The organism is Pseudomonas sp. NPDC007930 (genome assembly GCF_042958985.1).
In the GTDB taxonomy this organism is placed as follows: Bacteria; Pseudomonadota; Gammaproteobacteria; order Pseudomonadales; family Pseudomonadaceae; genus Aquipseudomonas.
The window spans coordinates 1-55,847 of the sequence record NZ_JBIBKC010000022.1 but is presented as its reverse complement, the minus strand read 5'-3'; the positions used below and the strand labels follow the sequence as shown (position 1 = coordinate 55,847).

Sequence of the window (55,847 nt, the reverse complement as noted above, 5' to 3'; positions counted from 1 at the left end):
CGCACCCTGGGTTTCGTCGAGGGCGCGGCGGAGTTGCTCAAGCCGACCCAGGCCATCGGCGAGGTGGCCGGTGCGCTGAAGGCGCAGTTTATCCGCGACGACCAGGCCGAGCGCTTGAGCCGCAGCGATGCCTACTTGCGCGCCGCCGGTGCGCTGGTGGAGTGGGGCCAGGAGGTGAAGGCATGATCCCGCTGGTACGCCAGGGCGACCCGTTGAGCCCCCACGGCGGGGAGGTGCTCGAAGGGCACTTCGATGCCTTCGGCAAGCCGGTGGCGTTTGTCGGCGCCGCTGCCCGTTGCAACAAACACGGCGCGACCACCATCGTGCAGGGCGCCAGCTATGCCACCCTCGAGGGCCAGGCGGTGGCGTTGCACGGCGGGCCCTGCGGCTGTGGTTGCCGGTTGGTCAGCACCTTGGCGGCGGCGCTGATGGCGGTGCAGCCATGACCCCGCGGCCGCCTTGTTACGCCCCACGCGCGGCACCGGCGGTACCGCGCTGGAAGCGTTGGGCGCAGGTTGGGCTGCTGGTGCTGCTGGCCTGGGCCGGCTGCCTGGCGCTGCTCTGGCCGGCCGCGCCGCCGCGGCGCGGCTGGTGGTTGCTGGCGCTGCTGGGGCCGCTGCTGCTGGTGCTCGGCCTGAGCCTGCGCCTGTGGCTGTTCCAATTGGCGCGGCTGCGCCATGCCCGCTACCAACAGGTATTAGCGGCTACCCGCGCGCGCTGGTGGCACTGGCGCAGCCTGGGGTTGCCGCTGGAACAGGTGCTGCTGTTGGGCCCGGCCGGGGAGGGGCAGCAGGCCTACCAGGGCTGCATGGCCGCCACGGCGGTGCCCAGCCCGGTGGCCGCCGGCGGCGCGCCGGCGTTGCGCTGCCCGCTGGGCACCGTCAGCGGCGAAGGCCGCGCCGCCTGGTTGGGCGCGCGGCTTGCCCGGCGGGTGCTCGCCTTGCCCGGGCTGGAAGCCCGTTGGCCGCGGTTGCGTGCGCTGGCCTGGGGCGGTTGCCCGGCCAGCCACGCCGCGTTTGCCGCGGTGCTGCAGGCCGCGGGCCTGCGCCTGCCGGCCATGCAACTGCCGCTGCAGGCCCCGGCCGACCTCTGCACGCTGATCGACCTGTTGCACTACCGCTACGACGCCCCGCAGGCCTGGCTGTTGTGCGCCGGGGTGGTGTCGGTGGCGCCGGCTGGCGCGGCGCCGGGCATGGCCGGCGAAGCGGCGTTCGCCTGGGTTGCCAGCCGCGCGGGCCAGCACCAAGTGCACCGCGCCGAGGTGCTGGCCGCGGCGCCGGGTGACAGCGCCGCCTCGCTGTGCGCGCAGGTGCAACGCTACTTGCGGCCGGCGGCATTACCCGCCGCCGCCCTGGCCCTGGGCAGCCCCGCCGCGCAAGCCTTGCGCGCCGCTGGCTGGCCGCTGGGCAACCACGAACTTGGCCGTTACTGGGGCGAGCTGCAGCACTGCGCGCCCTTTGTCGCGCTGTCGCTGGCGTGGCTGCAGGCCGCGCAAACCGAGGCGCCCTGTGGCTGGGCCAGCCATGGCATGGATCAACACATCGTAATCGGGATGGCAGGGCCTTATGGCAACGCAAACACAGAAAACTAAACAGCCAGCCACCCGCGCGGTGCTGTTCTGCCTGTTGGTGGTAACGCTATTGGTGCTGGCGGGGGCGTTGCTGTACACGCCGGCGGCCGCCGAGTGGGGTTGGCCACGGCTGGGCCCGCAAGCGCTGCTGGGCCAGGCGCTGAAGGTGTGGTTGGGCGCCTGCGCGCTGTGCCTGCTGCTGATCGGCGGCGCCTACCTGGGCGGCGGCCAGGCGCTGCGGGTAGCGCTCGGCGCCGGGAGCATACCGGCGCTGCCCTTGGAGCCAGCAGACGAACGCAGCCAGGCCACCTGGCCCAGTACCCTGCGCCTGAACATGCGCCACCTCTACGGGCGCTTTTGGCGGCGCCGGTTGCGGGTGGTGCTGGTGGTGGGCGAGCCGGAGCAGATCGAGGCCATTGCCCCCACCCTGGCCCGCCAGCACTGGCTCGAGGCCGAAGGGGTGTTGCTGCTGCACGGCGGCAGCCTGCAGGCGGCGCCTTCAGCCGTTGCCGTGGGCCAGTGGCAAACGCTGCACCCACGGCGCCCTTTCGACGCGGTCGTGTGGGCCCTCAGCAGCGAGCAGGTGGGCCAGCCGGTGCACCTCGACACCGGCCTGCGCCACCTGCGCAGCCTGGCGCAGACCCTGCAATGGCAGGCGCCGCTGCACCTGTGGGAGGTGTACCGCAGCCCCTGGCCAGACACCCCCCGGAAAACCCTGCCGGCCGGCTGCCTGCTGGGCCGCGAATTCAGCACCGATGCAGCCCAGGCGCAGTTGGCGGCGATGGTCGGGCCGCTGGCCGAAGCCGGCATGAGCTGGGCCCGGGGCGACAATGGCTATGTGTTCTATTACTGGTTATCCGCGGCGCTGCGCGATGAAGGCATCGGCCGCTGGGGCAAGGCCTTGCAGCCCTTGGTGCCAGCACTGGCCCAAGGCGTTTGGCTGCGTGGGTTATGGTTCAGCCTGCCGCTCACCCGCGTGGAAGGTGGCATGCCGTCGTTATGGCAACCCGACGCCAGTTGGAACGGAATACTGCAAGACACCGCCGAGGGCCGCTGGGCCGGCTGGCCAGCGCGGCGCATGGCCTACGTGGGTGGCCTGGCCCTGGCCGCGGTGTGTGTGTTGGGGGTGCTGGTGTCGTTCGCGCTGAACCGCAGCGAAATCGCCCACATCCAGGCCCTGCAGGGCCGGCTCGAGCACCCCGCCGGTGAACAGGGCGGCGTTGAGGCGCTGTATGACCTCACCCTGGAAATCGACTACCTGGCCGGCCGCGCCAGCGCCGGCGCGCCGTGGTATGCCCGTTTCGGCCTGGACCGCAGCCAAGCCTTGCTCGACCATCTGCGGCCCACCTATGCCACGGCCAGCCAACGGCTGTTGCGTGACCCGTTGGCGCAACGCCTGGCGGCCCAGTTGGCGCAGGCCGCCCAATTGCCTGCCGGCAGCCTGGCGCGCCAGGCCCATGCCGAGCAGGGCTACCAGGCGCTCAAGGCCTACCTGATGCTGGCCAGGCCCGAGCGGCTGGACGCCCGTTTTATGCTCGGCGTGGCCAGCCAAGGCGAGGGCAACCCCGAGCTGTGGCGGGTGTATTTCGAGCAGCTCGCCCAGCACCCGCAGTGGGCCTTGTCCATGGACCACACCCTCGTTGCCCGTGCGCGCCAGGTGTTGCTCAGCGAGCTCGGCCAGCGCAGCGCGGAGAACACCCTCTATGCCCAGGTGCTGGCCAGCGTGGCGGCGGGCTTCCCTGACCTGGGCCTGGCGCAGCTGGTGGGTGGCACGGCCGCCGGCAGCCTGTTCAGCACGGGCAAAGTGGTGCCCGGCATGTTCACCCGCCAGGCTTGGGAAGGCCGCGTGCGCGATGCCATCGAACAGGCCGCCGAGGCCCGCCGGGAACAGGTGGACTGGGTGCTCAGCGACCACCCCGGCCAGCTCGACCCGGCCGCCACCCCGCAGGCCCTCAAGCAGCGCCTGGCGGCGCGCTACTTTCAGGACTACAACCGCGCCTGGCTGGAGATGCTCAACAGCGTGCGCTTCACGCGTGCCGGCAGCCTGGGGGAGAACGTCGAGCAGTTGGCCCTGCTCGCCGACGCCCAGCAGTCGCCGTTGCTGGCGCTGCTCAATAGCGTGGCCTGGCAGGCTAAAGCCGGTGGCCCCAGCGGCCTGGCCGGCGATTGGCTGGCTTCGGCCAAGCAGGCCCTCGGCCAAGGCGAGCATGCGCTGCCGATCAGCGCCGCCAGCGCCGCGCCGTTGGCCAGCGGGTTGGGCCCTTGGCTGGCCTTGGTCGAGCCAGGCCCCGCGCCTGCCGACGGCGCGCCGAGCCTGGCGGCTTACCTGAGCCAGGTCACTCAGTTGCGCTTGCGCCTTGAACAAGTGCTGGCCGCGGCCGACCCACAGGCGATGACCCTGGCCTTGGCCCAGGGCGTGTTCCAGGGCAACAGCACCGAGCTGGGCGGCGCCCAGGCCTATGGCCAACTGGTTGCCGCCAGCCTCGGTGGGCAGTGGCGCGGCGCCGGCCAGGCGCTGTTCGTGCAGCCGCTGGAACAGGCTTGGCAGCGCCTGCTGCGGCCGTCGGCGCAAAGCCTCAATAGCCAGTGGCAGCGCGCGGTGGTCGAGCCTTGGAACATCGCCTTCGTGGGCCGTTATCCGTTCGCCGCGAGCCAGGCGGATGCGTCGTTGCCGTTGCTCGCGCAGATGATCCGCAGCGACAGCGGGCGCATCGAGCGGTTTCTCAGCGGCCAGGTGGGCGGGCTGTTGCGCAAGGAAGGCAGCCGCTGGGTGGTAGACCCGCAGCGCAGCCATGGCCTGCGGGTCAACCCCGAGCTGCTCACTGCGCTGGACCAGCTCAGCGAACTGGCCGACCTGCTGTTCGCCGACGGCACCGTCGGCCTGGGCTTTGAACTCTCAGGCAAGCCGGTGCGCGACGTGGTGCAAACCACCTTCGAAATGGACGGCAAAACCCACGAGTACTTCAACCAGAAGGAACGCTGGCAGCGCTTCACCTGGCCCGGCAGCAGCGACCGCCCCGGGGTGATGCTGACCTGGACCAGCGTGCACAGCGGCGCGCGGCTGTATGGGGACTTTCAAGGTGTGTGGGGGTTGATCCGCCTGCTGGAGCACGCCGACGCCCAGTTGCTCGATCACGCCGCGAGCCAGTATCGCCTGGTGATCACCGCCCCCGATGGCCTGGGCCTGACCTGGTACCTGCGCACCGAGTTCGGCGCCGGCCCGCTGGCGCTGCTCAAGCTGCGCGGCTTTAGCCTGCCGCGGCAGATCTTCCTCGCCGATGAGCCACCCAGTGCCAGCAAGGCGAAAAAAACCTGAGCGTCACTTTGCATTTTCTGAACACGAGGCTTTATGAACGACGACAACCCTACCTTGCGCTATTACGAGGCTGAGATGCGCTACCTGCGCGAGGCCGGCAAGGAGTTTGCCCGCGCCTTCCCGGACCGCGCCGCCTTGCTCAGCCTCGACCGCCCCGGCGCTTCGGACCCGTTCGTGGAACGGCTGTTCGAAGGCTTTGCGTTCCTGATGGGGCGCCTGCGAGAAAAGCTCGACGATGACCTGCCCGAAATGACCGAAGGCCTGGTCAGCCTGCTCTGGCCCGGTTACCTGCGGCCCATTCCGTCCTTGTGCATGGTTGAGTTCAGCCCTGACCTCAAAGCCATGAAGAACCCCGAAAGCCTGCCCAAGGGTTTTGAGGTGGTGTCGCAGCCGGTGGGGCCCCAGCGCACGTGCTGCCGCTACACCACCACCGAGGACGTGGTGTTGCGGCCCTGGCAGGTCGAGGCCTTGCGCCACGAGTTCCGCGCCGACGGCCGGAGTGTTCTGCGCCTGCGCCTGGCCTGCGGGGAAAACACCGACTGGTCGCTGTTCGACCTGGCGAACGTGGTGTTCTACCTCAATGGCGATGCACCCCAGGCCAGCGCCCTGTACCACGCGCTGACCGGCCGCGTGCAGGCGGTCTACCTGCGCTTGCCTGGCTGGGCTGAGCGCGCGCCGCTGCAAGCCTGCTTCGCCGCCCATGGCTTCGGTGGCGCTTCCCGGTTGTGGCCCCAGGGCGAGGGCGCCTTCAGTGGCTACCAGTTGCTGCTGGAGTACTTCACCTTTCGCGAGAAGTTCATGCGCGTGGCCCTGCAGGGGCTGGAGCAGGTGGCGCTGCCCAAGGGGGTCGCCTGGCTGGAGCTGGACATCGAGCTGGCAGAGGCCTGGCCCGCGGATTACCCGCTGGAGGCCGAAAACCTGCGCCTGCACGTTACGCCGGTGATCAACCTGTTCACCCTCGAGGCAGACCCCGTGCAGCTGGACACCCTGCACAGCGAACACCTGCTGCGGCCCCGCCGCCTGCAAGACGGCCACACGGAAATCTACAGCGTCGATGGCGTGACCGCCCTGGGCAGTGACAACCCGGCGGTGTATGCGCCGTTTTCCACCTTCCGCCACAAGGGTGGGTTGCAGCGCGACGAAGCCCCGGAGCGTTACTTCCATACGCGCGTCAAGCGCGGTGCCGGCGGCCTGCACGATACCTGGCTGGTGCTGGGCGGCGAGGGCCTGGAGCGTGATCGGGTGGCGGGCTATGAGCGGGTGTCACTGGCGCTGACCGGCACCCAGGGGCAATTGCCGCGCAGGGCGCTGCAGTGCACCTTGCTCGACCGCTGCGCGGTGCCGCGGCCAGACCTCGCCGTGCGCAACCTCAGCGCGCCCACCCAGCCGTGCTACCCACCCAACCGCGACCGCTTTCACTGGCGTGTGCTGAGCCACCTGGGCGCGACCTTTTTGTCGATGATGGACAACCCGCAAGTGCTGCGCAGCACCCTGGCGCTGTACGAATGGACCCACAGCGAACTCAACCGCCGACGGATCGAAGCCATCGTCGGCGTGTGCCACTCGCTTATCCACCGCTGGCACAAAGGCTGCCTGCTGCGCGGCGTGGCCATTGAAGTGACGCTGGACAGCGGCGGCTTCTGTGGCAGTGGCGACCTCTGGCTGTTCGGCGAAATGCTCCGGCGCTTCTTTGCGCTGTATGGCGACGTGCAGCTGTTTCAGCAACTCACTCTGGTACTGCAACCTTCCGGGAAAACCCTGCAATGGAACGAACATCACAGCCTGCACATCCCTGGCTGAGCGCCAGTACGCTGCTCGAAGCGCTGCAAGCGCGAGTGCCAGAGGCGAACCTGTACCGCCTCTGCCAATTGATCGAACAGGCCAGCGGCCAGCCCTTGGGCACCACCGCGCGCCCCAGCGATGACCCGGTGCGGTTTCGCCCCGACCCGGGCATGGGTTTCCCGGCGGGCGAGTTCAAGGGCGTGGAGCTGCCGGCCGGCCAGCGGCCGACGGTGCGCACCCGGCTGTTGGGGCTGTACGGGGTGGATTCGCCGTTGCCCGGCGTGTACCTCGATGACATCGCCACCCAGCGTGAAGGCCACGAGGCGCTGGAGGCCTTTCTCGACATCTTCAACCACCGGATCTTCACCCAGTTCTATCGCATCTGGCGCAAGTATTCCTACCCGGCCACCTTCGAGCCAGGCGGCACGGATGCCACCTCGCAATGCCTGCTCGGGCTGATCGGCCTGGGTATCCCCGGCAGCGCGCAACGGGCGGCGACGCCGGTGTCACGGTTTTTGGCGTTGCTGGGGGTGATGCGCCTGCCCACCCGCCCCAGCGAAGGCATTGCCGCGCTGGTCACCCTGCTCGACCCCGCCACCCGCGCCGAGGTCACCCCCCATTGGCCGAAGGCGGTCCCGGTGCCCAGGCCGATCAGCCTGGCCGCCGACCACCCCTGGCGGCTGGGCGACGGCATGCCACTGGGCACGCGGGACACCGACCACAACAGTGAGCTGCTGCTGACGCTGGCCTGCGACACCCTCGATCAGGTGCAGGCGTGGTTACCGGGCGGCCAACAACACAGCGACCTGCTGGCCCTGCTGCGGGTGTACCTGGGCTGGCGTGGCAGCGCCACCCTGCGGCTTTCGCTGCCTTGGCGCTGCCTGCCAGCGCCGGTGCTGGGCAGCCCGCGGCTGATCATCGGCGCCACCACCTGCCTGCCCAAAGCCGGGGGGTACGGCGATGAGCGGCTGACGATCCCGCTGGGCCGCTACGGCGGGTTGGAGGCGGCGGCGCCGGTGTATGCGGCGGTGGAGCCGGCGCAGCGGGTGTGTGTGTAGGGCGGCGCTGCCGTAATGCTGTTCATTTAAGCCATTTGGAATCGAATTTTTCCTCAAGTGCCCGGCATTACGGCTGTGCCGGGCGATGGGCCAGCCAACCCATGCCTGCAGCAACACCCCCCTTTGGAGAACCAGGGCCATCAACTCACCCACGGCCGTTGCACCCGCACGCCAAGCCACCGCCCGGGCGGTTTTCCAGCAGCACGCTGGCGGTGGCTGTGGCGAATAAACCCTGTGGCGCTCCAGTTGCGCCCAGTCCCGCCGATAGCCGTGTTACGGCCCCCTGCCGGCTAACGGACCTTCGCCATGCTAAAAACCATCCAAGCGCGCTACACCGCCACTTTCATCGGTTCGGTCGCCCTGATCGGCATCCTCACCGCGGTGGGCATCCACCAATTTGTGAGCCCCAACCTGACCGCAGCCGACGAACGGCAGCTCACCGGCCAGGCCGCGGAGATCGGTAACCTGATCAAGGCCGAGCTCGGCCGGGTGCAGGCGCAGCAGCGGGTGATCACCGAAACCGTGCCGCAATTGGAGAGCGATGACATCGACCGGCTGCTGCCGGCGATGGTCAACCAGTACGGCGAACTGAAAGTGTTTGGCGGCGGCGTGTGGCCGCTGCCAGACAAACGCAGCCCCGGGCGGGCCAAGCACAGCACCTTTTACCACCGCGATGCCAGCGGCAAGCTGATCGTCAACACCCACTGGAACTCGCCCGAGGCGCAGAACTACTTCGAGCAGTCTTGGTACCTCGGTGGCCTGAAGGCCCCCGCCGGCCAGTGCAACTGGGCCGCCGCCTACCGCGACGACGCCAGCCCCGAGCCGCGCACCAACTGCGCCATGGCCATCAGCAAGGGCGGCGCGCCGTATGGCGTGGCCACCATCGACGTGACCCTGGGGTTTTTCAACGACCTGGTCGCGGCCAAGGAGGCCCAGGCCCACGCGCTGCTGATGATCGTCGAAAAAGACGGCACCGTGCTCAGCAACCAGCCGGAGATCCCCGGCAACAACGTGCTGAAGAACCTCTCCGCGCTGGCCGCCCAGTACCCCTTCGCCGCGGCCCTGCAAGGCATGCTCAAAAGCGGCGCGGCGCGTGAACACTACACTGGCAGCGACGGCGAGGACTACACGCTGTTCCTGCAGCCGATCGACGGCACGCCCTGGGCGATGGCCATCGCCCAGCCGACCCAGGTGCTGACTGCACAGAGCGCCAAGGTGCTGACTACCCTGGCGGCGCTGCAGCTGCCGCTGGTGGCCTTGCTGCTGGTGCTGATGGTGGTCGCGCTGCGCCAGTTGATCAAACGCCTGGCAGTGCTCAAGGCCAACATCGACACGCTGTCGGCCGGCGATGCCGACCTGACCCGGCGCATCGCCATCCGCGCCGACGACGAACTGGGCGCGGTGGGGGCCTCGGTCAACCGCTTCATTGCCTACTTGCAGAACATGATCACCGAGGTGTCGGCCTGCTCCGGGGTGATCGCCGGCGGCGTTGAGCAACTGCGCCAGCAAGCCCAGGGCACCAACCGCATCCTGGTGCGCCATGCCAACGAAACCGACCAGGCGGTCACGGCCATCACCGAGATGAGCTCCACCGCCGAAGACGTGGCGCGCAACGCCGCGCAAACCGCCAGCATGACCCGCAGCGCCAACGACAACGCGCGGCAGTCGAAGGGGGTGGTCGACGATGCCTCGGCCAGCGTCAACGCGCTGATCGGCGAGGTCGAGGTGGCCACCAGCACGGTGCGCGCCATGGAGGAAGACGCCCAGCGCATCAACGCGGTGCTCGGGGTGATCGGCGAGATCGCCGGGCAAACCAACCTGCTGGCGCTCAACGCCGCGATCGAGGCGGCGCGCGCCGGTGAGCAGGGCCGCGGCTTCGCGGTGGTGGCCGATGAAGTCCGCGCCTTGGCTGGGCGCACCCAGGCCAGCACCTCGGAGATCAACGACATGCTCGCGCGCCTGCAGCACGGTGTGGGCGCGGCGGTGGCGGCGATGGAAAAAACCCTGCACAGCTGCCAGGCCACGGTGGCGAAAACCCAGAAGGTGAACAGCGGCCTGGACGGCATGGCCGACTCGGTGGTGCGCATCAATGACCTCAGCACGCAGATTGCCACCGCCGCCGAAGAGCAAAGCGCGGTGAGCGAGGAGATCAACCGCAACATGGTCGCGGTGCGGCACATCGTCGAGGAGTTGGTGGCCGAGGGCGCCCAGAGTGAACGCAGCACCGCGGCGCTGGCGGCCTCGAACGAGACGCTGATCGCGGTGGTGCGGCGGTTCAAGGTTTAGCCTGAGGGCTGTCGCCCGGCACGCCCGGGCGATGGCGCAACCCCCACGGGCACTATAAAATGCCTTTTTTACACAGCACCGGGTGCAGCATGGCCACCGACACTTCCAAGCTCGATCGTATCCTCGCCGACAACCAGCGCGAGCGCGAACGCGGCTACCGCGACAAAGCCCTGAAGATGTACCCGCACGTGTGCGGCCGTTGCGCGCGGGAGTTTTCCGGCAAGCGCTTGAGCGAGCTGACCGTGCACCACCGTGACCACAACCACGACAACAACCCCCAGGACGGCTCGAACTGGGAGTTGCTGTGCCTGTACTGCCACGACAACGAACACTCGCGCTACACCGACCAGCAGTACTTCAGCGACAGCTCGCTGAGCACGCCGAAAGTGGCCACCGCCACCCACAACCCCTTCGCCGCCCTGGCCGGGATGCTGAAAAAAGACTGAGCCGCCCTGGGGGCCCAGTCCACATCGTGGGCTGGCTGCTCCGTAATGCTGTTTACTTAAGCAATCAGAGCGCTAAATCGTGGGTAAAAAGCCCTGATTTTTCTAGGTGGTTTTACTGCGCGCATGGCCTGGCTGGCCCTTCGCCCGGCACAGCCGGCCTCCCACCAGATGTGTATCGTCCCGAAAATCGAGGGCAACACAGACCTTGTGGGAGGCCGGCTGCGCCGGGCGAGAGGCCCTGAAGCGCATGCACAAAATCAGCAGCGCCCACAGATTGATCCCCTCCATGAAGCCCTGAAATGGCTTAAGTAGGCCCTCTACACCACCTTCCCCGGGTTCATCAGCCCCGCCGGGTCCAGCGCCTGCTTGAGGGTGCGCATCAGCTCCAGCTCCAGCGGCGCCTTGTACTGCTGGGCCGCCTCGCGCTTGGCCTGGCCCAGCCCGTGCTCGGCGCTGATGCTGCCGCCCAGCGCCAGGGTGGCGGCGTAGATCACTTGCATCAGCCGCTCGGCCTCGGCCTTGAACGCGGCATCGTCGCTGCCTTCGGGCTTGCTCAGGTTGTAATGCAAGTTGCCATCGCCCACATGGCCGTAGGCGACGATACGCAGCCCCGGCAGGGCCGCCCGCAGTTGCCGGTCGGTGGCCTCGATAAACGCCGGGATGCTGCTCACCGGTACGCTGATGTCGTGCTTCAGGCTCGGGCCTTCGTGGTTCTGCGCCTCGGAAATCCCCTCGCGCAGCTTCCACAGCGCCGCCACCTGGGTCTGGCTGGCGGCCACCACCGCATCGAGCACCTCGCCCTGTTCCAGCGCGCCGCCCAGGCTGCTTTCAAGCAGCTCGGCCAAGGGCGCGTTGGCCAGCGCGTCACTCAGTTCGATCAGCACATACCAGGGGTGCGCCTGGCTGAAGCGTTCGGCGCAACCGGGCACATGGCGCTGCACGAACTCCACGCTTTGCCGCGACATCAACTCAAAGCCGCTGAGGCGGTCGCCACACACCCCGCGCAAGCGCCCGATCAGCGCCACTGCCGCCTGCGGGCTGGGCACGGCGGCCCAGGCGGTGGCCCGGCTGGCGATGGCCGGGAACAGCTTGAGCACCGCCGCGGTGATCACCCCCAAGGTGCCCTCGGCGCCGATGAACAGGTGCTTGAGGTCGTAGCCGGTGTTGTCTTTGCGCAGCCCGCGCAGGCCATGCCACACCCTGCCATCGGGCAGGACGACTTCCAGGCCGAGGGCCAGGTCGCGCATGTTGCCGTAGCGCAGCACCGCAGTGCCGCCGGCGTTGGTGGCGAGGTTGCCGCCCACCGTGCAACTGCCCTCGGCGCCGAGCGACAGCGGGAACAACCGGCCCACCTCGGCGGCGGCTTCTTGCAGGTGTTGCAGCAGCACCCCGGCCTCGACGGTGATGGTTTCGTTGGCCGGGTCGATGGCGCGGATGGCGTTCATTCGCGTGAGCGACAACACCACCTGGGTGCCGGAAGCATCCGGCACCGCGCCGCCGCACAGGCCGGTGTTGCCGCCCTGGGGCACCAGCGCCACGCCGGCGGCATGGCACAGCCGCACCACCTCGGCCACTTGGTCGGTGGAGGCCGGGCGCAGCACCAACGCGGCCTGCCCGCGGTAGGCGTTACGCCAGTCGCGCAGGTACGGCTGCATGGCGTCGGCGCTGCGGATCACCCCGGCGGGGCCAACGGCCTGTTCAAGGGCGTGCAGCAGGGTAGGGCTCAAGGCGGGCATGGCGGGGGCCTGTGGTGGTGGTTGTGGTCAGGGTATTTAACTACGTAAGTTATCGTACAACCACAGGCGCTGTGCAGTTCAGGGGCTGGCTGGCTGCTGGTAACGCTGCTGGATGCGCGCCAGTTCGCCGGTGTCACGCAGGTGCTGCAAGGCGTTGGCCCAGGCCGTGACAGTGGCGTCGTCGGAATCGCGGCTGAAGGCGATGTACAGCGAAGAGCGGTACAGCTCCACCGGGACCTGCCGCAGGGTGCCGGGGGCGATGTGCAACTGGCGGGTGTAGTAGGCCACCCCAGCGGCGGTGTCGCCAACGATCACGCCGGTGCGCCCGGCCACCAGCATCAGGTACAGCTGCTGGTTCTCCGCGGCGCTCTTGTCGAGGTTGGTGAAGCCCTTGGCTTGCAGCACGTCGGGGATCAACCCGGCCTGGCGGGTGGTCACCCGCGGCGCTTGCAGCAGTTGCTCCAGGCTGTTCAACGGGGGCGCGGCGCTGGCCAACTGGTAGGGGTAGATCGCCTCTTCGACGATCGGCCCCACCCATTTGTACAACGGCTCGCGCTCGGGGGTGCGGAACATCGAGTAAAGGATTACCCGCGGGCGGTTTCTCAACACCTGGGAGCTGCGCATGCTGGGCAGCACCATGGTCTCGAAGTGGTCGCCGGTCAGCGCCATGATCGCCTGCACGATGTCGGTGGTCATGCCGGTGAGGCGGTGGTTGTCGAGGTAGTTATACGGCGCCCATTCCTCGGTCACGATCTGGTAGGGCTGCTCGGCCCAGGCGGGCTGGGCGAGCAACAGGCAAAGCAGCAGGGCGGTGGTCAGTTTCGCTGGGGTCACTAGGCGGGCCTGGCGCGGTGGCAACGTAAGGGCTACTCACAGTGTAGCCCGTTACACCCGCCAGGTGCCGCGCGCTTACCAGGCGTAGCGGGCGCTGAGCAGTACTTCGCGGCGCTCGCCGTACTGGCAGCGGGTCGCGCTGCCGCAGCGGGCCACGTATTGCTGGTCGAACAGGTTGTTCGCCGAGAGCACGAAGCGCCAGGCCGGGAGGTCGTAGTGCAGCGCGGCGTCGGCCACGGTGAAGCCGTCGACTTTCAGGGTGTTGGCGGTGTCGGCGTAGGTGCTGCCCACGTACTGCGCGCCGGCACCGAAGCCCAGGCCGCGCAGCGGGCCGCCCTGCAGGGTGTAGTCGAGCCACAGCGAGGCCAGTTGCCGCGGGATCGCCGTGGGGCGCTGGCCGGTGGAGGCGTCTGCGGCGCTGCCCTTGGTCACTTCAACGTCTTGCAGGGTGTAGGCGGCCAGCAGCTTGAGCGCGGGGGTCAGCTGCGCGGTGGCTTCCAGCTCCAGCCCGCGCGAGCGGATCTCCCCCGCCTGGATGCTGCCGTTCAAGTCGGTGTCGGGCACCTCGGTGAGGGCGTCTTGCTGGCGCAGGTCGAACACGGCCGCGCTGAAGGTGGCGTTCAGTGCCTTGGGTTGGTACTTCAACCCTGCTTCCCATTGCTTGGATTTGAGCGGCGTGTAGGGGCTGCCGTAGGCGTCGGTGCCGATCAGCGGCTGGAACGAGGTGGCGTAGCTCAGGTACGGCGCCAGGCCGTTGTCGAACAGGTAGAGCAGGCCCAGGCGGCCGCTGAAGGCGCTGTCGCTGGCGTGGCTGCGGGTGTCGGCAAGGTTGTCCAGGGTGCGCGTGTTGACCCAGTCCTGGCGGCCACTCACCGTCAGGCGCCAGCGCTCGAGGGCAATCTGGTCTTGCAGGTACACCCCGGTTTGCCGCTGCACCTGGTGGGTCTGGGTGTCGTTGAACGACGGCTTGGCGACGGCATCGTGCAGCGCGGTGGGGTTGTACAGGTTCAGCAGGTAGCCGTAGCCATAGCCTTCGCTGTCGTAGAAGTTCTGGTTGGTGTAGTTCAGCCCGGCGAGGAAGGTGTGCGCCAGGGCGCCGGTGCTGAAGTGGCCTTGCAACTGGTTGTCGAGGTCGACGTCGTTGAAGCTCGATTGCAGGTTCATCGCCGCGCGGGCGATGCTCTGCTGGTCGCCGCTCAGGGCATAGCCGAACAGCGCCTGGTTATCCAGGGTCAGGTGGGCGTAGCGCAGGTTCTGGCGCAGGGTCCAGTTGTCGTTGAGGTCGTGCTCCAGCAGGTAGCCCAGGGAGAATTGTTCTTTGTCGTAGTTCTCGTAGCCGGGGTTACTGGTCGCCAGGTGGGTGCTCAAGCGCTGGCCGAGGGCGGTGCGCTTGACCGTGCCGTAGTAGGGCAGGAAGTTGTTCGAATCCATGGTGTCGTCGTGCAGGTAGCTGGCCATCAGCGTCAGGCGGGTGTCGCCCTGGGGGTTGAAGGTCAGCGAGGGCGCCAACAGCGTGCGCGTGCCCTTCACGTAGTCCACCTGGTTGTGGCTGCCGGTTTGCTGGGCGATCACCCGGTACAGCACGTTGCCTTCGGCATCCAGCGGGCCGGACACATCGGTGCCCAGTTGGTAGCGGTCGTGGTTGCCCAGTTGCGCGTCGACCTGGCCGCGGGCCTCGGCGGTGGGCAGCTTGCTCACCATGTTCACCACCCCGCCGGGCTCGCCCAGGCCGTACATCACCGAGCTCACGCCCTTGAGCACTTCGATGCGCTCGAGCTGGTACGGGTCGACCCGGAACTGGTCCAGCCCGCGCCCGCTCACGGCCGGCAGGCGGGTGCCGTCGAGGTAGAAGAAGTCCGAGCTGAAGCCGCGGATGTTGAACGCATCGTTGCGCGTGTCGTTGCTGTAGGAGGTGTTCACCCCAGCGGTGTAGTGCAGTGCGTCGTTGAGGCTGGCGACGTTGCGCGCATCGAGCTGGTCGCGGGTAATCACGCTGATCGCCTGGGCGGTTTCATGCAGTGGGGTGTCGGTCTTGGTGCCGACGCTGGAGCGTTTGGCCACCAGCCCGGGGGCGCTGTCGTCGGCGTAGCCTTCACCCACGGCAGTGCCGCTGATGCTCGAGGTGGGCAGCACCAGGTTGCCCTCGGGCAACGCTTGCAAGGTGTAGCTGCCGTTGGCCCCGGGCACGGCCTGCAGGCCGCTGCCGGCGAGCAATTGGGCAAAGCCCTGTTCCACCCCATAGGTGCCCTGCAGGCCCGGGCTGGCGCGGCCCTCGACCTGGGCCGGGGCGAACGAGATCAGCAGGTTGGCCTGGTGGCCAAAGCTGTACAGCGCCTGGGCCAGCGGCCCCGCGGCCACGTTGAAGGCCACGGTTTGCCCCTGGGCCATGACCAGCGGGGCGTGCAGCAGGCTGGCGGCGAGGGGCAGCAGGGCGCCGAGGGCAACGGCCAGGCTCAGCGGGCGAAGGGTGAAGGCAGGGGGCATGCGCGGGGCTCCAGAGAACGAACTGAAAAATGAATGTCGCTATCTGAGAGGTCCCTTGAGCGAGGGGAAACAGACCACCCTGATGTGAGTTTTTTTTGCGGGGGGCGAACGCCCCTAGGCCGCCTGCATCGGCTCCAGGCTCACCCACCACGGCGTGAACCGGCGGATGCCCACGCCCAGCAGGCGGCTGACACTGGCCAGCACCCGCTCGGTGTCGGCCAGCGGGTAGGTGCCCGACACCCGCAGCCCGGCCAGCGCCGCGGCGCAGCCGAGGTGGCCGTGGCGGTAACGGCTGAGCTCGGCGAGAAAGGCGTCGAGGCGCTGGTTGTCGGCGATGATCATGCCGTCGGCCCAAGCTTGGTCGGCCTCGCTCAGGGCCCGCGGCGGGCCGGCTTGGGCGCTGCTGAACAGCAACTGCTGGCCGGCCACCAGGCGCTGGGCGGCGGCCGCGGCCGGGCGCACCCACACCTCGCCTTCGCGCACCGAAACCCGGCTAGTGCCGTCGCCCTGGCGCACGCTGAAGCAGGCGGCCATGGCCTCGACCTTGCCCTGGGCCGTGCACAGCGCCAGCGGCCCACGGGAATCGGCCACGCTGCGCAGTTGCACTTCACCGCGCAGCAGGCGCAGGCCACGGGCCTGGGCGGTGATGCTCACATCGATGGCGGTGTCGGTATTGAGCAGCACCGAACTGCCGTCGGCCAGGGTGTAGCGGCGCTGTTCGCCCACCGGGCTGTGGTAGTCGGCCAGCGCATCCTGGCCCAGCCGGCTGCTGCGCGCGGCCCAGCCCAGGCCGCCGGCGCCGGCCAGCAGGCCGAGCACCTTGAGCGCCTGGCGCCGGCCCAGCGGCGCGCTGCCCAGCGCGCTTTGGGTGAGCCGGGTGTGCCCCTGCAAGGCGGCAAAGCGCTCACCGAACTGCTCGATGCACTGCCAGGCGCGCTCGTGCTCCGGCGCCGCCTGGCGCCAGGCCTGCCAGCCGGCCAGGGTGCGCTCGGCCACCGGCGGGCTTTGCAGCGCCAGTAGCCAGGCCATGGCCTGGCGCGCGATGGGTTCCGGGACTTGGCTCATCGGCTCAGGCCTGGGCGGCGAAAAAGCATTGCAGGCCCGCCTTGGTGATGTAGCGCTTCACGCTGGTGACCGACACCCCCAGCCGCGTGGCGATCTCGCCATGGCCCAGGCCATCGAGCTGGGACCAGAGGAACGCCTGGCGCACCGGGGTACCGAGGCCGTCGAGCAGGCGGTCGAGGGCTTCGAGGGTTTCTACCACGATGGCCTGGGCTTCCAGGCTGGGCGCCTCCAGTGCCGGCTGGCTGGCCAGCACTTCGAGGTAGGCCTGCTCGATGCGCTGGCGGCGGAAGTGGTTGCTCATCACCCGCCGCGCCACGGTGACCAGCAACGGCCGCGGTTGCCGCGCGGCGACCGGTTCGGCGCCGCAGAGCAGGCGCAGGAAGGTGTCCTGGGCCAGGTCCGCGGCTTGCTGGTGGCAGCCCAAACGCTGGCGCAGCCAGGTCTTCAGCCAGCTGTGGTGCTCGGTGTACAGTTGCTGCAGCTGGGCCTGGGCGGCCGGCGCGGGGTGGGGCATGGAAGGCCTGCAAAAGAAGCGGCATGTATGATAATCATTATCATATACAGCCAGGCGAAGCGGCTCAAGGCCCTGCCAGCATTTGAAATCCCCGCCCGGCCCCGCCACAATCGCGCCCGCCCTCCGCCGATGAGAGGGCAGGGGAGCCGTTTTGAACGAACATACATTGTCGCTGCGCCTGCAACGGGTGGCGGCCCAGGTGCCTGCTGGCGCGCGCTTGGCCGACATCGGCTCGGAGCACGCGTATTTGCCGGCGGCCTTGCTGCGGCGCGGCACGATTGCCGCCGCGGTGGCCGGCGAGGTGGCGCTCACGCCGCTGCGCGCGGCCGAGCGCACCGCGCGCGAACAGGGCCTTGGCGCGCGCCTCAGCGTGCGCCTGGCCGACGGCCTGGCGGCCATCCGCGGCGAAGACCAGATCACCGCGATCAGCCTGTGTGGCATGGGCGGCGAAACCATCCGCGACATCCTGGCGGCCGGCAAGGCCCACCTCAATGGCCGCGAGCGGCTGATCCTGCAGCCCAACGGTGGCGAGCCGCCGCTGCGCCAGTGGCTGATGGCCGAGGGTTACCGCATCGTCCATGAAGAAGTGCTGCGCGAGCACCGCTTCGACTACGAGATCATCGTCGCCGAGCCGGGCGCGGCGGCCTACAGCGCCCGCGAGCTGTACTTCGGCCCGCTGCAGTTGCAGGCGCGCGGCCCGGCGTTTTTGGCTAAGTGGCGGCGGTTGCTGCGGCAAAAACAGGCCACCCTGGCGCACTTCGCCCACGCCCGCCAGCCGGTGCCAGCGGCCAAGCTGCACGCCATCAATGAGCAGGTTGCGTGGATCAGCGAGGTGCTGGCCGCCGAGAGTTAGCGTGCCGCGCCGCTGCCCTCGGCCGCGCGGCGGCTGCGCTTGGCCTGGTACATCTGCGCGTCGGCATGGCGCAGCAGGGTGTCGGCGTCTTCGCCGTCCGTAGGGTAGATGGCCGCGCCGATGCTGCACAGCGGCGTGGCCAGGGTGCCGAATTCCGGCCCCAGCGGCTCGGCCATCACGCGGAGGATCTGCTCGACCTTATGGGCAACGTCTTCCGGGCCGTGGATGCCGGTGAGCAGCACGGTGAATTCATCACCGCCCATCCGCGCCACGCTGTCGCTTTCGCGCACGCAGCTTTCGAGGCGCCGCGCCACCGCGCACAGCACCCGGTCGCCGGCGGCGTGGCCGTACACATCGTTGATGCCCTTGAAGCCGTTCACGTCGAGAAACAACAGCGCCAGCCCCTGTTGCTGGCGGTGTGCCAGGCGCAGGGCAGCGGCCAGGCGGTCGTTGAACAGCGAGCGGTTGGTGAGCTTGGTGAGGGGGTCGTGGTGGGCCAGGAAGCGCAGTTCTTCCTCGGCCTGGGCCAGCGCGGTGACGTTGCGCGCCACGCCGATGCGCGCGCCGACCTCCTCGGACCAGAACGCCGCCCAGAGGATATACACCACCCCGCCGTCTTTGCGGATATAGCGGTTACGGAAGTCGAAATGCGGCTGGCCGCTCATCACCCGGGTGATCGAGGCGCGGGTGGCGGGCAGGTCTTCGGGGTGCATGTAGCCGGTGATCAGGGTGCCGGTCATCTCGTCGGGGCGGTAGCCGAGCAGGGCTTCACAGGCGTCGCTGACGAACACGATGCGGTCGTCGGCATCGACCACAAACACGGTGTCCAGCATCAGCTGGATCAGTTTGGGGTAGAGGGTTTGCAGGTCGATCGCCATGGGGCACGCGGCAGGCTGGGGGTGTTGCGGGCGATCATACCCGATTGGCGCGTGGCGGCGGCGTTTTGTGCCGGGGTTTCGGCGGCGTGGCGCGGCGGGCCTAGAGGCTCTCTGCCGTGGCTTCGCTGGGCTTGCCCGCGTGCAACGGCCAATGCACATGGCTGAAGCGCTCGAAGGCCTGGTCGATGAACAGCCGTGCCGCGTCGATGCCCAGCTCGCGCACCAGCAGGTCGATGCCGATGATCGCCAGTTCTTCGGGGTTGTCCGGGCTGAAGGAGCACTGGCCGTCGAGCCAGCGGGCTTTGATGTCGGCGTCGATCCTGACGGTGGTCATGGTGGCGTGCTCGCGAAGCGGGGAAGTGGCCCCTAGTTAAGCATGGCCACGGCCGCTTCGCACTGAGACTTAAGGCATAACCGCCGGTGTGGCCATAACCGCGCATCCAGACACATCAAGACATAACTCTCGTGCGCCAGTACCGTTTCGCTTTGGCAGACTGCGCGGCTGTGCAACCTCTGCGCCTTGCCGTGGTCGCAAGCACGTTGATCCCAAAGGAAAAGGAGGCTTCATGCCCTTCAGTAAGTTCGGCTGGTTGGCGCTGGCCGCCGCGGCCACCCTGGCCGGTTGTGCCAGTGGCGACAAAACCGAAAGCCCCGCCGCCGCCAGCACGGCCCCCGCGGCCACCACGGTGCCCAACGATGGCCGCTGCCATGCCGAGGGCGCGCAGTTCGCCGTGGGCCAGCAGGGCTCCCAGGCGTTGCTCGACCAGGCGCGGCAACGCTCGGGCTCCGGCGCGGCGCGGGCCTTGCGGCCCAACGACATGATCACCATGGACTACCGCTCCGACCGCCTCAACCTGTACCTCGACGGCAGCGGCAAGGTCACCCGCGCCGGCTGCGGCTAGCCCGGCAGGCCGTTAGCCGGCCACCAGCACCCGGATCGCTTCCAGCCGCAAGGCGGCTTTTTCCAGCATTTTCAGGCCGTTTTCGCGCTGTTCGCGCAAGGCCTGGATTTCGCTGTCGCGTACGCTGGGGTTGACCGCCTGCAAGGCGGTCAAGCGCGCCAGTTCTTCGTCCAGCTCGGCCTTCAAACGCTGCTGCGCCTGGCTCACCCGCTCGGCGTGCAGCGGCTCGACCTTGTCCTGGCCGGCGGCGATGCGCGGTGCCAGGGCGTCGCGTTGGGCCTGGATGAACTTGTTGGCGCTGGCCTTGGGCACGCTTTCGAGCTGGTCGTTGAGGGTGTCGAAACTCACCCGCGCGGCCAGGTCGTTGCCGTTGGCATCGAGCAGGCAGCGCAGCGCCAGCGGCGGCAGGTAGCGCGCCAGTTGCAGGTGGCGCGGGGCGACCACTTCACTGACGTAGAGTAACTCGAGCAGCACGGTGCCGGGCTTGAGCGCCTTGTTCTTGATCAGCGCCACCGCGGTGTTGCCCATCGAGCCGGCCAGCACCAGGTCCATGCCGCCCTGCACCATGGGGTGTTCCCAGGTCAGGAACTGCATGTCTTCGCGGGCCAGGGCCTGGTGGCGGTCGTAGGTAATGGTCACGCCTTCGTCGTCGCCGAGCGGGAAGCTGGCGTCGAGCATCTTCTCGCTGGGCTTGAGGATCAGGGCATTCTCGGAGTGGTCTTCGCTGTCGATGCCAAAGGCGTCGAACAGGGTTTCCATGTAGATCGGCAGGGCGAACTGGTCGTCTTGCTCTTCGATCGCCGCCACCAGCGCCTTGCCTTCGCCGCCGCCATTGGAGTTCAGCTCCAGCAGGCGGTCGCGGCCGTTGTGCATCTCGCCTTCGAGGCGTTCACGCTCGGCGCGGGCCTCGGCCACCAAGGCGTTGAAGGCGTCGTCGTCGCTGCTGGCCAGTTGCGCCAGCAGGCGGGCGCCGAACTGGTGCTGCAGGGCGTTGCCGGTCGGGCAGGTGGCCAGGAAGGCGTTGAGTGCCTCGTGGTACCACTGGAACAGCCGCGCCTGCGCGGTGCCTTCAAGGTAAGGCGCGTGCAGTTCGATGGTGTGCTTCTGGCCGATGCGGTCAAGCCGGCCGATGCGCTGCTCGAGCAGGTCGGGGTGGGCCGGCAGGTCGAACAGCACCAGGTGGTGGGCAAACTGGAAGTTGCGGCCTTCGGAGCCGATCTCCGAGCAGATGAGCACTTGCGCGCCGTACTCTTCGTCGGCGAAGTACGCCGCCGCGCGGTCGCGCTCAAGGATGCTCATGCCTTCGTGGAAGGTGGTGGCGGGGATGCCCGAGCGCACCCGCAGGGCGTCTTCGAGGTCCATCGCGGTTTCGGCGTTGGCGCAGATCACCAGCACCTTGATCTTCTTGAGCATTTTCAGGGTGTCGATCAGCCACTCGACCCGTGGGTCGAAGCGCCACCAGCGGTCGTCTTCGCCGTCGGCCGCCCAGGCGGTGTCGGGGTACAGCTCGGCGCCCAGGCCCAGGTAGCCTTCAGGGGTGGGCAGCGGGTAGGGGTGCAGCTTGCGCTCAGGGAAGCCCTGCACCGCCGCACGGGTGTTGCGGAACAGCACGCGGCCGGTGCCGTGGCGGTCGAGCAGTTCGCGCACCAGGCGCGCCTTGGCCTCCTGGTCGCCCTGTTCGACCGCGCTGATCAGCGCCTCGCCGGCCTCGCCGAGAAAACCACGGATGCTCGCCAGGGCCTGGGCCGACGGGCTGGGGTGGTCGAGCAGCTCTTGCACGGCTTCGGCCACCGGGCGGTAGTGCTCGCTTTCGGCGCGGAAGGCGGCCAGGTCATGGAAGCGGTTCGGGTCGAGCAGGCGCAGCCGCGCGAAGTGGCTGTCTTGCCCCAGTTGCTCGGGGGTGGCGGTGAGCAGCAGCACGCCCGGGATCACTTCGGCCAGTTGCTCGACCAGGCTGTACTCGGCGCTGGCGTTGTCTTCGTGCCACACCAGGTGGTGGGCCTCGTCGACCACGAGCAAATCCCAGCCGGCGGCGAACAGCGCATCCTGGGCTTTTTCAGCGTGCTTCAGCCAGTTGATCGAGACCAGCGCCAGTTGCGCGTCTTCGAACGGGTTGCTGGCGTCGCTTTCGGCGAAACGCTCGGCGTCGAACAGCGCCACTTGCAGGTTGAAGCGCCGGCGCATCTCGACCAGCCATTGGTGCTGCAGGCTCTCCGGTACGAGGATCAGCACGCGGCTGGCGCGGCCGTTGAGCAACTGGCGGTGGATCACCATGCCGGCTTCGATGGTTTTACCCAGGCCCACTTCGTCGGCCAGCAGTACCCGTGGGGCGATGCGGTCGGCCACTTCACGGGCGATGTGCAACTGGTGCGGGATGGGTTGCGCGCGCACCCCGCCCAGGCCCCACAGCGACGACTGCAGGCTGGCGCTGGTGTGCTTGAGGGTGTTGTAGCGCAGCGCGAACCAGTTCAGCGGGTCGATCTGCCCGGCGAACAGGCGGTCGCTGGCCAGGCGGAACTGGATGAAGTTCGACAGCTGGGTTTCGGGCAACACCACCACTTCGTTCTGCGCGTTCAGGCCGCTGTACACCAGCAGGCCGTCGGCGTCTTCGACCTCGCGCACGGTCAGCTTCCAGCCTTCGAAGTGGGTGATCACATCGCCCGGCGAGAAGCGCACGCGGGTCAGCGGCGCGTTGCGCAGCGAGTATTGGCGGGTGTCGCCCGTGGCGGGGTAGAGCACGGTCAACAGTCGCCCGTCCTGGGTGAGTACCGTCCCCAGCCCCAGTTCTGCTTCGCTGTCGCTGATCCAGCGTTGCCCTGGTTGATACTGCTGCGCCATGCCTGACTTACTCCGCCTGCGAAAAAGGTCAGGATTCTAGCGTAATTCGGCTTGGGTTGCTCGTCTCGCCCCACATAGGCAAATACTCAGGAATGCGACAGAATGCCTCAAGTTGCGGCCGCGCCGGCCGATCACCCGGGCACAGGAGACCCTACGCCCATGCTTTCGCCGATCACCCCCGCGGTCCACGTACCGATCAACCCCCAGCTCGACCCGGCCAAGCCGACGCCGCAGATCACCCCGGTGGTCGCGCCCCAGGCCACCACCGGCGAGGCGCAGATCGACCTGCGCCAGCGCGAGCAGGAAGGCGCCGAGCTGCTGCGCGACCGCCAGCGCCGCGGCAAGCGCCGGCCGCACGAGCCGCTGGTGGTGCCGGGCGATGAGCTCAACGCCGACAACACCGTGCCGGCGGTGGCGCTGATCGACGGCGAAGAACGCCAGGGCCACTGGATCGACCTGAAGGTGTGAGGCTGGCATCATGGGGCCTCTTTGAGCAGCACGGCGCATGACCATGGCCCAGGACGACAACCTGATCGATTTCTCCAGTGAACGCGCCAAGCGCGTGCACGACCTCAACGACAAGCGCCTGAACGACCTGCGCCAGGCGTTCGAGCAGGCGCTGCCGCTGCCGGGGCGCAAGAAAAAAAAGCCCAAGCCGAAAAAGCGTTGACCCAGGTCAAGGCGCCCTGGGCGGCTAATCCATACAGTAAGCCCACTGAGACCGCGCAAGCGGCCCTCGGGCACGCAAGGCACTTTACAGGCGACTTCGGTCGCCTTTTTTTGTGCCTGTAAGGGCCTTTCGCCCGGCACAGGCGGCCTCCCACCAGACTTGTATAAGTGCTTGATTTAATAGGCAACATAGAATTCGTGGGAGGCCGGCTGTGCCGGGCGATAGGCCCTTGCAGGCCATGCGCTGAGCAAAACCCGCTGAAAAACAGGGCTTCCCACCGTCGATTCACTGAAGGGCCTTCGCCCCTTGCACCACCCCCCGAAACGCCGCCAACCCCGGGTTGGCGTTATCGGTGCGCCAGGCCATGTACGTCTCGGCATGCACCAGCCCCTCGGCCAACGGCCGGAACACCAGCCCGGCGCCGAGTTGCTGCGCCGAGGCCGGCACGATCGCCACGCCGAACCCGGCCCGTACCAGGTTGAGAATGGTGTGGGTCTGCGCCAGGTGATAGCGGTACTGCGGGGTGGCGCCGGTCATGGCGAACAGCCCGGCGATGGCGTCGTAGAAGTACCGCGCCTCTTCGCTGCTGTACATGATGAACGGCTGTTGATCCAGCGCCTGGCACGGCACTTCAGCCAGCGCCGCCAGCCGGTGGCCCTCGGGCAGCACCGCCAGCATCGGCTCGCGCCACACCTGTTGTGAGGCCACGTTGGCCTGGGGCGGCAGGTGGCGCAAAAAGGCCACATCCAGCAAGCCCGCCAGCAGCGCCTCGAGCTGCGCGTCGCTGACCATTTCCATCAGTTTTACCTGCAACTGCGGCAGCGCCTCGGCCACCTGCCGCAGCAGCTGCGGGACCATCCGGTAGCCGGCCACCGCGGTGAAGCCCAGCACCAGCCGCCCTGCCTCGCCACGGGCCAGCCGGCGGGCATGGTCCCCGGCCTGCTCGGTGTAGGTGAGGATCCGCCGCGCATCGGCCAGAAACCCCGCGCCGGCGGCGGTCAAGCGCACCGCGCGGTTGTTGCGTTCGAGCAGGGTAATGCCCAGGTCGCGTTCGAGCAGTTGGATCTGCCGGCTCAGCGGTGGCTGGGTCATGAACAGGCGGGCGGCGGCGCGGCCGAAGTGCAGTTCTTCGGCCACGGCCACAAAACAGCGCAACTGGTGCATTTCCACGATTCAAAACCTGTATTGATGCATGCGGTTTCTATGTTAGACGCATATCAATGCGCGGATCTATCATCGGGCCATCACTGTTCAAAGTGTTTCCAAAAACAACAACACAACGCTACAGGAGGCCTCTCGATGAGCGCCAAGCCCCTGGCCAATGCCTACGCCGTCGCAGATGCGCGAGTAGGCCGGCACCGCTTCGTGATCCTGGCGATGATCTTCATCGTCACCGTGATCAACTACGCTGACCGCGCCACCATGTCCATCGCCGGCACTGGGGTAGTCGCCGACCTGGGCCTGGACCCAGTCATGCTCGGGATGATCTTCTCCGCCTTTGCCTGGGCCTATGCCCTCGGGCAGATTCCCGGCGGCTGGCTGCTCGACCGCTTCGGCGCGCGGCGGGTGTATGGCATCAGCCTGGTGCTGTGGTCGCTGTTCACCATGGCCCAGGGCACCGTCGGCTGGTTCGGCCTGATGGGCGCCAGCGCGGCGATTAGCCTGTTCGCCATGCGCTTCATGCTCGGGCTGGTGGAGTCGCCGGCGTTCCCGGCGAACAACCGCATCGTGTCCTGCTGGTTCCCCACCCGTGAGCGCGGCACCGCTTCGGCGTTGTTCAACTCGGCGCAGTACATGGCGGTGGTGCTGTTCACCCCGCTGATGGCCTGGCTTACCCACGCCATGGGCTGGGAGCATGTGTTCCTGTGGATGGGCGGCCTGGGCCTGGTGCTGAGCGTGGTGTGGTTCGCCACCTACCGCGAGCCGCACAAAGACCCACGCTTAAGCAGCGCGGAGCTGGCGATGATGCGTGAGGGCGGCGCCCTGGTAGACCTGGAGCGCGACCGCACGCAAAGCAAGCCGCGCACGCGCTGGGCCGAGGTCAAGCAGTTGTTCCAGCACCGCAGCCTGTGGGCGGTGTACCTGGGCCAGTACTGCATCACCGCGCTGACCTACTTCTTCATTACCTGGTTCCCGATCTACCTGATCAAGGGCCGCGGGATGACCATCATGCAGGCCGGCTGGGTCGCGGCGCTGCCGGCGATCTGCGGGTTCTCCGGTGGCGTGCTGGGCGGGATGCTCTCTGACTGGCTGATCCGCCGCGGCATGCACCCGTCACGGGCGCGCAAAACCCCGTTCATGATCGGCATGGCGCTGTCGATGGTGCTGGTAGGGGCCAACTTCACCGACGCCAACGCCGCGGTGATCGCCCTGATGGCCCTGGCGTTCTTCGGCAAGGGCCTGGCCGCGGTGGGCTGGGCGGTGCTCTCGGACACCGCGCCGAAGGCCATGGTGGGGTTGAGCGGCGGGGTGTTCAACGGCATTGGCAACATTGCCGGGATCGTTACCCCGGTGGTGATTGGGTATATCGTCGCCAGCACCGGCTCGTTCAACATCGCCCTGTGGTTCGTCGCCGCCCATGGCTTGCTTGGGTTGCTGGCCTACGGCTTGCTGGCCGGGCGCTTCGAACGCGTGCAACTGCGCGGGCAGGCGTGACCGCCGGGGCGCGCGCCGGCTAAACTGGCGCACCTGCCCCGCCGGAGCCCACCGTGAAACCTGCCGTACTGTTGATTGCGCTGGCCGCCCTGGCCAGCGCTGGCGCCCACGCCGAAGGCGATGCCGGCAACGGCCAGAAGCTGTTCACCCGCCTGTGCGGGGGCTGCCACAAGGCCGGCCCCGATGCCCGTAACAGCTTTGGCCCGCAGCTCAATGGCGTGGTCGGCCGCGCGGCCGGCAGCCTGCCAGACTACAGCTACTCACCGGCGATGAAGGCCGCCGGGTTCACCTGGGATGAACCGCGCCTGAAGGCCTTTCTGAATGAGCCGGGGGATGTGGTGAAGGGCACCAAGATGTACTTCTGGGGCGTGAGCGACGACGACAAGCTCAACGACCTGCTGGCGTTTTTGCGCGCTACCGCGGGCCAGTGACCGGGGCCAGGGCGGCCCCGGGGCAGGGGGGTTACATGCGCCGGCTGCTGAGCCCGCGTTCACGCCATTCCAGCGCCGTGCGCCATACGCAAATGCCCACGAAGTAGGCCGAGCAGGCCAGCCACAGGGCCAGCGGCAGCGGGCTGAGGCTGGGGCGGATGATGATCAGCCAGAGGCTGCAGAGCAGCCAGCCGAAGGTCACGGCGATGTTCAGCGGCATGAAGCGCTTGACCCGGAACGGGTGCAGGAACTTCATCGGGCTGACGGTGAGGATCGCCAGGCCCACCACCGTGGCGAAGGTCAGCCAGGGCGCCGGGGTGAGGATGTACAGGCACAGCGCGACCACGTTCCAGGCCGCCGGAAAGCCGACGAAGTAGTTGTCGCTGCTCTTCATGTTGACGTTGCAGAAGCAGAACAGCGACGACACCAGGATCAGCGTGGCGGTGGCCAGCACGGTGTATTCGGGCAGCGGAATGTACTTGTAGATGAACAGCGCCGGGATGAACGCGTACGTGAGGTAGTCGATCACCAGGTCGAGGATGCTGCCATCGAAATGCGGCAGCACTTCACGCACGTTGACCCGCCGCGCCAGGCTGCCATCGACGCCGTCGACGATCAGCGCCACGCCCAGCCACAGCAGGCAGGCCTGGGGTTTGTCTTCGAACAGGGCCAAGGTGGCCAGCAACGCGGTGAAAACCCCGGTGGCCGTAAATGCGTGGGCACTCCAGGCGGCGAGGGTGAGGCTGTGTCGGTTCAAGGTGGTTCTCCCGCCTTTCTGAGCGTGTAATTTTTGACAGGCCATTTGACCACAGGGTTCACCCTTCGGTCATCGAAACGCTGCATTGGCTTCATTTTACTGTAGCTTCGGCGGCCGCGGCTTGCCGTGGCGCAGCTTAAGCGGTGCCAGGCCTGGCCGTGAAAATAACCCACCACACCTTCACCCCCGAGCAACTACGCTCAATGAAGGCCCTACGCCCAACACGCAGTAGGTTTCATGCCCGGTAGGAAACCAGGTGGGAGATAACAACAATGCACAGAAGAACCGTACTCGCCGGGCTTGGCCTCGCCGGCTTGGCGACCATGGCCCGCGGCTGGGCCGAGAGTAACGCCCCCACCCATGGCACGGTGGTGTTCGGCGCCGCCAAGGGCGCCATCGGCAGCACCCTCGCCGAGCTCACCCTGGCCCAGTTGCGGCGCGACTACCAACTCGATTACTCGCTGGTGATCAACGACGCGCGCAACAGCCGCGCGGCGGTCGAGTCGGTGCAGCATGCCAAGCCCGACGGCGCCACCTTGCTGCAGGCGCAGAGTTCGTCGATCGTGCTGTTCCCCAGCACCTACAAGGCGCTGGGCTACGACCCGGTCAAGGATTTCGCCCCGCTGACCATCCTCGGCACCTACGGTTACTCGCTGGTGCTGGGCGCGGCGGTGCCGGCCAACGTCACCACCGTGCAGGGCTACCTCGACTGGGTCGAGCGCAACCCCGACCAGCGTGACGTGGGCTTCTCGTTGTATGGCTCGCAGGCGCACCTGCTCAGCGTGATGCTCGCCCGCGAGAGCGGCACGGCGGTACGCCCGCAGGGCTATGGCTCGGCCAATTCGATCTTCAACGACCTGGCCTCCGGGGCCATTGGCGCGGCCTTTACCGTCAATGGCAACGTGCCGCTGCTGGCCCGCGCCGGCGTGCGCGCGGTGGCCATTACCGACCCGCACCGGCTTGGCCCGCGGCCCGACGTCCGCACCTTCGCCGAAAGCGGCCTGGCGGCCTTGAACCTGACCGGCTGGTATGGCTGGTTTGCGCCCTCCAGCACGCCCACGGTGGTGCTCAATGACCAGGCGATCAAGCTGGGGCAGATGACCGTAGGCGATGAGTACACCGCCCAGCTCAACTCCCTGCTGCTGGAGCGAAACACCGCCAGCCCGGCGGAAATCGCCGTGCTGATGCAGCGTGAGATCGCCCAGTACGCGGAGTTGACCAAAAGCTATCGGTTGTCGGTGTCGACCTGAACCGCGCACGGCTTGCCGGCCCCTCGCCCGGCACAGCCGGCCTCCCACCAGATTTGTGTAAGTACTTGATTTACGTGGCAACACAGAACCCGTGGGAGGCCGGCTGTGCCGGGCGAGGGGCCAGTCAGGCCATGCGCTCGGTAAAATCACTTGGAAAAAACTGGGCTTTTGACCCTCAATTAGCGCTCTGATAGCTTAAGTGAACAGCATTACGGCACAGCCGGAGTGCCGGGCAAAGGGCCTACCCAGGCACTCACTTCTGGCTAAGCGCCGCCACCGAGACCCCGGAGGCCACGAAGGTCAGCCCGGCGCCCAGGTTCAGGCCTTCGACCACCTTGGGCCGCTGGCGCAAGAACCGCGACAGCGTGCTGGCGAACACCCCCATCAGGGCGAACCCCAGCGCCGTGAGCACGGCGAACCACAGCCCGTACACTGCCATCTGCACACTCACCGGGCCGCGCTGCGGGTCAACGAACTGCGGGATGAACGCCAGCACGAAGAACCCCGGTTTGGGGTTCAGCGCCGCCGACAGCAGCCCGGTGAGAAAGATGCTCGGCAGCGGTTGCCGCGCCGCCGGTTGCAGGCTGATCAAGCTGCGCGAGCGCAACACCTTGATGCCCAGCCAGAGCAGGTAGCCGGCGCCGATCAGCTTGACGATCCAGAACGCCACCACCGAGGTTTGCATCAGTAACGTCAGCCCCAGCGCGGCGGCGGCCACGTGGAAACCAATGCCCGCCCCGGAGGCCAGCCCGGACACGATCGCCGCGGTTCTGCCCTGGCTCAGGCCACGGGCAATGGCCAGCAGGTTATCCGGGCCGGGGGCCACTACCAACAACAGGCACGCTGAGGTATACGCCAGCCAAACAGTAATAGGAAACACCGGTACGCTCCTTCGTTGCCCTTGATCGGTACGCAATGAAAATAACATGGGAGGGCTATTCCGGGGCATTGGCTTGTACTACAGTGGCTTCACGGCCACGTTCTTTCCTGCGCCCCGCAGGCGTGCCCCAGCCAAAAACCTGACATATCCCCCCAGCGCCTGAATCCCGGCGCCGGCCGAACACTGCGGTAGCCGTGTTCAACCGGCCGGCGGCAGCCTGCGCCGGGGTTTCGCCGCACCCACAAAACTTTCTATACCCCTTGCTGCGCCTGGGCCACAGCCCCGGGCGCGGCGTGCCTGCGTGTGTATTCAACCCACTTAAAGTGTCCCAACCGGGGAGTGCCTTATATGAGCCTTGACCAACAAGCGGTGTATTCGAAGTTGAACGAAATTTTTCAGGACGTGTTTGACGAAGACGATGTTGAGGTTAAACCGGAGATGACCGCCGATGATGTTTCCGGGTGGGACAGCCTGAGCCATGTGCGCTTGATCCTGACCATCAGCAAAGCCTTCAACATCAAGTTTTCCGCCGCGGAAACCGCGGCGTTCAAGAACGTCGGCGAATTGGCCACGGCGATTGCCAGCAAACTTCATTAAGCCTGCCTGTGGCCTCGCGCCAAGGAGCCCTCATGCCCATTTCGATCAGCGATTTGCCCTGGCTGGTGCGCGCACCGGCGGACTTTTCCGCGCAATGCCGCGCGCTCAGCGCCGACACGCCCGACCTCGGCCGCACGCTGCGGGCCCTGGCCAACTGCGCGATGGACGGCAACCAACTGCAAAAGCTGGCCAACGCCCTCAAGCGCCTGCAAGGCGCCGGCGCGCCGCTGGCGCCGTTACTGCCGGTGCGCTTGGGGGTGCTCGGCAACGGCACCCAGGACTTCACCGCCCCGGCGCTGGCCGCCACCGCGGCCCGCCATGGGCTGGCGCTGGACGTAGCCCAGGCCGAATACGACCAAGTACTGCAGGCCGCCAGTGATGAGTACTCCAGCCTCAACACCTTTGCCCCGCAACTGGTGCTGGTTGCCGTGGATTACCGCGGCTTGCCCTGGCAGCCCACCCCGGGGGACGCCGGCGCGGCCAGCGCCAACGTCGAGATGGCGCTCAATTACCTGCAGGGGGTGCGCGACGCGGTGCGGCGCAACAGCGGCGCGCTGTGCATCGTGCAAAACCTCGCGGCACCCGCCGAAGGCCTGTTCGGCAGCTACGACCGGCGCGTGCCGGGCACGATGCTGTGGCTGGTGGATGAACTCAACCGGCGGCTGCTCAGCAGCCTGGCCGGCAGTGAAGACATGCTCTTCGACGTGGCCCAACTGGCCGCCAGCGTGGGCCTCGACGCCTGGCATTCGCCCGCCGAATGGAACATGGCCAAGCTGCCGTTCGCCAGCGAGTACCTGCCGTTGTACGCCGACCACCTGCTGCGCATCATCGGTGCCCTGCGTGGGCGCAGCCGCCGTTGCCTGATCCTCGACCTCGACAACACGGTGTGGGGCGGCATCATTGGCGACGACGGCCTGGAGGGCATTCGCATTGCCCAGGGCGACGCGGTGGGCGAAGCACACTTGGCGGTGCAGCGCATGGCCCTGGCCCTGCGCGAGCGTGGGATCGTGCTGGCGGTGTCGTCGAAGAACACCGACGAGATCGCCCGCAAGCCGTTTCGCGAACACCCCGAGATGCTGCTGCGCGAAGAGCACTTCGCGGTGTTCCAGGCCAACTGGCAAGACAAAGCCAGCAACATCAAGGCCATCGCCGAGGCACTCGCCCTTGGCCTGGACGCCATGGTGTTTCTCGACGACAACCCGGCCGAACGCGGGTTGATCCGCCAACTGCTGCCGCAGGTGGCGGTGCCGGAGCTCGAAGACGACCCCGCCAGCTACGCGCGCACCCTGGCCGCGGCCGGCTACTTCGAGACCGTGGTGTTCTCCGAGGAAGACCGCAAGCGCGCCGCGCTGTACCAGGAGAACGCCCGCCGGGTGACCCTGCAGCAGCAGGCTGGCGACGTTAACGCCTACCTCGCTTCGCTCGACATGGAGATCGTGTTCAAGCCCTTCGACCCCACCGGGCGCGCGCGCATCGCGCAACTGATCAACAAGTCGAACCAGTACAACCTCACCACCCGCCGCTACACCGAGGCCGAGGTTGCCGCGGCCGAGCAGCAGCCGGGTGCCTTCACCCTGCAGGTACGCCTGCTCGACCGCTTCGGCGACAACGGCATGATCAGCGTGATCATCTGCAAGCCTGGCGAGCCAGACACCTGGCACATCGATACCTGGCTGATGAGCTGCCGGGTGCTGGGGCGCAAGGTCGAAGACGCGGTGCTCGGCGAGCTCATCAGCCAGGCCCGGGCCCGTGGCATCACCCGGCTGGTGGGCGAGTTCATCCCCACCGAGCGCAACATGATGGTCAAGGCGCATTACCCCAAGCTGGGTTTCGAGTGCCTGGCCGAACACGCCGACGGCACCACCCTCTGGGCCTTGGGCACCGCCACCGCCACACCGGCGCCGCACATGCGCGTGCGCCACGAAGCACTCTAGCCACGGGGGCCGGCCATGCAACATGAACCGAAACACCACAGTGCCCCGGCGCTGCCCAAACGCGACCTGTGGTTGCTGCCGTTGTTGGTGGTCGCCACCTTGGCCGCGCTGTTCGCGGTGGGCGAGGGGGTGGCGCGCTATTTTTACCCAGCCGAGGCGATCGACGCCTGCCAGGTGCCCGATGCCATCATGGGCACCCGCTTCAAGCCGGGTTGCACCTCGACCACCAAGGCCCCGGAAGGGCCCTGGGTGACCAACCAGTACAACGAGTGCGGTGCCCGCTCGGCCACCTCCTGCGCGGCCAAGGCCAGCGGCACGTTGCGCATCGTGGCATTTGGTTCGTCGCTGACCGAGGGCTACTTGATCCCCTACGAGCAAGCCTACCCGGTGCGGGTGGGCAACGCCCTGGCCGGCTACTGCCACCGCCCGGTGGATGTGCAAGACGTGGCCAGCATCGGCTACAACTGGAAGCGCCAGCAGCTGAACTTCGCTGACGCGGCCAAGCTGCAGCCCGATGTACTGATCACCAGCATCGTGCCCTTCGACCTCGAGCGCGACCCGCAAAGCTACGAGCCCGAGGCCGCGGCAGCCGCCAGCGCGGCCCCCGCGCCGCCACCGCCACCGTTGCTCAACCGGCTGTACGTGGCGCTGAAGGAGCAGGTGAAAGCCGCCTACGTGGCGCAGTACTTCTACTTCAAAGACGCCAAAGCCTTCACCGACCTGTACCTGCACTATGGCGAGAAGGCGAACTTCCTGCGCACGCCGTTCAGCCCGTTCTGGCTGGCGCGGCTGCAGGCCTACGACGAGCTGCTCGGGCAGATGGCCGGGCAGGCCCACGCCGCCGGCGTACCGCTGGTGCTGGTGTACGTGCCGCAGCGGGCCCAGGCGGCGATGATCAGCGGCACGCCGAGCCCGGCCGGGGTAGACCCGTGGGCGTTCAGCCAGGCGATTGGCGCCATGGCCGCGCGCCACGGCATCGTTTACGTCAATACCAGCGACAGCTTCAGCCAACTGAAGAACGCCGCCGACCTCTACTACCCGGTCGACGGCCACCCTTCCGGCGACGGCCACGCGGTCATCGCCGAAGCCGTGGTGGCGCGCCTGGCCGGTTTGGCCGGCAGCCCGTTCGCCGATTGCGACGCCCCGGCGGTGATCGCCAGCCTGACCCAGAGGGCTACCCCATGAACGTGCCGTCGTTCGAGTTTCTCGGTTTTGCCGCCGTGGCCGCGCTGTTGTTCAACCTGGTGCGGCGGGTGGGTTACCGCCAGGTGGTGCTGTTGGCCACCAACCTGGTGTTTTTCGCCAGCCTGATGCACGGCTGGGTGGCCTGCGTGCCGTTCCTGGCGTTCCTGTTGCTCGGTTACGGCCTGCTGCGCGCCTGCCAGGCCCGCGCCGGGCAAAGCCAACGCGGGCTGCTGGCCGGCGCGGTGGTGCTGATCATCCTGGTGTTTGCCTGGCTGAAAAAATACGGGTTCTTTCCGCCCGGGGTGTTTCTGGACTTCCCCTACGCCACGGTGGGCCTGAGCTATGTGTTCTTCCGCGTGCTGCACTTGGTGATCGACGCCGGCGGCGGAGTGCTGCCGGCGATTACCCCGCTGGGGTACATCAACTACACGCTGAACTTCACCGCGTTGATTTCCGGGCCGATCCAGCGCTACGCCGACTACAAAACCCAGGCCGACAGCGTGGCGCGGCCGGATGTGATCAACGCCGGGCGCGCCATCGAGCGGATCTGCATCGGGTTTTTCAAGGTGTTCCTGCTCTCGCACCTGCTGCATGACCTGCAAGGCAGCGCCCTGGGTTTGTTGCCCGAGGCGCTTGGGCTGTGGAGCACGGTGCTGGCCGGGGTGCTGGTGGCGGCCAGCTACCCGTTGTTCCTGTACTGCAACTTCTCCGGCTACACCGACGTGGTGATCGGCGTGGGGTACTTTTTCGGCCTGCGCCTGCCGGAGAACTTCAACAACCCGTTCATTGCCGAGAACTTCATCAGCTTCTGGGGCCGTTGGCACATGTCGCTGTCGAACTGGCTGAAAACCTACGTGTACAACACCTTGCTGATGCGCCTGATGGAGCGCTTTCCGGCACGCGGCATCGAGCCGTTTCTCGGCGTGCTGGCGTTTTTCGTGACGTTCTTTCTGGTGGGCATCTGGCACGGGCAAACCTCGGAGTTCGTGATGTTCGGCTTACTCCAGGGCGGCGGCGTGGCGCTGAACAAGCTGTACCAGATTCAAATGGCCCAGCGCTTGGGCAAAAAACAGTACAAGGCGCTGTGCGCCAGGCCGCTGTACACCGCCGCCTGCCGCGGGCTGACCTTCGCCTGGTTCGCCTTCACGTTGTTCTGGTTCTGGGCCAGTTGGGCGCAGATCGAGGCGTTCTACAGCGCCCTGGGCTGGGCCGGCGCGGTGCTGGTGTGGGCGGTGGTGTGGCTGGGCGCGGCACTTCTGATCGAGGCGGTGCGGCGGTTGTGGGCGGGGCTGCTGTTGCTCAAGGCCGGCGATGCGCCGCTGGCCACCTCGCGCTACACCCGCACCGTGAGCATGACGCTGGTGGCGGCGCTGACCACGGTGTTCATCCTGCTGGCCAGCTCACCCGCGCCAGACATTGTGTATAAAACCTTTTAGGGCCCATCGCCCGGCACAGCCGGAGTGCCGGACCACGGCCTCCCACCAGATGTGTAGCGTCCCGTAAATCAATGACCCTACAGAACCCGTGGGAGGCCGGCTGTGCCGGGCGAAGGGCCCTGAAGCCTTGCCAACGGGACAACCCCCTGCAGCGATCAGCCTTGCCGGCCCCATCGCTTCAAAACCCCAACACCTTCCCCACCACCTTGGCCGCCATCCGCGCCTGGCGCGCCTGCCCCTCGGCGCTCAGGTGCACCTGGTCGCTGGCGAAGTACGGCGGCGGGTACAGCCCGCTCTGGCCGCTGAAGGCCGCTTCGCTGGCCCAGTCGAGCACCGCGTCGCAGCCCTTCAGCGGCGCCCGCAGCGCCGCGTTCACCTCCAGCACCACGCGGTTGGTGGCGCTCGGCGCGCTACGGATCACATCCGCCACGCACACCACCTTGGCCCCGGCGGCATGGGCCAGGGCGGCGCCACGCCGGTAGGTGGCGAGGATCGCCGCGGCGCTGTCGCCGTACTGCTGGTCGTTGTAGCCGCCCTGGAGGATCACCAGCTTGTTCGGGCTGTTCGAGGCCGCCAGGTTCGGCAGCGCGTATTGCTCCCAGCGCTCTACCGCGGCGGCCAGGCGCCCGCCATAGCTGGCAGCATTGACCAGTTGCAGGTCAGCCCGGCCCAACTGGCTGAGCATCTGCGCCGGCCAGCCTTGCTGGAACGGCGCGCCGCTGCCGTCTGAGTGGCTGTCGCCCAGCACCACGATCACCCCGCCACTGGGCGGCGCCAGGCCAAAGCTCTGCGCCAGCGATTCAGCCAATGCCGCGCGGGTGGCGGCGTCCAGTGGCCAGGGCACGATGATCGCCGCGCTCATGTTGACCAACCCCGAGCGGTTGAAGCCGCTTTGCCCCAATGCCCCCCCGCGCAAGTGCGCGCCATTGCCGCCACTGGCGCTGCGGTGGGTGCCGAGCATGTCGATGGCCTTGCCCTGTTCATCGGCGCTGCAGATGATCACCGCCGGGGTTTCGGTGGGCACCGTCGCCGCGTAAACGTTGTCGCCACCGCCCTCGCAGGCGGTGGGCTGGGTGTTATGGCGGGCAAAGCCCAGCCCGGCGTTCTTCCCCGCCATCGCCCCCACGGTGATGAACCCCACCGGCGCAAAGGCCGAGGTGGCTTCGGCCAGCGCCGCCAGGGTGAAGCGGTTGGCGTCCAGCGCCACCCCCATCGGCAAGCGCAAAAAGGTATCGGCCGGGTCCCATTCACCGGCGCCGGCGTGGGCGTCGAACAACAGCGCCCGGCTGTTGCCGTGCAGGCGGGTGCCGGCCAGCACCGGGCGTTTACCGGCCACCGGTTGGGTGGCGTCGTTGCCGCCGCCGCCCTGGTCGTGCCAGGCCTCCACCCGGGGCGCTACGCCGCTGTCGAAACGGGCATAGCCTTGCAGGGTGGCCGGTGGCGCGGTGTAGCGGTCGAGGCTGGCGCTGTCGAGGCTGCCATCGGGCAAAAAACCGATGGCCATGCCCGGCTCATTGGCGCTTCGCCGCACCGTCACGGCCGGGCCGCTGTAGCACTGGCTGAGGCGGCGGGTGCCGTAGCCGGTGGGGGCGAGCAGGGCCAGGCTGAGGGTGGCGCCGCTGCCGCCGCCGGCGTGCACCGGCACGGGTTGGTTCGGGGCGCAGGCATGCATCAGCGGTTGGCGGACAGTCACCGCGGCGATGGCGTTCCCCGTGGTGGTTTGGCTCACCGTGGCGCTGGCGCCGCCAGGCAGGGCGAGGGTGTCACCCACCTGGTAGCCCTGGCCGCCGGCCACCGGGGTGGCGCCGGTCAGGTACAGGCCGATCACGTCCAGTGGCAACGGCGCCGCGCCGGCGCCAGTGGCCAGCAGGGCCGTGCAGAGCAGGGCGGGCACGCGGGGGCTGGGCATAGGCACCTCAGGGCAGGGTGCCGCTAGCAGAGCATTTGCCAGGTGGGTTGTCTACCGCTGCGCTTAGCGCGCCAACGCCGCCCGCGCCGCGTGGAGTTTCTTGTAGCTTTCCACCAGCCGCAGGTGGCGGTCGAGGCCCTCGAGTTTCATGCTCGTCGGCGCCAGGCCGTAGAAGCGCACGCTGCCGTCGATCGAGCCGAACACCGCGTCCATCCGCGGGTTGCCGAACATCCGGCGGAAGTTCACCTCGTAGTCGGCCATCGCCAGGTCGCTGTCGAGCACCACCTCCAGGGCGGCATTCAAGGCCTGGTAGAACAGCCCCCGCTCGGCGGTGTTGTCGTTGAACTGCAAGAACGCCTCGACCAGCTCCTTGGCCGGGTCGTACTGCTTGAGCGCCAGGTTCGCCAGCAGCTTGAGCTCGAGGATGGTCAACTGGCCCCAGGCGGTGTTGTCGTCGAACTCGATGCCGATCAGCGTCTTGATGTCGGAGTATTCGTCCAGCTCGCTTTCTTCCAGGCGTTCGATCAGGTCCTGCAGCGCGTCGTCATCCAGGCGGTGCAGGTTGAGGATGTCTTCGCGGAAAAACAGCGCCTTGTTGGTGTTGTCCCAGATCAGGTCTTCGGCGGGGTAGATTTCCGAATAGCCCGGCACCAGGATGCGGCAGGCCGGCACCCCGAGCTGCTCGTAGGTGGCCATGTACACCTCTTTGCCCAGCCCTTCGAGGATGCCGAACAGGGTGGCGGCTTCCGCGGCGTTGTCGCCGTGGGCGGTGAAGTCCCATTCCACGAACGGGTAGTCGGCCTTGGCGCTGAAGAAGCGCCACGAGACCACGCCGCTGGAGTCGATGAAGTGCTCGACGAAGTTGTTCGGCTCCATCACCGCGTGGCTTTCGAAGGTAGGCTGCGGCAGGTCGTTGAGGCCCTCGAAGCTGCGGCCCTGAAGCAGCTCGGTGAGGCTGCGCTCCAGCGCCACTTCCAGGCTCGGGTGGGCGCCGAACGAGGCGAACACGCCGCCGGTGCGCGGGTTCATCAAGGTCACGCACATCACCGGGAACTGCCCGCCGAGCGAGGCATCCTTGACCAGCACCGGGAAGCCCTGGGCCTCCAGGCCGTCGATGCCGGCCTTGATCCCGGGGTACTTGGCCAGCACCGCCTCGGGCACGTCGGGCAGGGCCAGCTCGCCTTCGAGGATCTCGCGCTTCACCGCCCGCTCGAAAATCTCCGACAGGCACTGCACCTGGGCTTCGGCGAGGGTGTTGCCGGCGCTCATGCCGTTGCTCAGGAACAGGTTCTCGATCAGGTTGGAGGGGAAGTACACCACCTCGCCGTCAGATTGGCGCACGTAGGGCAGGGCGCAGATGCCGCGCTCAAGGTTGCCCGAGTTGGTGTCGAACAGGTGCGAGCCGCGCAGCTCGCCGTCGGCGTTGTAGATGCTCAGGCAATGGGCGTCGAGCAGGCCGGCGGGCAGGGCGTCTTTGCGCCCGGGCTGGAACCACTTCTCGTTGGGGTAGTGCACGAACTCGGCGTTGGCGATGTCTTCGCCCCAGAACTGGTCGTTGTAGAAGAAGTTGCAGTTCAGCCGCTCGATGAACTCGCCCAGCGCCGAGGCCAGGGCGCTTTCCTTGGTCGCGCCCTTGCCGTTGGTGAAGCACATCGGCGAGTGGGCATCGCGGATGTGCAGCGACCACACGTTCGGCACGATGTTGCGCCACGAGGCGATCTCGATCTTCATCCCCAGCCCGGCGAGGATGCCCGACATGTTGGCGATGGTCTGCTCCAGGGGCAGGTCCTTGCCGGCAATGTAGGTGCTGGCGCTACCGGCCAGGGCCGGCAGCAGCAGGGCCTGGGCGTCGGCGTCGAGGTTCTCGACTTCCTCGATCACGAAATCGGGGCCTTCCTGCACCACTTTCTTCACCGTGCAGCGGTCGATGGAGCGGAGGATGCCCAGGCGGTCTTTTTCGGAAATATCGGCAGGTAGCTCGACCTGGATCTTGAAGATCTGCGCGTAGCGGTTTTCCGGGTCGACGATGTTGTTCTGCGACAGGCGGATGTTGTCGGTGGGGATGTTGCGGGTGCTGCAGTACAGCTTGACGAAGTACGCCGCGCACAGCGCCGAGGAGGCCAGGAAATAATCGAACGGGCCAGGTGCCGAACCGTCGCCCTTGTAGCGGATCGGCTGGTCGGCGATGACGGTGAAGTCATCGAACTTGGCTTCCAAGCGAAGGTTGTCGAGAAAGTTGACTTTGATTTCCATGGGGAACGACCACTACCACGCGCAAGACGAAATGGGCGCCATTATCGGGGCTTGCCGGGGGGATGTCTTGTGCTTTTCGGCCGGCGGTGGGCGCGAAGGGCCCTCAACCCTGATCCACCGCCGGAATCACCCTCTCCAACAGCGGGTAGGCCCATTCCACAAACCCACGCACCCGTGGCGCCAGGGCCAGGGCGTGGGGGTACACCCACTGCACCGGCAGGTTCGGCGGCTCGTAGTCGCGCAGCACCCGCACCAGGCTGCCCTCGGCGAGCGCATCGGCCACCTGATAATGCAACAGCCGGGTGACCCCCAGCCCCTGCTCGCAGGCCAGCCGCGCGGCGCGGATCTGGTTGCACACCAGGCGTGGCGCGATCGGCTGGGCGAGGTCTTTGCCGGCCTGGCGAAAATGCCATTGCAGGCCATGGGAAACCTGGCTGATGCAGGCGTGCTCGGCCAGCGCCGCCGGGGTCGGCAGCGGCGCGCTGGCGCGCAGGTAGGCGGGGCTGGCGCAGGTCACCAGGCGGGTGGCGCCCAGCGCCCGCGCAACCATTCCCGAATCGGGCAGGTGGCCGATGCGCAGGGCGCAGTCCAGGCGCTCGTCGAGCAGCGCCACCACCTGGTCGTTCAGGCTCAGCTCGACGCGGATGCCCGGGTGCGCCTTGAGGTATTCATTCACCAAGGGCGCCACGAAGCGCTGGCCGAACTCCACCGGCGCGCCCACTCGCAGCAGCCCACGGGGGGCGCCGTCGTGGGCGCCCAGTTGCTGCTCGATGTCGTCGAATTCGGCCAGGGTGCGGCGGCTGAACGCCAGGTACTGCTCGCCCTCGCTGGTCAGCGCCATGCGCCGGGTACTGCGGTTGAGCAGGCGCACGCCCAGGTGCTGCTCCAACGCCGCCAGCGAGCGCACCAGCGAGGCCACCGCCTGGCCGCTGGCGTTCGCCGCGGCGCTGAGGCTGCCACACTCGACAATGCGAACGAAGTTGGCCATCGCCTTGAGCCTGTCCATGTACACCTGTGTATTTGTGCGGAGGGTGCACAGGTTTTATCAGGTTCGCGGCATAGGTCCAAACCGCGCGGCGGCGGATACTCCTGCCCATGCCTTGCCACAGGAGCCACACTGATGAACAACCCCGCCAACCCGGCCCGGATTCTCGCCTACGACCACATCGGCATTCGCGTCAGCGACGGCCCGCGGGCGATGGCCTTCTACCAGGCCCTGGGCTTTACCGAAAGCGCCCGCTTCAGCGCCCATGAGGCGAATGAAATGCTCAGCCCCGACGGCGTGCGCATCAATCTGATCTTCAACGGCGCGCGGCGGCCCGCCGCCCATAACGTGCTGCTCGACGCCCCGGTGAAGCTGCCCGGCATCACCCACCCGGCGTTCATCGTCGATGACCTGGCCGCCCTGCAAGCCTGGCTCGAGGCCGAGGGCATCACCATCACCGAAGGGCCGCACCCGATCGGGCCACGCCGGGTGGCGCTGTTCATTCGTGACCCAGACGGCAACGTGCTGGAATTCAACCAACTGACCGCGGAGCCCCGCCCATGAAACTGTACGACCTGGAACCTTCGGGTAATTGCTACAAAGTGCGCCTGTTCGCCGGCCTGGCCAACATCGCGCTGGAACGCGTGCCGGTGGACTTTCTCGGCGGCGCCCATAAAAAGCCGCCGTTGATCGAGATGAACCCGCTCGGGCAACTGCCGGTGCTGCAAGACGGCAACCTGGCGCTGCGCGATGCCCAGGCGATTCTGGTGTACCTGGCCGGCACCTACGGCGGCCTGGCCTGGTGGCCCGGCGAGCCACAAGGGCAGGGCGAGGTGATGCAGTGGCTGTCGTTCGCCGCCAACGAAGTGCAGCACGGCCCGAACGCCGCACGGCTGGTCGACAAGTTCGGCGCCGCGCTGGATAAACCCACCACCCTGGCCAAGGCCGCGGCGGCGCTGAAGGTGCTCGACCAGCACCTGGCCAGCCACCCCTGGCTGGCGCTGGGCCGGCCGACCATCGCCGAGTGCGCGGTGTACCCCTACGTGGTGCTGGCGCCAGAGGGGGGTGTAGACCTTGCGCCGTACCCCCATGTGCTGGGCTGGATCGAGCGGGTCAAGGCGTTGCCGGGGTATGTGGCGCAGCCGGTGTAGGCGTTGCGGGCCCTACCCCTGCTGATGCTCCAGCGCATACCGCCGGCAATGTTCCAGGTAGCCCACCTCATGGCTGCCGACCAACTGCACCACGCTGGTCCATAGCCAGGACGGCGCATCCAGGGTGCGGGTGCGGTTGCGTTGCAGCTCTTTGATCCAGCCCAGGCGGGTGGCCAGGTCCATCTGCCGGGCGTGGGCCTGGCCGACCACTTGCGCCAGGTAGCCGGCGGCCGCCATCGCTTCGCGTTGGCTGAGTTCGTCCAGCTCCAGCTTGAGGTCTTGCGGCAGCAGCTCGCGCACGAAGAATGCGTGCTCGAGCATGCGCGCGGCGATCATCCGGTTGCCCAGCCCGGGCGACAACTGCCGCGCCCCCTCGACCACCCGCTTGCCGTTGTCGCGCGGCATCCGCGCGCCAGCCACCCGCGGCGCGGCGGCGGCCACCGCCTGCTTGATGTCGAGCAGGCAGTATTCCACGTCGTCGTCATCACCCACCGCCAGCAGCGCGGCGTAGCGGCGCAAGCCCAATGAGCTGCAGCCCTTGACCCAGTACGCGCAGTCGAGCAGCTCGACGCTGTCGCTTTTGCTGCGGCCCTTGAGCGAGGTCACCAGGGTGTGGATGTGCTCGGTGCCACACAGCTCAGCCACCGCCTGCCGCTCAGCCTTGCTCAGCTGCCAGAAGTGCTTGCCCAGCGGCAGGGTGGGCTGGGTGCCCTCGATGCGCTCGCGGGCCAAGTGCTTCCAGGTGCGCTGCACCGCGCTGCGCATGCCGGCCTTGACCTGCGCCGGGCGCGGCGGGTCGTCCTCGGGGTTGTGCTCGAAGGCCAGTTCATAGCCGCGCATCATTTCTTCCAGCATCCGCGCGGTCGCCACGCCCGGCAGGTCCGAGCCGCGGGCGGCGGTGGCCAGCGACAAGGCCAGGCGCACCAGGTCGTGGGCGGGGTTGCCGACCACGGCCTGGTCGAGGTCGCGGATGTGAATGTCGATGCGGCCCTTGAGGTCGCCGGTGGGGCCGAGGTTACCGGCATGGCAGTCGCCGCAGATCCACACCGCCGGCCCCTGGGGCAGGCGCCGGCCCGGCTGGCTGTGCAGCCATTCGTAAAACTGCACGGTGCTGCCGCGCACGTAGGCGTGGGCGGAACGGGCCATTTTCAGGTTGCGCAGTTGGTTGAGGGGGTCGAGGCGGTCGGCGGGGCGGGGTGTTTTCATGAAAAGGCCTTGGTGGGTGCCTTGGGTGGACCGTTGCGCTGGGTGAATGTTTCAAAGTGTTGCTGGCAGGGGGGCATGTTTAGGTAGGGCGGGCGGATTCCTACAGCAACTTACCTTTTTTCCGAGCCACCTTTGGGAATTGTCTGGCAGACGCCGGCTGGCGGGTTGGAAACAATTCCGGTGACCCATTTCACACGGAGGGTTCACCCATGGCGGATCGCTGCTTGCCCATCCCTTTCTTTATTCCCTGGTGCCGGTGGCGAGGCCGGGCCGCCCGTGAAGCCTCAGAAGCGAGCGCCTTCGGTGGTTTCGCCACGGCGCAGCGTTTCACCACAATTACCGATCCCAGGTGATGGAAGAAGAGCTCTATAAACGCATTAAGGATGCCAACGCCCGGCTGTGCCGTAACGCTGTTCACTTGAGCAATCAGAGCGCTAACTTGAGGATGAAAAGCCCAGGTTTCTCCCGAGGGTTTTACCGAGCGCATGGCCTGAATGGCCTATCGCCCGGCACAGCCGGCCTCCCACGGGTTCTATGCTGCCTCGTAAATCAAGTACTTACACAAATCTGGTGGGAGGCCGGCTGTGCCGGGCGATGGGCCCTGAAGCTCATGCACAAAATCAGCAGAGCTCACAGATTCATCCCTTCTTTAAAGCCGTGAAATTGCTTAATCCGGTCATGCCCCGACCCGCACCACCACCTTGCCAAAATGCCGCCCGCTGGCCAGGTGCTCGAACGCCGCCCGCGCCTCGTCGAAGGCAAACACCCGGTCGATCACCGGGGCGATGCCGGCACTGGCGGTGGCCTGCACGCAGGCCTCGAGCATCGGCCGGTCGCCAACGTTGGTCGAGCGCAGGCTGGCGCCGGCGCCCATCAGTTCGAAGTAATCCAGCGGCGCGCCGGCCTCGCCCAAAAAGCCCACCAGCACCACTTCGCCGTGGAACGCCACCGCTTGCAGCGACTGGCCGATGGTCGCCGGGCCGCCAACCTCGACCACCCGCTCCACACCTTGGCCGGCGGTCAGGGCCTTGACCTGCTCGGCCCAGGCCGGGACCTCGCGGTAGTTGATCACCGCATCGGCCCCCAGCGCCCGCAGGCGTTCGGCCTTGGCCGCCGAAGAGGTGGTGGCGATCACCCGCGCGCCCATCGCCTTGGCGTATTGCAGGGCGAACACCGACACCCCACCGCTGCCCAGGGTCAGTACTGTTTGCCCCGGGCCCACGCCGCTGACGGCGTTCCAGGCGGTCACCGCCGCGCAGGGCAGGGTGGCGCCTTGTTCATCGCTGAGCTCGGCCGGCAGCCGCACCACCGCCTCGCGTGGCACCACCTTGTACTCGGCCAGCCAACCGTCGCGGTCGTAGCCGTAGCTGCCGATGGCCCGCTCGCGGCGTTTCGGCCCACCCAGCCAGCGCGGGTGGAACAGGCCGATCACCCGCTCGCCGGGGGTAAAATCATCAACCTCCTCACCCACTTCCACCACCTCGGCGGCGGCATCGCTGGTGGGAACGGCGCCCTTCAAGCGTGGTTGCAGCAGGCCACCTTCGAGCAGCGCCAGGTCACGGTAATTGAGTGCCACGGCGCGCACCCGCAGCAGCAGTTCGCCGCGTTGTGGGCGTGGGATGGGCGCTTCATGGCGGCGCAGGCCGGCGAGGGTGGGGGTGTCGAAACGGTAGATCTGCATGGGGTGGCTCCTGTTGAAAGGTTCACCTCCAGCCTATTGGTTTTATAAAAATGATAAATGCTCTATATATTGGTTAACTACCAAGAAAAACTTGCCAATGAACCTGCTCAAAGCCATGCAATTGTTTGCCCGAACGGTCGAACTCGGCAGCCTCACCGCCGCCGCCGAAGGCAGTGCCCTGACCCCGACCATGGTCGGCAACCACCTGCGCGCGCTGGAACAGCACCTGGGCATGAAGCTGCTCAACCGCACCACCCGCCAGCAGCACCTGACCGAATTCGGCCAACGCTATTACCAGCGCTGCGTAGACATCCTCGGCCTGGTCGAAGAGGCCAACGGCCTGGCCCTGGCCGCCCGCGCCGAGCCGGTGGGGCGCCTGCGGGTGACCATCCCCCAGGCGTTTGGCCTGGAGCGGCTGATGCCGGCGCTCAAGGATTACCTCGGCCGCTACCCGAAGGTCGACCTGGAGGTGATCTACACCGACCGCCAGGTCGACCTGCTCGAAGAGGGCTTCGAGGCGGCGGTGCGCATTGGTGAGCTGGCCGATGCCCAACTGATCGCCCGCCCGCTGCGGCCGCACACCCTGGCGCTGTGCGCCTCGCCGGCCTACCTGCAGGCCCACGGCTGGCCGCGCCACCCGCAGGCGTTGAGCGAGCACCAGTGCCTGACCTACCTGTATTCCCGCGGCGGCGCCCAGCCTGGGGCATTGGCACTGTGGCACCTGAGCGGCGCCGATGGCGAGCACGCGGTGCAGGTGGCCGGGCGCGTGCGCATGGACAACGGCCCGGCGCTGCGCGAGGCTGCCCTGGCCGACATGGGCATCGCCCTGCTGCCCGCGGTGGTGGTCGAGCACGACATCGCCCAGGGCCGCCTGTGCCGGCTGCTGGAGGACTACCAACTGCCGCAGCGGCCGCTGCATTTGCTCTACCTGCCCGACCGGCTCGGCTCGCCGAAACTGCGCAGCTTCGTGGCGTTCATGCTCGAGCGCTTTGGGCTTGAGGCAGCGTGCTGAAAAAACGCATCAACTTTTTCGTAACATTCTGTAGCAACCTCGGGTCCAGATGTACATGGCAACTGCCATTCATCAAAGGCCCATAACAATGAATACAACACCGCAATACTTATCTGCCTCAACCGAACGCAGCACCCAGTCCGGGGTGGCCTGGGCGGCGATTTTCGCCGGGGCCGCCGGCGCGGCGGCGCTGTCGATGATCCTCCTGTTACTGGGCAGCGGCCTGGGCTTCGCGGCGTCGTCGCCGTGGGCCGACCAGGGTGCCAGCGCCAAAACCCTTGGGGTGGCGACCGTGGTCTGGTTGCTGCTTACGCAAATTCTCGCCTCGGGCCTGGGCGGTTACCTCGCCGGGCGCTTGCGGGTGAAGTGGGCCAGCCTGCATGGCGATGAGGTGTACTTTCGCGACACCGCCCATGGTTTTCTCGCCTGGGCCATCGCCACGCTGGTGACCGCGGCGCTGGTCGGCAGCCTCGCCGGTGGCGTAGCCAGCAGCGCGGCCAAGGCGGGCGGCGCGGTGGCGTCGAGTGCCATGAGCGTGGCGGGTGGCGCGGCGGCGGCCGGTGCCGGTGGCGCCGCTGCCCAGGGCCAGGGCCACTACGGCTATTACGTCGACAAACTGCTGCGCGGCGACAGCACTGCCAGCAACGATGACGCTCAGGCCCCGGCGGCGGCCGGGCGGGTGTTCGCCCAGGCGCTGACTGGCGATGGCCAGCTCGACCCGCAAGACCGCGCCTACCTCGCCGGCCTGGTGGCCCAGCGCACGCAAATGAGCCAGAGCGATGCCGAGCAGCGCGTCGATCAGGTGTACGGCCAAGCCCGCCAGGCGGTCGAAACCGCCAAAACCCAAGCCAAGCAAGCCGCGGATACGGCGGCGCGGCTGGCGGCCCAGCTCACCTTGTGGACCTTCGTCGCGTTGCTGTGCGGGGCGTTTTTCGCCAGCTTTGCCGCGCTGTTCGGCGGCCGCCAGCGTGACCGCGTGCAGTGGCTCGACGCCGCCGGCACTCGGCAGCTTTAACCTTCCCCACCATGCGCCCGGCGCCGCCGGGCCAGGAGATACCCCATGCGTTCCTTACTGTTGTGGTTCCTCGGCGTGCCGATCCCGGTGATCATCCTGATCGCGATCTTCATGCACTAACGCCCGCGTGTTAGCGTGGCGGCATTGTCAAGCCACGCGAGCCGCCCCATGCCCGACCGTGAACCGATCATCCCGCCCAACCAGACATTGCTCAGCGAGCGCGCCGGCTACCTGCCGGCGGTGAAGGTCGGCAACACCCTTTACTGCGCCGGCCAGGTCGGCCGCACCGAGGCGCTGGAGGTGATTGCCGACCCCGAGCAGCAGTTCATCGCCGCCTGGGAAAACCTGCGCAGCGTGCTGGCCGCCGCCGGCGCCGGCTTTGACGAGGTGGTCGACATGACCACCTACCACGTGGCCATGGCCGAGCACATGGCGCTGTTTCGCGAGGTCAAGAACCGCCTGTTTCCCCGTGGCACCTGTGCCTGGACCTGCATCGGCGTGAGCGAGCTGGCCCACCCCGGGCTGCTGGTGGAAATCAAGTGCGTGGCGGTGCTCAGGCCGGCACCCCAAGAATAACGTGGCTGGCCTTGATCACCGCGGTGGCGCTGACCCCCGGCGCCAGGCCGAGCTCTTCCACTGCGTGGCGGGTCACGATGGCGTAGACCTGGCTACCGCCGGGCAGGCCGAGCACCACCTCGGCGTTGACCGCGCCGTCGGTCACGCTCAGCACTTCACCGGCCAGGCAGTTGCGCGCCGACAGGCGGATGCCGGCGGCGTCGGTCATCAGCATCACCCAGGGCGCCTTGACCAGCGCCACCGCGTCCACCCCCGGCGCCAGGCCGAGGCTGTTGGCGCTCTCCAGCGTGACCACCGCCACCAACGGTTGGCCGCCGGGCAGTTCAAGAATGACCTCGGTGTTGACCGCGCCGGGGCGCAGTGCCTTGACCTTGCCGTGGAAGATATTGCGGGCGCTGACTTTCATGCTGAGGGTCCTTGTGTTTAGGTGCTGGCCAATCCTCCCAGCCTAGCCAAAAGCGTTATCCCCATACCACCCTAGCGCCGCCCACCCAGGTTCAGCGCCGCCACGCTGGCGAGAATCACCGCTGCGCCGATCAGCACCGCCAGCCCTGGCCGTTCCCCCAGCAGCCACTGGGCGATGGCGATTGCCGCCAGCGGCGTAAGGTACAGGCTGATCGACGCCCGGCTGACCTCCACCCGCGCCAGCACATAGGCCCAGGCCAGGTACGCCAGCGAGCTGGGCCCCAGGCCCAGCACCAGCACCGCTAGGTTGGCCCGTGCCGGCGCCTGCGCGACCTGCGCCGCCAGCCCAGGCAGAAACACCAGCAGCAGCGCGGTGCCGAACCACACCGTGTAGCACACCATCGTCAGCCCGCTGTAGCGCTGGGCGTGGCGTTGCTGCAGGGCGAAGTACACCGCCCATGACAGCGCCGCCAGCAGCACCAACAGCCCGTAAGCGTTCACCTCGGCCAGGCGCTGGCCGCCGCTGACCACGATCAGCGCACCGGCCAGCCCCAGGCCCACGCAGGCCCAGCGCCAGGCGCTGACCCGCTGGCCGAAAACGAAGTGCGCGAGCAGCGCGCTGAACAGCGGCGTGGATTGCGCCAGCACGCTGGAGGCCGCCGCGCTGACCCCTTGCTGGCCGGCGTTGATTGCCACGTGGTGCAGGGTGACCGCGAAAAACCCCAGCGCCACCAGCAGCGGCACATCGCGCCAGCGCGGCAAGGCGATGCCCTTGGCCAGGGCGATCACCGCCATGAACGCCGAGGCCAGCAAGAACCGCAGCAGTGCCAGGTGGAACGGGTCGTAGGCCTGCAGGCCTTGGCGAATGCCGGTGGGCGAGTAGCCCCAGCAGAGGATCACGAACGCCGTGGCAAGGGCGATTTTCAGGCGCGGCGAGGCCGGCGCCTGGGCGCGGGCGGCAAGGGTATTCATCGGGGCGGGCCATACAGGCGGTGGGCTGGCCTTTAGTATTCTGGCGCGGCTATGATCATCACAAGCGAACAATAATGATGTAACCATTCACTTTGGGTGAGGCTATGGAGCTGCAGCAAATCCGCCTGTTCAAGGCCGTGTGCGACACCGGCAGCATCGCCCGCGCCGCTGAGGCGCAGCACTGCGTGCCGTCGAACGTGACCGCGCGGCTCAAGGCGCTGGAGGCCGACCTCGGCGTGGGCTTGTTCTTCCGCCAGGGCCGCGGCCTGCGCCTGAGCCCGGCGGGGGAAATCTTCCGTGACTACGCCGGGCGCCTGCTCAGCCTGGCCGACGAAGCCCGCCGCGCAGTGCACCCCAACGCCGAGCCGGCCGGGCCGCTGCGCATCGGCGCGATTGAGTCGTCGGCCACTTCGCGGTTGCCGCGCTTGCTCGCGGCGTTCCACGCGCGCTACCCGCAGGTGCAACTGGAACTGACCACCGGCACCGGCACCCAACTGCTCGACGCCGTGGCCCAGCGCCGCCTCGACGGCGCCATCGTGGCGATCGATGTCGAGCGCGCGGCGCTGCGGCGGATGGTGATCTACCGCGAAAGCCTGGTGCTGATCGCCGCCGAATCCCTCGGCCCGCTGCGCAGCGCCGCCGACCTTGCCGGCAAGTCGATCTTCATGTGGCCCGAAGGCTGCCCCTATCGCGCCGCGCTGGAACGCTGGCTGGCGGCCGCGGGGCAGGCGCAGCCGATCATCAGCCTGGCCAGCTACGGCACCATCGTCGGCTGCGTCAGCGCCGGCGCCGGGGTGGCGCTGGTGCCGCGTGGAGTGTACGAGCAGTACCGGCAGGGCGCCGGCTGGGTGGGCTATGAGTTCGCCGAACTGGCCAGCATCGACAACCTGTTCTATTGGCAGGAGGCGGTGCGGCACCACCCGGCGCGGGAGGCGTTTCTGGAGATGTTGGGGGGGATGATGGGGTAGGGCTTCAGGGCCCTTCGCCCGGCACAGCCGGCCTCCCACCAGATTTGTATAAGCCATTGATTTACGTAGCAATAAACAACCCGTGGGAGGCCGGCTGTGCCGGGCGATGGGCCCTCAACCCCCATGCAACGCATGGTAAGCGCGGTCCAGGTACAACAACCCCGGCGCCGCGGTATCGCTGTGGATCGCCACCACCTGGCACAGCAGCACATCGTGGGTGCCCACCGCGGTGCGTTCGGTGATCTGGCAGTCGAAGTGGGCGATGGCCCCTTCGAGCACCGGCGCGCCGGTTTCCAGAGTGCTCCAGGTGCCGGCGGCGAAGCGCTCGGCCATCGGTGTTTTGCCGCCGAAGGTGTTGGAAATGCCCGCCTGGCCACCGGCCAGAGTGTTCACGCACAGCACCCCGTTGGCCACCACCGCCGGGTAGGCCGAGGCGTTGCGGTTCAGGCACACGATCAGCGTGGGTGGGCTGTCGGTCACGCTGCACACCGCGGTGGCGGTAAAGCCGGCGCGCCCGCCGGGGCCGTCGCTGGTGACCACGTGCACCGCGGCGCCGAGGCGGGCCATGGCATCGCGAAAGGAAGTGAGGGTCACCGCGGCCGGTGTGTGCAACGCGTCAGTCATGGTCAGCTAGCCTGCTTGGGAGTGGGGCGGAGAAGTTCAGACAACGAGAACAGGGCGCACACCACCAGCAGCACCACCACCGAGGCCGCGGCCAGGGTTGGGGTCACCTGCAGCAGGATGGAGTCCCACATCTGCTTGGGCAGGGTGGTTTTCAGGCCACCGCCCACGAACATCGCCACGGTCAGTTCTTCGAACGACTGCAAAAAGGCCGTGACCATCGCGGTCAGCGCGCCGGCTTTGATCAGCGGCAGGGTAATGCGGCCGAACACGCGCCAGGGCGCGGCACCGAGGGTAGCCGCGGCTTGGTCCAGGCGCCAGTCGTAATGCTTGAAGGTGGCCAGCATCACCACAAAGGCCATCGGCAGCGCGATCACCGTATGGCCGATGATGATCCCCAGGTTGCTGGCGATCAGCCCCAGGTCGGCGAACAGGTAGAACAACGACACCGAGATCACGATCGGCGGGATGATCATCGGTAGCATGAACAACAGGAACGCCAGGCCACCCCAGCGGCTTTGCCCACGGGCCAGGCCCAGTGCCGCCAGCACCGCGACCGGGGTGGTGAACAGCGCTACCGCCAGGCCGATGCCGAACGAGCGCAGGGTCGCGCCCAGCCACAGTGGCGAGCTGAAGTATTCGGCGAACCACTTCAGGCTCAGGCCCTGGGGCGGGAAGCTCAAAAAGCTCGAGGCGGTGAAGGCCATCGGCACGAAGGCCAGGATCGGCACCACCAGCAAGGCCAGCAGCAGCCAGGCGTAGGCCGGCAGCAACACGCCGCAACGGCGCAGCCCTGGCAGGTGGCCGAGGCGCTCGAAGCCATCGCCCAGGCGCGCCACCAGGCCCAGCCCCAGGCGCCGCAACCGGCCCGGGCGCCGGCGGCTGCTGGCGCTGTCGCCGGCCAGGGTGGTCAGGCCGAAGGTGCGGTCGTAGACAAAACAGCTCACCAGCGCGGCGACCACCAGCATCAGTGAGATCGCCGCGCCCATTTGCCAGTTCTGCAGTTGGTTGATCTGCACGATGATCAACTGGCTGAGCAGCGCGTCGCGGGAATTGCCCAGCAGCGTGGGGGCGATGAAAAACCCCAGCGACGAAACGAACACCAGCAGCCCGGCGGCCGCCACCCCAGGCATCGACAGCGGCAGGTAGATGCGCCAGAAGCGCTGCGCCGCGCCGGCGCCAAGGGTGTCGGCGGCGTTGAGCAGGGTGCGCTCGATGCGGTTCATGATCGGCAGCATCACCACCACCGCCAGCGGCAGCATGGTGTGCACCATCGAAAACACCACCGTCGCCCGCGAGAACAGCAGCTCGCCCGGCTGCAGGCCGAGGGCGGCGAGCACATCGTTGACCACCCCGGTGCGGCCGAGAAACACCATCCAGGCGAAGTTCTTCACCAGCGCGCTGGTCCAGAACGGCACCATCACCCACAGCGCCGCCAGGCGCTGGCGGCGCGCCGGCAAGCGCGCCAGCCAGTAGGCCAGCGGGTAGCCCAGTAGCAGGCAGCAGAGGGTGGTTTGCGCGGCCACGCTGAAGGTGGTCTGCAGCGAGCGGGTGTACACCCCGCCGGCAAACACCTTGGCAAAGGCCGCCAGGCTCCAGGCCCCGGTTTGCGGGTGCTTGAGGCTGGTGAGCAGCAGTTCGGCGCTGGGGTACAGCAAGAACGCCAGCAAAAACACCACCCCCGGCAGGGCCAGCCAGCCGGCGCCCAGGCGCACGCGCGCGCGGGGCGCCGTGGCGGCGGTGGGTGGGTGCAACGCCAGGTCGCGCATGGTGTGGCCTCCGGGTGGTTCAGCGAACGTGGCGGTTGGCCGGGCGGGCCAGGCCCAGGTGGTCGCGCAGGGTGCGGCCGGTGTACTCGCGCTTCATCAGCCCACGCGCCTGCAGCAATGGCACCACCTGTTCGACGAAATCCTCCATGCCACCGGGCATGGTGTGGAAGATCATCATGAAGCCATCGGCCGCGCCGGCCTCGAGCCATTCCTGCATGTGGTCGGCCACCTGCGCCGGGGTGCCGCGGAAGGTCACGTTGCCGCGCTCGTAGCTTTGGCACATCTCGCGCAGGGTGAGCTTCTGCTCACGGATCATTGCGGCGATGTGGTCAAAATACGCGCGGTGGAAGTTCGAGGTGGCGGGGATGCGCGCTACCGGGATCGGCTCGTCCAGCGGCAGGTCGGAGAGGTCGGTCTCGAGGTCTTGCGCCAGGCGCATGCGGCCAACGTCCGGGTGGATCAAGCTCTGCAGGTGCTGGTACTTGGCCTCGGCTTCCTCTTCGGTGGCGCCGATCACCACCGACAGCCCGGTGAGGATCTTCAGCTCATCGGGCTGGCGGCCAAAGCGCGCCATGCGGCCCTTGAGGTCGTCATAGAACAGCTTGCCCTTGGCCACGGTCGGGTCCGAGGCGAACACCACCTCGGCGGTGCGCGCGGCGAAGTCTTTGCCGGTTTCCGAGGCGCCGGCCTGGATGATCACCGGCTTGCCCTGGGGTGGGCGGGCGATGTTCAGCGCGCCGTCGAGCTTGAAGTAGCGGCCGTCGTGCTTCACCGGGTGCTGTTTTTCCGGGAGGAAGTTCAAACCGTTGTCACGGTCGTGAACGAAGGCGTCGTCTTCCCAGGTGTCCCACAACTGCTCGACCACCTCGACGAACTCGGCGGCTTTGTCGTAGCGCTCGGCGTGGGGCGGCAGTTTGTCCAGGCCGAAGTTGCGCGCGGCGTAGTCATTGGCGCTGGTGACCACGTTCCAGGCGGCGCGGCCATGGCTGATGTGGTCGAGCGAGGCGAACTGCCGGGCCAGGTTGTAGGGTTCCATGAAACTGGTCGAGGCGGTCGCGCCGAGGCCGATGTGGCGGGTGGCGCCGGCCAGTGCCGAGAGCAGGGTGATCGGCTCGAACACGTTCATGAACATCGGAAAGCGCTTCCAGGCGTACAGGTTCTCGGTACGCGCCGCCGGGGTGTCGGCGATGAAGAAAATATCGAAGCAGCCGCGTTCGGCCAACTGGGCCAGGGCGGTGAAGTGCTCGATGCTGGTGGAGGCATCGTCGCGGGTGCCGGTCTGCAGCCAGGAGGCTGGGTGCGCGCCGGTGCCCTGAACGAGGGTGGCCAGGGCCATGTGCTTGGTGGTCATCGTCTATTCCTGAAAAGCCAGCCGGGTGAGGGGTGGGGCGCTTAGCCCAGCATCCATTCCTGAAAACGCTCGGTCACTTCGTCGTAGTGCTGGCCCCACCAGACCGAGTCGAGCTCGCGCAGGCCCTTGAAGTTTTCTGGTGACGACGGCAGCACCGCGGCGCGCTCGGCGCTCAGGTGTTCGAAGGCGCGGCGGTTGCTCGGGCCGTTGGCGACCAGGCCGGAGTACACCGCTTGTTGCTCGGGGCGCATGCAGAATTCAACGAACTTGCGCGCCAGGTCGGTGCGTGGGGTGCCCAACGGGATCGACCAGCCGTCGACCGAATACAGCCCTTGCCAGAGCATTTTCAGCGGCGTGCCGGCGGCCAGCGCGGCGTAGCCCCGCGCCGACCAGGTGTCGGAGATGTCCACCTCGCCGCTTTGCAGGCTCTGGGTGTTCTGCGCGCCGGCGGTCCACCACAGCGACACCTTGTCGCGGATCTGGTCGAGCTTCTTGAAGGCGCGGTCAACGTCGAGCGGGTAGAGGTCTTGCGGCGCCACGCCATCGGCCAGCAGGGCCATTTCCAGCACGCCCCAGCCGCTTTTGTAGAGGCCGCGGCGGCCAGGGAATTTGCCGGTGTTCCAGTAATCGGCCCAACTGGTCGGTGGGTTGTTGGCGAACACATCGGTGCGGTAGGCCATGACGATGCCGAACACCGAAAACCCCAGCCAGTGCTCGGTGAGCATGCCGGGCAGGATGTCCTGGCCCTGGCTGGCGGCGATGTTCAGGGGTGCCAGGTAGTTCTTCGGCTGGCTGAGGCGGGCGACGTGGTCCTGGGTGACCATGCAGGCGTCCCAGATGAAGCTTTGGGTGTCGACCAGCAGCTTGAACTGGGTGACTGGGTCTGAGTCGTGCACCACGCCGACCACGTGAATGCCGGTTTCTTTTTCGAACGGGTCGTAGAACGCCGTGCGGATGGCGCCGCTGGTGACCCCGCCAACATCCGCCACGGTGATGGTTTCGGCGCCAAAGGCGCGGTTGCCGGTAAACACCGCCGGCGCCAGCGAGGCCGCGGCGGCGATGCCGGCGCCCTTGATCACGCTGCGCCGCGAAAAACGGTTGCTCTCACTCATCCTGGAACCCCTTGCAAACGAAATGGGCGCGGCCACCGGCGGCGGCCGCGTTCAAGCGTGAAGAAAGTGGCTGTGGGGGGTAGGCCAAGCCAGGCCCAAGGTGCTGCCGATCGCCGGGCACGGCAGGTGCGCGGCGTGGTGCACGGTCAAGCGGTTGCCCGAGGCCAGGCGCACGCCCAGGCGCAGCACGGCGCCGGCGTACACCGCTTCGGTCAACTGGCCGTGCACGCTGGCCTGCGCCAGCTCGGTCACGGCCATGTGTTCGGGGCGCACCATCAGCGCGCCGGTTTGCCCAGGCTGGGCGCCGCTGTGGGCGGGCAGGGCCAGTGCGCCGTCGGCGCCATGCAGGCGGCCGCCGGCCTGCACCGTGCCCTCGAACAGGTTCGAGGCGCCAAAAAAGCGCGCCACCGCCAGCGAGCGCGGGCGCTCGTACAGGGCCCGCGGGGTGTCGATCTGCTCGATGCGGCCGTTGTGCATCAGGCAGATGCGGTCTGACAGCGCCAGGGCTTCGTCCTGGTCGTGGGTGACGAAAATGATCGTCGCGCCGGTTTCCCGGTGCAGCCGGCGGATCTCCGCTTGCAGGCTCTCGCGCAGTTGCCGGTCAAGCGCCGACAGCGGCTCGTCCATCAGCACCAGCGAGGGCTGGTACACAAAGCAGCGCGCCAGCGCCACCCGCTGCTGCTGGCCGCCCGACAGCTCGCGCGGGAAGCGCCCGTGCATCGGCCCGAGGCCGACCATCTCCAGCGCCGCGGCAACCCGCTGGTTGATCTCGGCGCGTGGCAGGCGGCGCATCTGCAGGGCGAAGGCGACGTTCTCGGCGACGGTCAGGTGGGGGAACAGCGCGTAGTTCTGGAACACCACGCCAATCCCCCGGGCATGGGCCGGGGCGGCGGTCTGGTCGTGGCCGTCGATGATGATCCGCCCCTGGCTGGGCGGGATCAACCCGCTGATCACTTGCAGCAGCGTGGTTTTGCCCGAGCCGGAGGCGCCGAGCAGGGTCAGCAGTTCGCCGCTGCGCACGTCGAGGTCCAGCGCGTGCAGGGCGGTCATCGCGCCATAGCGCTTGCCCAGGCCCTCGGCGCGCAGTTTGATCGGCGCCTCGCTGGCGGGGTGCTCGGGGGCGGTGGCTGTGTTCACGACGGTCTCCAGTCACATAGCAGGGCGCGGTGCGCCAGGCTGGTGCGGGCGGCTGCACTGAGGTGGTGCAGGCCTGCCGGGGCGGCTGAGCGGGATACTGCGGCGCGGTTGCGCGTGGGGTAAAACAGCTTTTGCCTGCCTTTTGCCTCAGAAAACCCGATGCTAGGCCGCTTGGCCGCCGCGTTAGCCTCGCCGGCCCGCCGCCGGTCAGCCCTGGCGGCGCCTGGCCAGCACCCGGCATGGTCCATGCACAGGCACTGGCCTGCCTTGTAGATTCTGGAGAACCCTATGCTTTCTCGTATTACCCAGCGCCAGCTCGAGTACTTCGTGGCCTGCGCCGAGGTGGGTAGCATCATCGGCGCGGCCGAACGCATTCACGTGTCGGCGCCGTCGATCTCGGCGGCGATCATGCACATCGAAGCCGAGCTGGGCGTGCAACTGCTGGTGCGCCACCACGCCCAGGGCGTGTCGCTGACCGCCGTGGGGCGGCTGGTGGTGGAGGAAGCCAAGCTGATCCTGGCGCAGATGAGCAACCTCTATACGGTCGCCTCAGCCTCGCTGAACACCGTGCGCGGGCCACTGCGGGTGGGCTGCATGGAGTCGCTGGCGCCGATGATCACCCCGGAGCTGGTGTTCGGCTTTGCCCGCGCCTTCCCCGGCGCGCGGGTGACCCAGTTCGAAGGCCACCATGAGCAGTTGCTGGAAAAACTGCGCGGCGCCGAGCTGGACATCGCCCTGACCTACGACCTCACCACCAGCGCCGACATCGCCTTTACGCCGCTGGCGCAGCTGCCGCCGATGGTGATCGTGGGCGAGCACCACCCCTTGGCGCACCTGCCGGCGGTGACCCTGCAAGACCTCGCCAGCGAGCCGATGGTGCTGCTCGACATGCCCTGGAGCAGTGAGTACTTCCTGAGCCTGTTCCACCAGCAGGGCATCACCCCGAACGTGGTGATGCGCTCGGCGCACCTGGAGGTGGTGCGTTCGATGGTGGCCAACGGGGTGGGGTTTTCGATTGCCAACGTGCGGCCCAAGGCCAACCTGTCGCAAGACGGCAAGCGCTTGATCCGCCTGCGCTTGGCCGGCAACCACCGGCCGATGCGGCTGGGCTACGCCACCGCGGCCAGCGTGCAGATGTCGCGGGTGGTCAGTGCCTTTGCCGAACGCTGCCGGATGTTCGTCAGCGACCAGTACATCCCCGGCATGGCCGCGCCGAGCTTTTATGACCCGCGGGTGGTGGAGGCGAAAGTGGCGCAGGTGTCGTAGGGCCCTTCGCCCGGCACAGCCGGCCTCTCATCAAACAAAAAATATCCCCTTGTTTTTTAAAAGAAAAAATCAAGCAGCCCTCACCAGTTCCATCCCCAACT

48 protein-coding genes and 2 pseudogenes are annotated in these 55,847 nt (G+C 67.6%); 27 read left to right on the top strand and 23 right to left on the bottom strand.

Annotation, left to right across the window (positions count from 1 at the left end; genetic code table 11):
• The 9 genes and pseudogenes from ACFZCE_RS25100 to ACFZCE_RS25060 all read left to right on the top strand — a co-directional run.
• Window positions 1-186, top strand: a pseudogene (locus ACFZCE_RS25100) (hypothetical protein); the annotation flags it as partial.
• Window positions 183-446 (top strand): PAAR domain-containing protein, encoded by a 264-nt coding sequence (locus ACFZCE_RS25095; protein WP_390943249.1) that lies wholly within the window; start codon window positions 183-185, stop codon window positions 444-446. The pseudogene ACFZCE_RS25100 and the gene ACFZCE_RS25095, both read left to right, overlap by 4 nt.
• The gene (locus ACFZCE_RS25090) at window positions 443-1,591 is read left to right on the top strand and encodes a hypothetical protein (protein ID WP_390943248.1); all 1,149 of its coding nucleotides are present in this window, start codon (window positions 443-445) and stop codon (window positions 1,589-1,591) included. Before ACFZCE_RS25095 ends, ACFZCE_RS25090 begins: the two co-directional genes overlap by 4 nt.
• The gene (locus ACFZCE_RS25085) at window positions 1,566-4,886 is read left to right on the top strand and encodes an ImcF-related family protein (RefSeq protein ID WP_390943247.1); all 3,321 of its coding nucleotides are present in this window, start codon (window positions 1,566-1,568) and stop codon (window positions 4,884-4,886) included. Before ACFZCE_RS25090 ends, ACFZCE_RS25085 begins: the two co-directional genes overlap by 26 nt.
• Window positions 4,887-4,919: 33 nt before the next feature.
• Window positions 4,920-6,686: a type VI secretion system baseplate subunit TssF gene (tssF, locus tag ACFZCE_RS25080; RefSeq protein ID WP_390943246.1), complete on the top strand. Its 1,767-nt coding sequence runs from the start codon at window positions 4,920-4,922 to the stop codon at window positions 6,684-6,686.
• Window positions 6,650-7,726, top strand: a complete 1,077-nt coding sequence (gene tssG, locus ACFZCE_RS25075; RefSeq protein ID WP_390943245.1) for a type VI secretion system baseplate subunit TssG — start codon at window positions 6,650-6,652, stop codon at window positions 7,724-7,726. The genes tssF and tssG overlap by 37 nt, the downstream gene beginning before the upstream one ends.
• Before the next feature lie 306 nt (window positions 7,727-8,032).
• A pseudogene (locus ACFZCE_RS25070) lies at window positions 8,033-9,154 on the top strand (cache domain-containing protein); the annotation flags it as partial.
• 15 nt (window positions 9,155-9,169) lie between these two features.
• Window positions 9,170-10,012: a methyl-accepting chemotaxis protein gene (locus ACFZCE_RS25065; RefSeq protein WP_390943250.1), complete on the top strand. Its 843-nt coding sequence runs from the start codon at window positions 9,170-9,172 to the stop codon at window positions 10,010-10,012.
• Between the two features lie 89 nt (window positions 10,013-10,101).
• Window positions 10,102-10,458 (top strand): YajD family HNH nuclease, encoded by a 357-nt coding sequence (locus ACFZCE_RS25060; protein ID WP_390943244.1) that lies wholly within the window; start codon window positions 10,102-10,104, stop codon window positions 10,456-10,458.
• A gap of 317 nt (window positions 10,459-10,775) precedes the next feature.
• Here the strand turns inward: ACFZCE_RS25060 and ACFZCE_RS25055 are convergent, their stop codons facing one another.
• The 5 genes from ACFZCE_RS25055 to ACFZCE_RS25035 all read right to left on the bottom strand — a co-directional run bounded on the left by ACFZCE_RS25055 (window position 10,776) and on the right by ACFZCE_RS25035 (window position 17,091).
• Entirely contained in the window at window positions 10,776-12,194 is a 1,419-nt protein-coding gene (locus tag ACFZCE_RS25055) for an FAD-linked oxidase C-terminal domain-containing protein (protein ID WP_390943243.1), read from the bottom strand.
• Between the two features lie 78 nt (window positions 12,195-12,272).
• Window positions 12,273-13,028, bottom strand: a complete 756-nt coding sequence (locus ACFZCE_RS25050) for a transporter substrate-binding domain-containing protein (RefSeq protein WP_390943242.1) — start codon at window positions 13,026-13,028, stop codon at window positions 12,273-12,275.
• A 75-nt stretch (window positions 13,029-13,103) separates the two neighbouring features.
• Complete coding sequence (locus ACFZCE_RS25045) at window positions 13,104-15,512, bottom strand: TonB-dependent siderophore receptor (protein WP_390943241.1); 2,409 nt, start codon at window positions 15,510-15,512, stop codon at window positions 13,104-13,106.
• A 114-nt stretch (window positions 15,513-15,626) separates the two neighbouring features.
• Window positions 15,627-16,577, bottom strand: a complete 951-nt coding sequence (locus ACFZCE_RS25040; RefSeq protein ID WP_390943240.1) for a FecR domain-containing protein — start codon at window positions 16,575-16,577, stop codon at window positions 15,627-15,629.
• Window positions 16,578-16,581: 4 nt separating this feature from the next.
• Window positions 16,582-17,091, bottom strand: a complete 510-nt coding sequence (locus ACFZCE_RS25035) for a sigma-70 family RNA polymerase sigma factor (protein ID WP_390943239.1) — start codon at window positions 17,089-17,091, stop codon at window positions 16,582-16,584.
• A gap of 151 nt (window positions 17,092-17,242) precedes the next feature.
• Between ACFZCE_RS25035 and ACFZCE_RS25030 the strand changes: the two genes are divergently transcribed.
• Window positions 17,243-17,944, top strand: a complete 702-nt coding sequence (locus tag ACFZCE_RS25030; protein ID WP_390943238.1) for a tRNA (adenine(22)-N(1))-methyltransferase TrmK — start codon at window positions 17,243-17,245, stop codon at window positions 17,942-17,944.
• Here the strand turns inward: ACFZCE_RS25030 and ACFZCE_RS25025 are convergent.
• Window positions 17,941-18,822: a diguanylate cyclase domain-containing protein gene (locus ACFZCE_RS25025; RefSeq protein ID WP_390943237.1), complete on the bottom strand. Its 882-nt coding sequence runs from the start codon at window positions 18,820-18,822 to the stop codon at window positions 17,941-17,943. The two genes, ACFZCE_RS25030 and ACFZCE_RS25025, sit on opposite strands and share 4 nt — an antisense overlap.
• A 100-nt stretch (window positions 18,823-18,922) precedes the next feature.
• On the bottom strand, window positions 18,923-19,156 hold the full coding sequence (locus tag ACFZCE_RS25020; RefSeq protein ID WP_390943236.1) for a hypothetical protein: 234 nt from the start codon (window positions 19,154-19,156) through the stop codon (window positions 18,923-18,925).
• Window positions 19,157-19,388: 232 nt separating this feature from the next.
• Between ACFZCE_RS25020 and ACFZCE_RS25015 the strand changes: the two genes are divergently transcribed.
• Window positions 19,389-19,724, top strand: coding sequence for an I78 family peptidase inhibitor (locus ACFZCE_RS25015; RefSeq protein WP_390943235.1), 336 nt, complete (start codon window positions 19,389-19,391; stop codon window positions 19,722-19,724).
• 12 nt (window positions 19,725-19,736) lie between these two features.
• Here the strand turns inward: ACFZCE_RS25015 and rapA are convergent, their stop codons facing one another.
• The gene (gene rapA, locus ACFZCE_RS25010; RefSeq protein WP_390943234.1) at window positions 19,737-22,562 is read right to left on the bottom strand and encodes an RNA polymerase-associated protein RapA; all 2,826 of its coding nucleotides are present in this window, start codon (window positions 22,560-22,562) and stop codon (window positions 19,737-19,739) included.
• Window positions 22,563-22,721: 159 nt separating this feature from the next.
• Here rapA and ACFZCE_RS25005 point away from each other — a divergent pair, with 159 nt between their 5' ends.
• Entirely contained in the window at window positions 22,722-23,030 is a 309-nt protein-coding gene (locus ACFZCE_RS25005) for an aspartate-semialdehyde dehydrogenase (RefSeq protein WP_390943233.1), read from the top strand.
• Window positions 23,031-23,067: 37 nt separating this feature from the next.
• On the top strand, window positions 23,068-23,232 hold the full coding sequence (locus tag ACFZCE_RS25000) for a hypothetical protein (RefSeq protein WP_390943251.1): 165 nt from the start codon (window positions 23,068-23,070) through the stop codon (window positions 23,230-23,232).
• A gap of 285 nt (window positions 23,233-23,517) precedes the next feature.
• On the opposite strand, the gene ACFZCE_RS24995 is transcribed toward ACFZCE_RS25000, so the two are convergent.
• Window positions 23,518-24,396 carry a LysR substrate-binding domain-containing protein gene (locus tag ACFZCE_RS24995; RefSeq protein ID WP_390943232.1) on the bottom strand — a complete coding sequence of 293 codons (879 nt, stop codon included), beginning with the start codon at window positions 24,394-24,396 and terminating at the stop codon, window positions 23,518-23,520.
• A 135-nt stretch (window positions 24,397-24,531) separates the two neighbouring features.
• On the opposite strand from ACFZCE_RS24995, the gene ACFZCE_RS24990 reads away from it, so the two are divergent.
• Window positions 24,532-25,887, top strand: coding sequence for a D-galactonate transporter (locus ACFZCE_RS24990; RefSeq protein WP_390943231.1), 1,356 nt, complete (start codon window positions 24,532-24,534; stop codon window positions 25,885-25,887).
• Window positions 25,888-25,940: 53 nt separating this feature from the next.
• Window positions 25,941-26,318: a c-type cytochrome gene (locus ACFZCE_RS24985; protein WP_390943230.1), complete on the top strand. Its 378-nt coding sequence runs from the start codon at window positions 25,941-25,943 to the stop codon at window positions 26,316-26,318.
• A 31-nt stretch (window positions 26,319-26,349) separates the two neighbouring features.
• On the opposite strand, the gene pcsA is transcribed toward ACFZCE_RS24985, so the two are convergent.
• Complete coding sequence (gene pcsA, locus ACFZCE_RS24980; RefSeq protein WP_390943229.1) at window positions 26,350-27,075, bottom strand: phosphatidylcholine synthase; 726 nt, start codon at window positions 27,073-27,075, stop codon at window positions 26,350-26,352.
• Between the two features lie 272 nt (window positions 27,076-27,347).
• Between pcsA and ACFZCE_RS24975 the strand changes: the two genes are divergently transcribed.
• Entirely contained in the window at window positions 27,348-28,325 is a 978-nt protein-coding gene (locus ACFZCE_RS24975; RefSeq protein ID WP_390943228.1) for a tripartite tricarboxylate transporter substrate-binding protein, read from the top strand.
• 253 nt (window positions 28,326-28,578) lie between these two features.
• On the opposite strand, the gene ACFZCE_RS24970 is transcribed toward ACFZCE_RS24975, so the two are convergent.
• Complete coding sequence (locus tag ACFZCE_RS24970) at window positions 28,579-29,205, bottom strand: LysE family transporter (RefSeq protein WP_390943227.1); 627 nt, start codon at window positions 29,203-29,205, stop codon at window positions 28,579-28,581.
• A gap of 348 nt (window positions 29,206-29,553) precedes the next feature.
• Here ACFZCE_RS24970 and ACFZCE_RS24965 point away from each other — a divergent pair, with 348 nt between their 5' ends.
• From ACFZCE_RS24965 to ACFZCE_RS24950, 4 genes are read left to right on the top strand one after another with little or no spacing between them, the layout of a single operon-like run.
• A complete protein-coding gene (locus tag ACFZCE_RS24965; RefSeq protein ID WP_390943226.1) occupies window positions 29,554-29,802 on the top strand; it encodes a phosphopantetheine-binding protein in 249 nt (82 codons plus the stop codon).
• Between the two features lie 32 nt (window positions 29,803-29,834).
• A complete protein-coding gene (locus ACFZCE_RS24960; RefSeq protein WP_390943225.1) occupies window positions 29,835-31,736 on the top strand; it encodes an HAD-IIIC family phosphatase in 1,902 nt (633 codons plus the stop codon).
• A 15-nt stretch (window positions 31,737-31,751) separates the two neighbouring features.
• Window positions 31,752-32,921, top strand: a complete 1,170-nt coding sequence (locus tag ACFZCE_RS24955; protein WP_390943224.1) for a GDSL-type esterase/lipase family protein — start codon at window positions 31,752-31,754, stop codon at window positions 32,919-32,921.
• The gene (locus ACFZCE_RS24950) at window positions 32,918-34,357 is read left to right on the top strand and encodes an MBOAT family O-acyltransferase (protein ID WP_390943223.1); all 1,440 of its coding nucleotides are present in this window, start codon (window positions 32,918-32,920) and stop codon (window positions 34,355-34,357) included. Before ACFZCE_RS24955 ends, ACFZCE_RS24950 begins: the two co-directional genes overlap by 4 nt.
• Before the next feature lie 178 nt (window positions 34,358-34,535).
• Here the strand turns inward: ACFZCE_RS24950 and ACFZCE_RS24945 are convergent, their stop codons facing one another.
• The 3 genes from ACFZCE_RS24945 to ACFZCE_RS24935 form a co-directional block, all read right to left on the bottom strand.
• A complete protein-coding gene (locus ACFZCE_RS24945) occupies window positions 34,536-36,266 on the bottom strand; it encodes a GDSL-type esterase/lipase family protein (RefSeq protein WP_390943222.1) in 1,731 nt (576 codons plus the stop codon).
• A gap of 63 nt (window positions 36,267-36,329) precedes the next feature.
• A complete protein-coding gene (locus ACFZCE_RS24940; RefSeq protein ID WP_390943221.1) occupies window positions 36,330-38,519 on the bottom strand; it encodes an OsmC domain/YcaO domain-containing protein in 2,190 nt (729 codons plus the stop codon).
• Between the two features lie 103 nt (window positions 38,520-38,622).
• Window positions 38,623-39,525 (bottom strand): LysR substrate-binding domain-containing protein, encoded by a 903-nt coding sequence (locus ACFZCE_RS24935; protein WP_390943220.1) that lies wholly within the window; start codon window positions 39,523-39,525, stop codon window positions 38,623-38,625.
• Window positions 39,526-39,639: 114 nt separating this feature from the next.
• Between ACFZCE_RS24935 and ACFZCE_RS24930 the strand changes: the two genes are divergently transcribed.
• Together ACFZCE_RS24930 and ACFZCE_RS24925 are read left to right on the top strand one after the other, a co-directional pair.
• Entirely contained in the window at window positions 39,640-40,068 is a 429-nt protein-coding gene (locus ACFZCE_RS24930; protein ID WP_390943219.1) for a VOC family protein, read from the top strand.
• Window positions 40,065-40,655 carry a glutathione S-transferase N-terminal domain-containing protein gene (locus ACFZCE_RS24925; RefSeq protein WP_390943218.1) on the top strand — a complete coding sequence of 197 codons (591 nt, stop codon included), beginning with the start codon at window positions 40,065-40,067 and terminating at the stop codon, window positions 40,653-40,655. The genes ACFZCE_RS24930 and ACFZCE_RS24925 overlap by 4 nt, the downstream gene beginning before the upstream one ends.
• A 12-nt stretch (window positions 40,656-40,667) precedes the next feature.
• On the opposite strand, the gene ACFZCE_RS24920 is transcribed toward ACFZCE_RS24925, so the two are convergent.
• A complete protein-coding gene (locus ACFZCE_RS24920; protein WP_390943217.1) occupies window positions 40,668-41,861 on the bottom strand; it encodes a DUF2252 family protein in 1,194 nt (397 codons plus the stop codon).
• Window positions 41,862-42,537: 676 nt separating this feature from the next.
• Entirely contained in the window at window positions 42,538-43,542 is a 1,005-nt protein-coding gene (locus tag ACFZCE_RS24915) for a zinc-binding dehydrogenase (protein WP_390943216.1), read from the bottom strand.
• Window positions 43,543-43,639: 97 nt separating this feature from the next.
• On the opposite strand from ACFZCE_RS24915, the gene ACFZCE_RS24910 reads away from it, so the two are divergent.
• The 3 genes from ACFZCE_RS24910 to ACFZCE_RS24900 all read left to right on the top strand — a co-directional run bounded on the left by ACFZCE_RS24910 (window position 43,640) and on the right by ACFZCE_RS24900 (window position 46,145).
• Window positions 43,640-44,554, top strand: coding sequence for a LysR substrate-binding domain-containing protein (locus ACFZCE_RS24910; protein WP_390943215.1), 915 nt, complete (start codon window positions 43,640-43,642; stop codon window positions 44,552-44,554).
• 88 nt (window positions 44,555-44,642) lie between these two features.
• Entirely contained in the window at window positions 44,643-45,569 is a 927-nt protein-coding gene (locus tag ACFZCE_RS24905) for a hypothetical protein (protein WP_390943214.1), read from the top strand.
• A 168-nt stretch (window positions 45,570-45,737) separates the two neighbouring features.
• Window positions 45,738-46,145, top strand: a complete 408-nt coding sequence (locus ACFZCE_RS24900; RefSeq protein WP_390943213.1) for a Rid family hydrolase — start codon at window positions 45,738-45,740, stop codon at window positions 46,143-46,145.
• Here the strand turns inward: ACFZCE_RS24900 and ACFZCE_RS24895 are convergent.
• Window positions 46,123-46,551: a TOBE domain-containing protein gene (locus tag ACFZCE_RS24895; protein WP_390943212.1), complete on the bottom strand. Its 429-nt coding sequence runs from the start codon at window positions 46,549-46,551 to the stop codon at window positions 46,123-46,125. The genes ACFZCE_RS24900 and ACFZCE_RS24895 overlap by 23 nt on opposite strands.
• Window positions 46,552-46,622: 71 nt before the next feature.
• The gene (locus tag ACFZCE_RS24890; RefSeq protein ID WP_390943211.1) at window positions 46,623-47,522 is read right to left on the bottom strand and encodes an EamA family transporter; all 900 of its coding nucleotides are present in this window, start codon (window positions 47,520-47,522) and stop codon (window positions 46,623-46,625) included.
• Window positions 47,523-47,626: 104 nt separating this feature from the next.
• Between ACFZCE_RS24890 and ACFZCE_RS24885 the strand changes: the two genes are divergently transcribed.
• Window positions 47,627-48,490 (top strand): LysR substrate-binding domain-containing protein, encoded by an 864-nt coding sequence (locus tag ACFZCE_RS24885; RefSeq protein WP_390943210.1) that lies wholly within the window; start codon window positions 47,627-47,629, stop codon window positions 48,488-48,490.
• Window positions 48,491-48,604: 114 nt separating this feature from the next.
• On the opposite strand, the gene ACFZCE_RS24880 is transcribed toward ACFZCE_RS24885, so the two are convergent.
• The 5 genes from ACFZCE_RS24880 to ACFZCE_RS24860 are packed head-to-tail and all read right to left on the bottom strand — an operon-like array spanning window position 48,605 to window position 54,480.
• Entirely contained in the window at window positions 48,605-49,114 is a 510-nt protein-coding gene (locus ACFZCE_RS24880; RefSeq protein ID WP_390943209.1) for a flavin reductase, read from the bottom strand.
• A 2-nt stretch (window positions 49,115-49,116) separates the two neighbouring features.
• Window positions 49,117-50,880: an ABC transporter permease subunit gene (locus ACFZCE_RS24875; protein WP_390943208.1), complete on the bottom strand. Its 1,764-nt coding sequence runs from the start codon at window positions 50,878-50,880 to the stop codon at window positions 49,117-49,119.
• A 19-nt stretch (window positions 50,881-50,899) separates the two neighbouring features.
• Complete coding sequence (locus ACFZCE_RS24870; protein ID WP_390943207.1) at window positions 50,900-52,231, bottom strand: NtaA/DmoA family FMN-dependent monooxygenase; 1,332 nt, start codon at window positions 52,229-52,231, stop codon at window positions 50,900-50,902.
• 41 nt (window positions 52,232-52,272) lie between these two features.
• Entirely contained in the window at window positions 52,273-53,343 is a 1,071-nt protein-coding gene (locus tag ACFZCE_RS24865) for an extracellular solute-binding protein (protein WP_390943206.1), read from the bottom strand.
• Window positions 53,344-53,394: 51 nt separating this feature from the next.
• Window positions 53,395-54,480, bottom strand: a complete 1,086-nt coding sequence (locus tag ACFZCE_RS24860) for an ATP-binding cassette domain-containing protein (RefSeq protein ID WP_390943205.1) — start codon at window positions 54,478-54,480, stop codon at window positions 53,395-53,397.
• A 288-nt stretch (window positions 54,481-54,768) separates the two neighbouring features.
• Between ACFZCE_RS24860 and ACFZCE_RS24855 the strand changes: the two genes are divergently transcribed.
• The gene (locus ACFZCE_RS24855) at window positions 54,769-55,746 is read left to right on the top strand and encodes a LysR substrate-binding domain-containing protein (RefSeq protein ID WP_390943204.1); all 978 of its coding nucleotides are present in this window, start codon (window positions 54,769-54,771) and stop codon (window positions 55,744-55,746) included.
• The last annotated feature ends 101 nt before the right edge of the window (window positions 55,747-55,847 follow it).

Coding starts and splice junctions, on each gene's coding strand:
- ACFZCE_RS25095 (WP_390943249.1), top strand. CDS start 183: ATGATCCCGCTGGTACGCCAGGGCGACCCGTTGAGCCCCCACGGCGGG.
- ACFZCE_RS25090 (WP_390943248.1), top strand. CDS start 443: ATGACCCCGCGGCCGCCTTGTTACGCCCCACGCGCGGCACCGGCGGTA.
- ACFZCE_RS25085 (WP_390943247.1), top strand. CDS start 1,566: ATGGCAACGCAAACACAGAAAACTAAACAGCCAGCCACCCGCGCGGTG.
- tssF (WP_390943246.1), top strand. CDS start 4,920: ATGAACGACGACAACCCTACCTTGCGCTATTACGAGGCTGAGATGCGC.
- tssG (WP_390943245.1), top strand. CDS start 6,650: ATGGAACGAACATCACAGCCTGCACATCCCTGGCTGAGCGCCAGTACG.
- ACFZCE_RS25065 (WP_390943250.1), top strand. CDS start 9,170: ATGATCACCGAGGTGTCGGCCTGCTCCGGGGTGATCGCCGGCGGCGTT.
- ACFZCE_RS25060 (WP_390943244.1), top strand. CDS start 10,102: ATGGCCACCGACACTTCCAAGCTCGATCGTATCCTCGCCGACAACCAG.
- ACFZCE_RS25055 (WP_390943243.1), bottom strand. CDS start 12,194: ATGCCCGCCTTGAGCCCTACCCTGCTGCACGCCCTTGAACAGGCCGTT.
- ACFZCE_RS25045 (WP_390943241.1), bottom strand. CDS start 15,512: ATGCCCCCTGCCTTCACCCTTCGCCCGCTGAGCCTGGCCGTTGCCCTC.
- ACFZCE_RS25040 (WP_390943240.1), bottom strand. CDS start 16,577: ATGAGCCAAGTCCCGGAACCCATCGCGCGCCAGGCCATGGCCTGGCTA.
- ACFZCE_RS25035 (WP_390943239.1), bottom strand. CDS start 17,091: ATGCCCCACCCCGCGCCGGCCGCCCAGGCCCAGCTGCAGCAACTGTAC.
- ACFZCE_RS25025 (WP_390943237.1), bottom strand. CDS start 18,822: ATGGCGATCGACCTGCAAACCCTCTACCCCAAACTGATCCAGCTGATG.
- ACFZCE_RS25020 (WP_390943236.1), bottom strand. CDS start 19,156: ATGACCACCGTCAGGATCGACGCCGACATCAAAGCCCGCTGGCTCGAC.
- ACFZCE_RS25015 (WP_390943235.1), top strand. CDS start 19,389: ATGCCCTTCAGTAAGTTCGGCTGGTTGGCGCTGGCCGCCGCGGCCACC.
- rapA (WP_390943234.1), bottom strand. CDS start 22,562: ATGGCGCAGCAGTATCAACCAGGGCAACGCTGGATCAGCGACAGCGAA.
- ACFZCE_RS25005 (WP_390943233.1), top strand. CDS start 22,722: ATGCTTTCGCCGATCACCCCCGCGGTCCACGTACCGATCAACCCCCAG.
- ACFZCE_RS25000 (WP_390943251.1), top strand. CDS start 23,068: ATGACCATGGCCCAGGACGACAACCTGATCGATTTCTCCAGTGAACGC.
- ACFZCE_RS24995 (WP_390943232.1), bottom strand. CDS start 24,396: ATGCACCAGTTGCGCTGTTTTGTGGCCGTGGCCGAAGAACTGCACTTC.
- ACFZCE_RS24990 (WP_390943231.1), top strand. CDS start 24,532: ATGAGCGCCAAGCCCCTGGCCAATGCCTACGCCGTCGCAGATGCGCGA.
- ACFZCE_RS24975 (WP_390943228.1), top strand. CDS start 27,348: ATGCACAGAAGAACCGTACTCGCCGGGCTTGGCCTCGCCGGCTTGGCG.
- ACFZCE_RS24965 (WP_390943226.1), top strand. CDS start 29,554: ATGAGCCTTGACCAACAAGCGGTGTATTCGAAGTTGAACGAAATTTTT.
- ACFZCE_RS24960 (WP_390943225.1), top strand. CDS start 29,835: ATGCCCATTTCGATCAGCGATTTGCCCTGGCTGGTGCGCGCACCGGCG.
- ACFZCE_RS24955 (WP_390943224.1), top strand. CDS start 31,752: ATGCAACATGAACCGAAACACCACAGTGCCCCGGCGCTGCCCAAACGC.
- ACFZCE_RS24950 (WP_390943223.1), top strand. CDS start 32,918: ATGAACGTGCCGTCGTTCGAGTTTCTCGGTTTTGCCGCCGTGGCCGCG.
- ACFZCE_RS24945 (WP_390943222.1), bottom strand. CDS start 36,266: ATGCCCAGCCCCCGCGTGCCCGCCCTGCTCTGCACGGCCCTGCTGGCC.
- ACFZCE_RS24940 (WP_390943221.1), bottom strand. CDS start 38,519: ATGGAAATCAAAGTCAACTTTCTCGACAACCTTCGCTTGGAAGCCAAG.
- ACFZCE_RS24935 (WP_390943220.1), bottom strand. CDS start 39,525: ATGGACAGGCTCAAGGCGATGGCCAACTTCGTTCGCATTGTCGAGTGT.
- ACFZCE_RS24930 (WP_390943219.1), top strand. CDS start 39,640: ATGAACAACCCCGCCAACCCGGCCCGGATTCTCGCCTACGACCACATC.
- ACFZCE_RS24925 (WP_390943218.1), top strand. CDS start 40,065: ATGAAACTGTACGACCTGGAACCTTCGGGTAATTGCTACAAAGTGCGC.
- ACFZCE_RS24920 (WP_390943217.1), bottom strand. CDS start 41,861: ATGAAAACACCCCGCCCCGCCGACCGCCTCGACCCCCTCAACCAACTG.
- ACFZCE_RS24915 (WP_390943216.1), bottom strand. CDS start 43,542: ATGCAGATCTACCGTTTCGACACCCCCACCCTCGCCGGCCTGCGCCGC.
- ACFZCE_RS24910 (WP_390943215.1), top strand. CDS start 43,640: ATGAACCTGCTCAAAGCCATGCAATTGTTTGCCCGAACGGTCGAACTC.
- ACFZCE_RS24905 (WP_390943214.1), top strand. CDS start 44,643: ATGAATACAACACCGCAATACTTATCTGCCTCAACCGAACGCAGCACC.
- ACFZCE_RS24900 (WP_390943213.1), top strand. CDS start 45,738: ATGCCCGACCGTGAACCGATCATCCCGCCCAACCAGACATTGCTCAGC.
- ACFZCE_RS24895 (WP_390943212.1), bottom strand. CDS start 46,551: ATGAAAGTCAGCGCCCGCAATATCTTCCACGGCAAGGTCAAGGCACTG.
- ACFZCE_RS24890 (WP_390943211.1), bottom strand. CDS start 47,522: ATGAATACCCTTGCCGCCCGCGCCCAGGCGCCGGCCTCGCCGCGCCTG.
- ACFZCE_RS24885 (WP_390943210.1), top strand. CDS start 47,627: ATGGAGCTGCAGCAAATCCGCCTGTTCAAGGCCGTGTGCGACACCGGC.
- ACFZCE_RS24880 (WP_390943209.1), bottom strand. CDS start 49,114: ATGACTGACGCGTTGCACACACCGGCCGCGGTGACCCTCACTTCCTTT.
- ACFZCE_RS24875 (WP_390943208.1), bottom strand. CDS start 50,880: ATGCGCGACCTGGCGTTGCACCCACCCACCGCCGCCACGGCGCCCCGC.
- ACFZCE_RS24870 (WP_390943207.1), bottom strand. CDS start 52,231: ATGACCACCAAGCACATGGCCCTGGCCACCCTCGTTCAGGGCACCGGC.
- ACFZCE_RS24865 (WP_390943206.1), bottom strand. CDS start 53,343: ATGAGTGAGAGCAACCGTTTTTCGCGGCGCAGCGTGATCAAGGGCGCC.
- ACFZCE_RS24855 (WP_390943204.1), top strand. CDS start 54,769: ATGCTTTCTCGTATTACCCAGCGCCAGCTCGAGTACTTCGTGGCCTGC.